Annotated in this window: 58 protein-coding genes and 2 riboswitches (1 of these 60 cut by a window edge); of the genes, 27 read left to right on the plus strand and 31 right to left on the minus strand. The window is 56.3% G+C overall.

Annotated features, from left to right (window positions below):
• From B5F17_RS09480 to B5F17_RS09545, 14 genes are all read right to left on the minus strand, one after another.
• On the minus strand, nt 1-1,438 hold a 1,438-nt coding region (locus tag B5F17_RS09480), incomplete at its 3' end, for a 2-oxoacid:acceptor oxidoreductase family protein (RefSeq protein WP_206396718.1).
• Between the two features lie 502 nt (nt 1,439-1,940).
• Nucleotides 1,941-2,774, minus strand: a complete 834-nt coding sequence (locus B5F17_RS09485; RefSeq protein ID WP_087373372.1) for a PhnE/PtxC family ABC transporter permease — start codon at nt 2,772-2,774, stop codon at nt 1,941-1,943.
• Nucleotides 2,771-3,571: a phosphonate ABC transporter, permease protein PhnE gene (gene phnE / locus B5F17_RS09490; RefSeq protein WP_087373374.1), complete on the minus strand. Its 801-nt coding sequence runs from the start codon at nt 3,569-3,571 to the stop codon at nt 2,771-2,773. The genes B5F17_RS09485 and phnE overlap by 4 nt, the downstream gene beginning before the upstream one ends.
• Nucleotides 3,540-4,346 (minus strand): phosphonate ABC transporter ATP-binding protein, encoded by an 807-nt coding sequence (phnC, locus tag B5F17_RS09495; RefSeq protein ID WP_087373376.1) that lies wholly within the window; start codon nt 4,344-4,346, stop codon nt 3,540-3,542. The genes phnE and phnC overlap by 32 nt, the downstream gene beginning before the upstream one ends.
• A gap of 29 nt (nt 4,347-4,375) precedes the next feature.
• Nucleotides 4,376-5,320, minus strand: coding sequence for a phosphate/phosphite/phosphonate ABC transporter substrate-binding protein (locus B5F17_RS09500; protein ID WP_016148484.1), 945 nt, complete (start codon nt 5,318-5,320; stop codon nt 4,376-4,378).
• A 2-nt stretch (nt 5,321-5,322) separates the two neighbouring features.
• The gene (locus B5F17_RS09505; protein ID WP_087373378.1) at nt 5,323-6,468 is read right to left on the minus strand and encodes a phosphonoacetaldehyde reductase; all 1,146 of its coding nucleotides are present in this window, start codon (nt 6,466-6,468) and stop codon (nt 5,323-5,325) included.
• Nucleotides 6,465-7,268 (minus strand): phosphonoacetaldehyde hydrolase, encoded by an 804-nt coding sequence (gene phnX, locus B5F17_RS09510; protein WP_242968732.1) that lies wholly within the window; start codon nt 7,266-7,268, stop codon nt 6,465-6,467. Before phnX ends, B5F17_RS09505 begins: the two co-directional genes overlap by 4 nt.
• A 429-nt stretch (nt 7,269-7,697) precedes the next feature.
• Entirely contained in the window at nt 7,698-8,456 is a 759-nt protein-coding gene (locus B5F17_RS09515; RefSeq protein WP_016148487.1) for a DeoR/GlpR family DNA-binding transcription regulator, read from the minus strand.
• 238 nt (nt 8,457-8,694) lie between these two features.
• Nucleotides 8,695-9,303 carry a hypothetical protein gene (locus B5F17_RS09520; RefSeq protein WP_087373383.1) on the minus strand — a complete coding sequence of 203 codons (609 nt, stop codon included), beginning with the start codon at nt 9,301-9,303 and terminating at the stop codon, nt 8,695-8,697.
• The gene (locus tag B5F17_RS09525; RefSeq protein ID WP_087373385.1) at nt 9,300-10,154 is read right to left on the minus strand and encodes a metal ABC transporter permease; all 855 of its coding nucleotides are present in this window, start codon (nt 10,152-10,154) and stop codon (nt 9,300-9,302) included. The genes B5F17_RS09520 and B5F17_RS09525 overlap by 4 nt, the downstream gene beginning before the upstream one ends.
• Nucleotides 10,147-10,848, minus strand: coding sequence for a metal ABC transporter ATP-binding protein (locus B5F17_RS09530; protein WP_087373387.1), 702 nt, complete (start codon nt 10,846-10,848; stop codon nt 10,147-10,149). Before B5F17_RS09530 ends, B5F17_RS09525 begins: the two co-directional genes overlap by 8 nt.
• A 12-nt stretch (nt 10,849-10,860) precedes the next feature.
• Nucleotides 10,861-11,922 (minus strand): metal ABC transporter substrate-binding protein, encoded by a 1,062-nt coding sequence (locus tag B5F17_RS09535; RefSeq protein ID WP_087373389.1) that lies wholly within the window; start codon nt 11,920-11,922, stop codon nt 10,861-10,863.
• 125 nt (nt 11,923-12,047) lie between these two features.
• Nucleotides 12,048-12,344 (minus strand): hypothetical protein, encoded by a 297-nt coding sequence (locus tag B5F17_RS09540; protein ID WP_087373391.1) that lies wholly within the window; start codon nt 12,342-12,344, stop codon nt 12,048-12,050.
• Nucleotides 12,345-12,364: 20 nt separating this feature from the next.
• The gene (locus B5F17_RS09545) at nt 12,365-12,760 is read right to left on the minus strand and encodes a Fur family transcriptional regulator (protein WP_040332877.1); all 396 of its coding nucleotides are present in this window, start codon (nt 12,758-12,760) and stop codon (nt 12,365-12,367) included.
• Between the two features lie 258 nt (nt 12,761-13,018).
• On the opposite strand from B5F17_RS09545, the gene B5F17_RS09550 reads away from it, so the two are divergent.
• The 8 genes from B5F17_RS09550 (at nt 13,019) to B5F17_RS09585 (ending at nt 19,835) form a co-directional block, all read left to right on the plus strand.
• Nucleotides 13,019-13,402 (plus strand): MarR family winged helix-turn-helix transcriptional regulator, encoded by a 384-nt coding sequence (locus tag B5F17_RS09550; protein WP_242968733.1) that lies wholly within the window; start codon nt 13,019-13,021, stop codon nt 13,400-13,402.
• Between the two features lie 135 nt (nt 13,403-13,537).
• On the plus strand, nt 13,538-14,914 hold the full coding sequence (locus tag B5F17_RS09555) for an MATE family efflux transporter (RefSeq protein WP_087373397.1): 1,377 nt from the start codon (nt 13,538-13,540) through the stop codon (nt 14,912-14,914).
• 35 nt (nt 14,915-14,949) lie between these two features.
• A complete protein-coding gene (locus tag B5F17_RS09560; protein WP_016148496.1) occupies nt 14,950-15,528 on the plus strand; it encodes a cytidylate kinase-like family protein in 579 nt (192 codons plus the stop codon).
• A gap of 138 nt (nt 15,529-15,666) precedes the next feature.
• Nucleotides 15,667-15,848, plus strand: a riboswitch (cobalamin riboswitch).
• Nucleotides 15,849-16,022: 174 nt separating this feature from the next.
• Nucleotides 16,023-16,784 carry an energy-coupling factor ABC transporter permease gene (locus tag B5F17_RS09565; protein WP_143287721.1) on the plus strand — a complete coding sequence of 254 codons (762 nt, stop codon included), beginning with the start codon at nt 16,023-16,025 and terminating at the stop codon, nt 16,782-16,784.
• Nucleotides 16,777-17,088: a cobalt ECF transporter S component CbiN gene (locus tag B5F17_RS09570; RefSeq protein ID WP_370814889.1), complete on the plus strand. Its 312-nt coding sequence runs from the start codon at nt 16,777-16,779 to the stop codon at nt 17,086-17,088. Before B5F17_RS09565 ends, B5F17_RS09570 begins: the two co-directional genes overlap by 8 nt.
• A gap of 23 nt (nt 17,089-17,111) precedes the next feature.
• Nucleotides 17,112-17,888, plus strand: coding sequence for a cobalt ECF transporter T component CbiQ (gene cbiQ / locus B5F17_RS09575; RefSeq protein ID WP_087373399.1), 777 nt, complete (start codon nt 17,112-17,114; stop codon nt 17,886-17,888).
• Complete coding sequence (locus tag B5F17_RS09580) at nt 17,885-18,736, plus strand: energy-coupling factor ABC transporter ATP-binding protein (protein ID WP_087373401.1); 852 nt, start codon at nt 17,885-17,887, stop codon at nt 18,734-18,736. The genes cbiQ and B5F17_RS09580 overlap by 4 nt, the downstream gene beginning before the upstream one ends.
• A gap of 112 nt (nt 18,737-18,848) precedes the next feature.
• On the plus strand, nt 18,849-19,835 hold the full coding sequence (locus B5F17_RS09585) for a Gfo/Idh/MocA family protein (RefSeq protein WP_087373403.1): 987 nt from the start codon (nt 18,849-18,851) through the stop codon (nt 19,833-19,835).
• Between the two features lie 134 nt (nt 19,836-19,969).
• On the opposite strand, the gene B5F17_RS09590 is transcribed toward B5F17_RS09585, so the two are convergent.
• From B5F17_RS09590 to eda, 6 genes are all read right to left on the minus strand, one after another.
• Entirely contained in the window at nt 19,970-22,060 is a 2,091-nt protein-coding gene (locus B5F17_RS09590) for a PTS sugar transporter subunit IIABC (protein WP_087373405.1), read from the minus strand.
• 4 nt (nt 22,061-22,064) lie between these two features.
• Entirely contained in the window at nt 22,065-22,952 is an 888-nt protein-coding gene (gene licT / locus B5F17_RS09595) for a BglG family transcription antiterminator LicT (RefSeq protein WP_016148503.1), read from the minus strand.
• The gene (locus B5F17_RS09600) at nt 22,949-23,206 is read right to left on the minus strand and encodes an HPr family phosphocarrier protein (RefSeq protein WP_162608144.1); all 258 of its coding nucleotides are present in this window, start codon (nt 23,204-23,206) and stop codon (nt 22,949-22,951) included. Before B5F17_RS09600 ends, licT begins: the two co-directional genes overlap by 4 nt.
• Before the next feature lie 424 nt (nt 23,207-23,630).
• A complete protein-coding gene (locus B5F17_RS09605) occupies nt 23,631-24,263 on the minus strand; it encodes an RpiB/LacA/LacB family sugar-phosphate isomerase (RefSeq protein WP_087373409.1) in 633 nt (210 codons plus the stop codon).
• 31 nt (nt 24,264-24,294) lie between these two features.
• Nucleotides 24,295-25,095, minus strand: coding sequence for a gluconate 5-dehydrogenase (locus tag B5F17_RS09610; RefSeq protein ID WP_016148506.1), 801 nt, complete (start codon nt 25,093-25,095; stop codon nt 24,295-24,297).
• 51 nt (nt 25,096-25,146) lie between these two features.
• Complete coding sequence (eda, locus tag B5F17_RS09615; protein ID WP_087373411.1) at nt 25,147-26,124, minus strand: bifunctional 4-hydroxy-2-oxoglutarate aldolase/2-dehydro-3-deoxy-phosphogluconate aldolase; 978 nt, start codon at nt 26,122-26,124, stop codon at nt 25,147-25,149.
• Between the two features lie 325 nt (nt 26,125-26,449).
• Here eda and B5F17_RS09620 point away from each other — a divergent pair, with 325 nt between their 5' ends.
• The 5 genes from B5F17_RS09620 (at nt 26,450) to B5F17_RS09640 (ending at nt 31,910) form a co-directional block, all read left to right on the plus strand.
• A complete protein-coding gene (locus B5F17_RS09620) occupies nt 26,450-27,640 on the plus strand; it encodes a glycoside hydrolase family 88 protein (protein ID WP_143287722.1) in 1,191 nt (396 codons plus the stop codon).
• Nucleotides 27,641-27,701: 61 nt separating this feature from the next.
• Nucleotides 27,702-28,193 (plus strand): PTS sugar transporter subunit IIB, encoded by a 492-nt coding sequence (locus B5F17_RS09625; RefSeq protein WP_016148509.1) that lies wholly within the window; start codon nt 27,702-27,704, stop codon nt 28,191-28,193.
• A gap of 77 nt (nt 28,194-28,270) precedes the next feature.
• Entirely contained in the window at nt 28,271-29,065 is a 795-nt protein-coding gene (locus tag B5F17_RS09630; RefSeq protein ID WP_087373413.1) for a PTS mannose/fructose/sorbose/N-acetylgalactosamine transporter subunit IIC, read from the plus strand.
• A complete protein-coding gene (locus tag B5F17_RS09635; protein WP_087373415.1) occupies nt 29,052-29,882 on the plus strand; it encodes a PTS system mannose/fructose/sorbose family transporter subunit IID in 831 nt (276 codons plus the stop codon). The genes B5F17_RS09630 and B5F17_RS09635 overlap by 14 nt, the downstream gene beginning before the upstream one ends.
• A gap of 69 nt (nt 29,883-29,951) precedes the next feature.
• A complete protein-coding gene (locus B5F17_RS09640) occupies nt 29,952-31,910 on the plus strand; it encodes an alginate lyase family protein (protein ID WP_087373417.1) in 1,959 nt (652 codons plus the stop codon).
• 69 nt (nt 31,911-31,979) lie between these two features.
• Here the strand turns inward: B5F17_RS09640 and B5F17_RS09645 are convergent, their stop codons facing one another.
• Entirely contained in the window at nt 31,980-32,864 is an 885-nt protein-coding gene (locus B5F17_RS09645) for a fumarylacetoacetate hydrolase family protein (RefSeq protein WP_087373419.1), read from the minus strand.
• A 171-nt stretch (nt 32,865-33,035) separates the two neighbouring features.
• On the opposite strand from B5F17_RS09645, the gene B5F17_RS09650 reads away from it, so the two are divergent.
• The 3 genes from B5F17_RS09650 to B5F17_RS09660 all read left to right on the plus strand — a co-directional run bounded on the left by B5F17_RS09650 (nt 33,036) and on the right by B5F17_RS09660 (nt 36,182).
• On the plus strand, nt 33,036-34,025 hold the full coding sequence (locus tag B5F17_RS09650) for a LacI family DNA-binding transcriptional regulator (protein ID WP_162608145.1): 990 nt from the start codon (nt 33,036-33,038) through the stop codon (nt 34,023-34,025).
• A 245-nt stretch (nt 34,026-34,270) separates the two neighbouring features.
• Nucleotides 34,271-35,422 (plus strand): double-cubane-cluster-containing anaerobic reductase, encoded by a 1,152-nt coding sequence (locus B5F17_RS09655; protein WP_087373423.1) that lies wholly within the window; start codon nt 34,271-34,273, stop codon nt 35,420-35,422.
• A 1-nt stretch (nt 35,423) separates the two neighbouring features.
• Complete coding sequence (locus tag B5F17_RS09660) at nt 35,424-36,182, plus strand: acyl-CoA dehydratase activase (protein WP_016148516.1); 759 nt, start codon at nt 35,424-35,426, stop codon at nt 36,180-36,182.
• 44 nt (nt 36,183-36,226) lie between these two features.
• Here the strand turns inward: B5F17_RS09660 and B5F17_RS09665 are convergent, their stop codons facing one another.
• The 3 genes from B5F17_RS09665 to B5F17_RS09675 all read right to left on the minus strand — a co-directional run bounded on the left by B5F17_RS09665 (nt 36,227) and on the right by B5F17_RS09675 (nt 38,878).
• Entirely contained in the window at nt 36,227-37,201 is a 975-nt protein-coding gene (locus tag B5F17_RS09665; RefSeq protein ID WP_087373425.1) for a LacI family DNA-binding transcriptional regulator, read from the minus strand.
• Between the two features lie 244 nt (nt 37,202-37,445).
• Complete coding sequence (locus B5F17_RS09670) at nt 37,446-38,162, minus strand: queuosine precursor transporter (RefSeq protein WP_087373427.1); 717 nt, start codon at nt 38,160-38,162, stop codon at nt 37,446-37,448.
• Nucleotides 38,159-38,878, minus strand: a complete 720-nt coding sequence (locus B5F17_RS09675; RefSeq protein ID WP_087373429.1) for a radical SAM protein — start codon at nt 38,876-38,878, stop codon at nt 38,159-38,161. Before B5F17_RS09675 ends, B5F17_RS09670 begins: the two co-directional genes overlap by 4 nt.
• 395 nt (nt 38,879-39,273) lie before the next feature.
• Between B5F17_RS09675 and B5F17_RS09680 the strand changes: the two genes are divergently transcribed.
• Complete coding sequence (locus tag B5F17_RS09680) at nt 39,274-40,650, plus strand: sodium-dependent transporter (protein ID WP_016148520.1); 1,377 nt, start codon at nt 39,274-39,276, stop codon at nt 40,648-40,650.
• Between the two features lie 46 nt (nt 40,651-40,696).
• Here the strand turns inward: B5F17_RS09680 and B5F17_RS09685 are convergent, their stop codons facing one another.
• A complete protein-coding gene (locus tag B5F17_RS09685; protein ID WP_040332880.1) occupies nt 40,697-41,161 on the minus strand; it encodes a hypothetical protein in 465 nt (154 codons plus the stop codon).
• A 116-nt stretch (nt 41,162-41,277) separates the two neighbouring features.
• Here B5F17_RS09685 and B5F17_RS09690 point away from each other — a divergent pair, with 116 nt between their 5' ends.
• Nucleotides 41,278-41,583, plus strand: a complete 306-nt coding sequence (locus tag B5F17_RS09690; protein ID WP_073993782.1) for a helix-turn-helix domain-containing protein — start codon at nt 41,278-41,280, stop codon at nt 41,581-41,583.
• Nucleotides 41,584-41,644: 61 nt separating this feature from the next.
• On the opposite strand, the gene B5F17_RS09695 is transcribed toward B5F17_RS09690, so the two are convergent.
• Entirely contained in the window at nt 41,645-42,319 is a 675-nt protein-coding gene (locus tag B5F17_RS09695) for a hypothetical protein (protein ID WP_016148534.1), read from the minus strand.
• Between the two features lie 328 nt (nt 42,320-42,647).
• Nucleotides 42,648-42,743, plus strand: a riboswitch (purine riboswitch).
• A gap of 78 nt (nt 42,744-42,821) precedes the next feature.
• Between B5F17_RS09695 and B5F17_RS09700 the strand changes: the two genes are divergently transcribed.
• From B5F17_RS09700 to xdhC, 5 genes are read left to right on the plus strand one after another with little or no spacing between them, the layout of a single operon-like run.
• The gene (locus B5F17_RS09700) at nt 42,822-44,096 is read left to right on the plus strand and encodes an amidohydrolase family protein (protein WP_087373431.1); all 1,275 of its coding nucleotides are present in this window, start codon (nt 42,822-42,824) and stop codon (nt 44,094-44,096) included.
• Between the two features lie 16 nt (nt 44,097-44,112).
• The gene (dcd, locus tag B5F17_RS09705; RefSeq protein ID WP_016148536.1) at nt 44,113-44,634 is read left to right on the plus strand and encodes a dCTP deaminase; all 522 of its coding nucleotides are present in this window, start codon (nt 44,113-44,115) and stop codon (nt 44,632-44,634) included.
• 46 nt (nt 44,635-44,680) lie between these two features.
• Nucleotides 44,681-46,984: a xanthine dehydrogenase subunit XdhA gene (gene xdhA / locus B5F17_RS09710; protein WP_087373433.1), complete on the plus strand. Its 2,304-nt coding sequence runs from the start codon at nt 44,681-44,683 to the stop codon at nt 46,982-46,984.
• Nucleotides 46,977-47,858: a xanthine dehydrogenase subunit XdhB gene (xdhB, locus tag B5F17_RS09715; protein ID WP_087373435.1), complete on the plus strand. Its 882-nt coding sequence runs from the start codon at nt 46,977-46,979 to the stop codon at nt 47,856-47,858. Before xdhA ends, xdhB begins: the two co-directional genes overlap by 8 nt.
• A 2-nt stretch (nt 47,859-47,860) precedes the next feature.
• Nucleotides 47,861-48,349 carry a xanthine dehydrogenase subunit XdhC gene (gene xdhC / locus B5F17_RS09720; protein ID WP_016148539.1) on the plus strand — a complete coding sequence of 163 codons (489 nt, stop codon included), beginning with the start codon at nt 47,861-47,863 and terminating at the stop codon, nt 48,347-48,349.
• Nucleotides 48,350-48,762: 413 nt separating this feature from the next.
• On the opposite strand, the gene proC is transcribed toward xdhC, so the two are convergent.
• A complete protein-coding gene (gene proC, locus B5F17_RS09725; RefSeq protein WP_087373437.1) occupies nt 48,763-49,542 on the minus strand; it encodes a pyrroline-5-carboxylate reductase in 780 nt (259 codons plus the stop codon).
• Nucleotides 49,539-50,303, minus strand: a complete 765-nt coding sequence (gene truA / locus B5F17_RS09730) for a tRNA pseudouridine(38-40) synthase TruA (RefSeq protein WP_087373439.1) — start codon at nt 50,301-50,303, stop codon at nt 49,539-49,541. Before truA ends, proC begins: the two co-directional genes overlap by 4 nt.
• A 247-nt stretch (nt 50,304-50,550) precedes the next feature.
• Between truA and B5F17_RS09735 the strand changes: the two genes are divergently transcribed.
• Genes B5F17_RS09735 through B5F17_RS09745 form a run of 3 tightly spaced genes read left to right on the plus strand, consistent with a single transcriptional unit; the run spans nt 50,551 to nt 52,232 of the window.
• The gene (locus B5F17_RS09735) at nt 50,551-51,225 is read left to right on the plus strand and encodes a TlpA family protein disulfide reductase (protein ID WP_087373442.1); all 675 of its coding nucleotides are present in this window, start codon (nt 50,551-50,553) and stop codon (nt 51,223-51,225) included.
• Nucleotides 51,212-51,355 carry a CD1871A family CXXC motif-containing protein gene (locus B5F17_RS14965; protein ID WP_016148543.1) on the plus strand — a complete coding sequence of 48 codons (144 nt, stop codon included), beginning with the start codon at nt 51,212-51,214 and terminating at the stop codon, nt 51,353-51,355. The genes B5F17_RS09735 and B5F17_RS14965 overlap by 14 nt, the downstream gene beginning before the upstream one ends.
• A 1-nt stretch (nt 51,356) precedes the next feature.
• Nucleotides 51,357-52,232 carry a 4Fe-4S binding protein gene (locus B5F17_RS09745; RefSeq protein ID WP_087373444.1) on the plus strand — a complete coding sequence of 292 codons (876 nt, stop codon included), beginning with the start codon at nt 51,357-51,359 and terminating at the stop codon, nt 52,230-52,232.
• A 41-nt stretch (nt 52,233-52,273) separates the two neighbouring features.
• Here B5F17_RS09745 and B5F17_RS09750 read toward each other — a convergent pair whose 3' ends face one another.
• The 3 genes from B5F17_RS09750 to B5F17_RS09760 all read right to left on the minus strand — a co-directional run bounded on the left by B5F17_RS09750 (nt 52,274) and on the right by B5F17_RS09760 (nt 55,344).
• Nucleotides 52,274-53,323: a DUF4179 domain-containing protein gene (locus B5F17_RS09750; protein WP_087373446.1), complete on the minus strand. Its 1,050-nt coding sequence runs from the start codon at nt 53,321-53,323 to the stop codon at nt 52,274-52,276.
• Nucleotides 53,301-53,801 carry an RNA polymerase sigma factor gene (locus B5F17_RS09755; protein WP_087373447.1) on the minus strand — a complete coding sequence of 167 codons (501 nt, stop codon included), beginning with the start codon at nt 53,799-53,801 and terminating at the stop codon, nt 53,301-53,303. The genes B5F17_RS09750 and B5F17_RS09755 overlap by 23 nt, the downstream gene beginning before the upstream one ends.
• A 103-nt stretch (nt 53,802-53,904) precedes the next feature.
• On the minus strand, nt 53,905-55,344 hold the full coding sequence (locus B5F17_RS09760) for a nicotinate phosphoribosyltransferase (RefSeq protein WP_087373513.1): 1,440 nt from the start codon (nt 55,342-55,344) through the stop codon (nt 53,905-53,907).
• 275 nt (nt 55,345-55,619) lie between these two features.
• On the opposite strand from B5F17_RS09760, the gene B5F17_RS09765 reads away from it, so the two are divergent.
• On the plus strand, nt 55,620-55,879 hold the 5' end (the start) of the coding sequence (locus B5F17_RS09765; protein WP_016148548.1) for an argininosuccinate synthase. 991 nt of this gene lie beyond the right edge of the window; 260 of the gene's 1,251 nt are visible here — the first part of the coding sequence; the start codon lies at nt 55,620-55,622; its stop codon lies beyond the right edge, outside the window.

Below are 55,879 nucleotides of genomic sequence, written 5' to 3' on the forward strand. Positions count from 1 at the left end.
CCAGATAGGTGGACTGGATGGGCTCGTCGCCAAAACGCAGGTGCGACTGGGTCAGACCGCCCGACTTCATGGAGTCGTAAGAGAAGTATGCCTGTGCGTACTTGTTTGCAGTCAGGCCGATGGTAGTAATGGCGTTCTTGTTTGCGCCAACCGTACCGTCGCCGCCCAGACCCCACAGCTTGCACGATACCTGGCCCGGATGAGCCATCTCAACCTCGGTGTAGTCGAGCGAGGTATGAGTTACGTCGTCGTTGATACCGATGGTGAAGTTGTTCTTGGGCTTATCCTGTGCGAGGTTGTCATAAACTGCAACCAGCTGGCCCGGGGTGGTGTCCTTGGAGGACAGGCCGTAACGGCCGCCGACGATCTGGATGTCGGTTCTGCCAGCCTGATTGAGTGCGGTGCATACGTCGAGGTATACCGGCTCACCAACCGAGCCAACTTCCTTGGAGCGGTCGAGAACAGCGATCTTCTTACAGGTTGCCGGGATGGCATCCGAGAAGTGCTTGACCGAGAACGGACGGTACAGGTGAATCTGCACCATACCAACCTTGCGGCCGTTCTGGTTGAGGTAGTTAACGGTTTCCTTGAGTGCCTCGGAAGCCGAGCACATGACAACGATGACTTCCTCTGCGTCCGATGCGCCGTAGTAGTTGAACAGCTTGTAATCACGGCCGGTCAGCTTGTTGATCTCGTCCATGTAGTGCTGAACGGTCTCCGGAACGGTTGCGCTCTTGACGTTTGCGCCTTCCTTACACTGGAAATAGATGTCCGGGTTTACGTTGTTGCCGCGGTTGGTCGGGTGCTCGGGGTTCAGTGCCTGTGCACGGAATGCCTTGAGGGCATCGTAATCGACCAGGCCGCGCAGATCCTCATAGTCGAGGGTCTCGATGCGCTGCATCTCGTGCGAGGTGCGGAAGCCGTCGAAGCAGTGCATGAATGCGTACTTTTCATGGATGGCCGACAGATGCGCAACTGCGCCGAGGTCCATTGCCTCTTGGGGCGAGGACGACATCAGCATTGCATAGCCGGTCATACGGCAGGTCATAAAGTCGGTATGATCGCCGAAGATGGAGTGATGGTTCGAGGTGACAACGCGCGATGCGATGTGCATGACGTTGGGCAGGAACTGGCCGCCCATTGCGTACATCGCCGGGATCATCAGCATCAGACCCTGAGACGAGGTAAAGGTCGTCGTCAGTGCGCCTGCCTGCAGAGAACCGTGGCAGGTACCTGCTGCGCCAGCCTCAGACTGCATCTGGATGACGTCTACGGTCGAACCAAACAGGTTCTTCTTGCCCTTCGCAGACCACTCATCCACCTTTTCTGCCATCGGCGAGGACGGCGTGATCGGGTAAATCGCCGCGACCTCAGTGAAGGCATAGGCCACATGGGCGGCAGCCGTGTTACCGTCCATTACGGCATACTTTTTCTTCATAGGATCTCTCATCTCCTGTATCAATTAAATAATTTCATCCTTATATAAAACATTTGCAATGTTACACACACGGGCATTTTCACGCGAAATCGCACACACGGGCAATCGTCAATTCCGCTCTCACGTCCGTCTCTTGTTTGTTCTGAATTTCGAACAACATTCTTAATTCAGAACCAGTATCTAGATTATAGCACTCTGTTCCCCATCTGTCAATTTTCATTTGCGACAATTTTCACAATTTTTTCTTGACCAAAACGACGGTAAAAGATACATTTTGCCAGACAGGCACGGCAAACGCCTGTGTTCGAAAAACTTTTGCGCTTATGCTGGAAATATGTTGGTTTCTTGCCGGTACTTCTTTGCAACCTGTTGTCAAAAAATCAGAATAAAAATTTTGAAGCACTCCCCTCCTATGATATGGACACAATAAAAAAGAGGCTGACCCGAAGGTCAGCCCCATGCAGAGAGAAGAGATCTATCGTAAAGATAGAACGGGGAACGCTTAGTAAAATTTCTTCTTGATTCGTACAAACACCCGCTCGATGCTGTACGCAACCAGGAATACCAGCAGAATTGCAATGCCTGCCGTGCCGTAGTCATACCCTTGCAGGCTGTTGGAAATGACATAGCCGATGCCGCCTGCGCCGACCATGCCCAAAATGGCACACTCGGAAAAGTTGGTCTCCAGACGCATGCCCGCCCAGGCTACAATCTGGGACAGCGATGCCGGAAGCACGGCATTGAAAAAGATGCTCAGGCGACCGGTTCCGGTGGCTTCCAGCGCTTCGATGGTCTCATCCGGGATGCTCTCAAAGCTCTGGGCAAAGGATTTGGTGAAAAATGCCGTGGTATGGACACACAGACCGGCAACGCCGGCTTCCGGGCCCATGCCCAGACATACCAGCATGAGCAGTACCCATACGGGTGTAGGAACGGCACGCAGGAAGGTGAAAAAGGACTGGGTCAGTGTGGACAGCATGGGAACATGGAAGACATTGCGCGCAGCCAACATGCCGAACCCAATACCGAGCAGCAGACTGTACAGCAGGGACAGCACGGCAATGGAAATGGTCTCCACCAGAGAGGACAGCACCAAATCCATACGGCTCACGTCCAGATGCGCCAGCTGCCAGAAGACCACACCGATATCGGGCACACGCGAGAACAGCTTGGGCCAATCGATACCCAGATAGATCAGGCTGAGCACCGAGAGCACCGCAACACCGATCAGGAATGCCGGAATAAAGCGGTTGCGCTGACGGCATTTGACCGGAATCTTGTGCCGTCCCTGTCTGGATGCCGGAAACGAAATGCACTCGTTATGGTTTTCACTCATTTCAAAATCTCCTTTCGGAGCTTACTGGTCACACGATCGACTGCAATGACCATCACGGCGATAAGCAGAATGATACTCAGCGCAATGTCATACTGAAAGCTCTTGATGTAGGAAAACAGGGTCAGGCCGACGCCACCGCCGCCAACCATGCCGACAATGGTGGATGCACGGATATTGACCTCCACGCAGTACAGGAACCAGGACAGAAATCCACTTAGGCAGGACGGCAGAATCGCCTGCGCGACGCGCTGCGGGAAGCTCGCGCCGACTGCCTGCAAGCTCTCGACGCAGTCCTGGGACACGTCCTCCATGGTCTCGACAAAGGCACGCACCATAAACGCAAAGCTTGTGATGCACAGGGCGACAAAGCCGACACCGGTGCCGATACCCAGCGAGGAAAACAGGATAAACGCCCAGACCAGTGCGGGAATGTTGCGCAGGAAGGTGGCAAATCCGCGGACGATCTTGGCAAAGCGCGGGAACGGCGAGACTTTTTCGCTGCCGAACAGCGAAACCACAAACGCCAGAATGGCTGCAACCGTGGTCGCCGACATGGCAAGCGCCAGCGTCACCAGCACACTCTCAAAGACACCCGGAATACGGCTGGCCTTAGGCAGCGCCGGAGGCAGAAAGTCCTCGGTGATGAACTCCCAGAACGCGTCGCTGTTGGCAAACAGCGTCATGGGGCTAAAGTCGGTCAGCACCGTGCAGACCGCAAACAGCACAACACACAGAATCAGGAAACCGGTGTACAGTTTTTTGAGATCACGCGCAATCAGCGGTATTTTTCGCGTCATCCAGCTTCCCTCCAATCATCAGGTTCTCGCGCGATGTGCCGTAAATCTTTTCAATCGTCGCCTCGTCCAGCGCTGCCGGAGAGCCGTCAAAGACAATCTCACCCTTGCACAGGCCGATGATGCGGGTCGAATACTTCATCGCCACGTCCAGCTGATGCAGGTTGACAATGCAGGCGATATTGCGCCGCTGCGACAGGTCGCGCAGCAAGTCCATGATGGTCTTTGCACTCGACGGGTCCAGCGATGCGATGGGCTCGTCGCACAGCAGCAGGCGCGGATTCTGCATGATGGCGCGGGCAATGCCGACGCGCTGCTTCTGACCGCCCGACAGGTCGGACGCGCGGTTATAACTGAACTGATCCATGTCCAGCTCGGTCAGCAGATCGAGCGCTTCGCGCTTATCCTGCTCGCTGTACATGCCGAAAATGCCCTTAAGTCCGCTCATATAGCCCAGTCGTCCGTGCAGTACATTTTGCAGTACCGACAGGCTGTATACCAGATTATAATTCTGGAAGATCATGCCTACCTTGCGGCGCAGTCTGCGCAGACCCCGACCGTGCTGACCGGAAACCGCCTCGCCCTCCAGGCTGACGGTTCCGGCGCTGATCGGAATCAGACGGTTGATGGCACGCAGGAGCGTGGATTTTCCCGAGCCGGACGGCCCGATGACCGAGATAAATTCTCCCTCGTGCACCTCGAACGATACATTTTTGAGGGCATGCACACCGTTGGGATAGTGCTTTGATACCTGTTCAAACTTCAAAATGGGTTCCATGTTCTGCCTCCTGCGCCCCATATCCTTAATTAAAATTCGTTGATGATCTTGTTGAGCTCAATGATGTCCTCGTAGTCGCTCATATCACACTCGACAAAGCGTGCGCCCGGCACCTTGATGACATCGGTGAAATACTGCTCGTTGTCGTAGCTGGTCAGGAAGTCGGTCAGCGTCTGGCGGGTCGCCTCGTCGACGTGCTCGGCTACAACTATAGCCTCGGCCGGAATCGCACCCGACTCGTAAATGATCTTGACATCGTCCTCGGCTGCATTACCGTTTGCAATCTCAGATGCCAGAATCTGATCGGAGATCGGGACAACATCTACGTCACCCTTGATGACTGCCTGCAAGCCAGCCTGATGCGAGCCCGAGAAGCTGACCGCCTCGAAGAAGTCACCGTTGGTGTGCAGCATGTCCGAATTGAGATTGTCGTCCGGGAATGCCTTGATGATCTCCGCGGTGGGTACCAGATTGCCCGAGGTGGAATCGGGATCGACAAAGGCCATGGTCTTGCCCTTGATGTCCTCAATGGAGTTGATTTCATCGTTCGAGCTGCTTGCAATCAGTACAGAGTGATAAATGGCCTTCTCCGGGTCACCGTCCTCGGCCTTCATGACGATCGGTTCCAGATCGGTGCGCTCGACGCCCAGTGCCAGCGCCTGCGAGCCCATATACGCCATGTCTGCACTGCCCGTGCGCAGCGCCTCAATGATGGCATTGTAGTCGCTCGCCTGAATCTCCTCGACTTCACAGCCCAGCACCGCGCTGAGGTCCTCTGCCAGACCGTTGCGTGCGTCCGCACTCTCAGCGGTGGACTCGTTGGGTGCGTAAGCGATCGTGAACACGCCGTCCTCGCCGCCAGCCGATGCCTGTGCGGTCTCGGAACTGTCTGCATTGGCTGCGCCGCAGCCGGTCAGGGCGGAAAGGGTCAGGGCGGAAGCTGCCAGCAGGCTCATCATCTTTCTGTAATTCATGGTTATGCTCCTTTGCTCATCTCGTAGGTCGGATATACCTTCTCCAAAATGGTTTCAATCATCTTCGGGTTGATGTCGACCGGGTTGTTATCTGCGCGGCCGGGTGTCAGGCCGAGTGCAGCCAGATGGTGCAGGTCTTCCCAGCGCACACCCCAGGCTTCCAGCGAAACCGGCAGACCGGCACGCGCCAGATAGCCGCGGATGCGGTTCTCGAGTTCGTCTGCGCTGCGCACCTGCAAGGCATCGAGCAGAGCGGACAGGTTAGTGATCTTTGCTGCATTGACCGCGAGCATGGGCGCCAGCAGCAGGCTGACTGCCGCACCGTGCGGAATGTGATAGTGCATGGTCAGCGGATAGGAAATCGAGTGGCAAGCAGTCGTCTTGGTGTTGCTGAATGCCAGACCGGCCAGCATGCTGCCCTGTGCCATCGCGTCATGTGCCTGTGGCTTACCGTCTAGCAGGTCATCCATCGCGCCCATGATGGTGCGCACGGCCTGCAATGCCAGCGCACGCGATACGCAGTTGGTCGCACGCGCCCAGTAGCTCTCGACGGCGTGTGCCATGGCATCGAGTGCGGACGAGACCGCAAGACCGATCGGCATGCCCGCTGCGAGGTCGGGATCGACCAGCGCGGCCCAGGCGTAATTGTCCCGGCTCTCAATCGAGCGCTTGCAATCCTTGGTCGGGTCCCAGATGGTCGCCCAGCAGGTCGTCTCGCTGCCCGTGCCCGCCGTAGTCGGTACGCCAATCCACCGCGCTGCCGGTTTGCCGTATTCCTTATTGGAAATGATGCGGCGCAGCGCGTCGGTGTCGGCAATCTCCTTGCCGTACAGGCAGCACAGTGCCTTGCCGACATCCATAATACTGCCGCCGCCGACCGCAATCACAAATGCGGGGATGCAGTCCCGGGTCTGGCAGAACAGGTCAAACAGCTGCTCGACCGTCGGGTTAGATTCATTGAAACATACCTTATGTACGCTGTATGTATCGTTCAGTGCGGCAAATGCCGGCAGCTCAAATATCGATTCATTCCAGGCCAGCAGCAGAATCTGCGCGCCCTCCGGTACCTGCGACCGCAGCAGCGCTCCGATCTCCTCGACACAGCCCACGCCCTGGATGGTGCGAACCGGATTATAGTACTGGTTCATGCCTGTGCCTCCTCCATACGGTGGTTGATCTCTGCAATCACCGCGGGAAGCTCACAGATGGAGTCGATGACAAAGTCTGCACCCGCTTCGCGGTAACGCTCGGCTGCCTGCTGCTTGCGGCGCTCCAGCTCGTCCGCTGCCATGTCCTCATACTCCTGCTGGGTCAGTCCGAGCAGATTGGAACCGGTCAGAATACCGACCGTCCAAGTGCCTGCGTTCTTGCCCTCCAGAATGTCAACCACGGTGTCGCCTACCTTAACTACAGCCTGCGGCGGGTACACGTTCAAGCGGCGCATGCACTCGAACAGCATAAACGGGGTCGGACGGCTTGCGCCGGTCACGTCGGGCGTGACCACACAGTCGGCCTGATAGCCAAGCTCTGCCGCACGCGGGATGACCTGTTCCATCATCTGCGAAGTGTAGCCGGTGGTCGAACCGATCTTGATGCCCTGCTCACGCAGCGTCATCACGGTCTCTACCACACCCGGAATGGGCGTGCTGTACGCGGTCACGACCTGGAACAGCTCCCCTTCAAAGGTCTGGTACAGATGCTCGACATCGGCATCCGTCCATGCACGGCCGTGAATCTTCTCCCACTGCTCGGTGCCGGTCTTGGAGGAAAGCATCTCGCGAATGTGCGCCTTCTTCTCCATGCCCATCGGGCGGTTGATCTCCTCCTTGCTAAAGCACATCCCGCCTGCGCGGAACACGCGATTGAAAACCTCTGCCGGTGCACTGGAACCGTAATCCACCGTCGTTCCTGCCCAGTCAAACACGACCATCTGAATCGTCTTACCCATATCCATGTAACACTCCTAATTTCTTGTTTTGCGTCATTTTGCTGTTTACTGCTTGTATTTGCTGTTTACAAGCTGATTATACCCATCGTACCGCCGCACAAACAAGCAGCCTCCAGCAAACAATATGTAAAACCTAAAAGAAGTGCTCACCCAGGCTCGCCGTCTTTTCCCCGTCAAATACCGGATTTTCCATCGCTTTCCGCCATTCTCCGCACCAGATCATCTATACATTTCTTCGCTTTATCTGACCAAACTGCTCATGCATGCCCCGTCCCACCGTTCGGTTTTTGGGAAATTCTCCAGTTGCCGCTCCAGTTTGCCGCAAAAAACGGCATTTTGCTGCTGCGAAAAGAGTTTGTAAAACGCATGAAAAAAAGCAGTGCAGACCGGGTAATTTCCGGTTTGCACTGCTCACTTCACATGACAATATTATTGAATGATGATGCCTTTCTGGGCATATTTTTCGCGTGTCTTCTGCGGAACCTGATCGTCCATGATTAAAATATCTACCTGATCGGGTTCGAGTGCCTTTCTTTTGGAACACTTTCCCAGTTTGCTCGAGTCCATGACCGCAATGGTCTGTTTTGCCACCCGGGCAAGCGTCTGGATGATGCCGATTTCATTGAGGCGGAAATCGGTATACCCATTCTTATAGTTGATTGCATTGATGGACAAAAAGGCGATATCCGGGTAATACTGCGCAAATTCCTGCTCGCAGACCGTTCCGTAGGTCGACTGTTCCTGCGCGTCGATCATTCCGCCCACCGCGATCAAGCGGATGTTTGGATTCTGCATCAAGATATTGACCGCTGCGTGATTGTTGGTCACAACCGTGAATTTTTCATTCATGGACGCCATTTCCTGCGCCAAAATGGTGTTGGTCGTACCCGAATTGAGCGCAACCACGCTCTCCGGCTCGATATACGCAAGGGCTTTGCGTGCCGCTTCGCGCTTGAGATCGCTATGGATGACCTCTCTGCCGGTAAAATTGGAGATCGAGGCCAGCGATTCGGGCAAACACGCTCCGCCTCGCACACATTTAATCAGTCCATTTTGCTCCATCAACTTCAAATCACGGCGCACCGTGTCCACTGATACCTGAAGCAGCTGGCTGAGCTCATTGACTTTTACGGTCGATTGCAGCTGAATCTGCTGTAAAATCAGCTCCGCACGTTCATTATAAAGCATTGCTGGTATGTCCTCCCATATCCGGTGCAAACAGCTTTCGAAATGCCATCCTTCCAGATTGAATGCATCTCGGTGCCGCAAACAAGCTATTCTTATCTTACATCATGCAGGCAAACTTTTCAATGCGGTATTTTGCGGCAAGTTGCGGCAAAATTGCGCAGGCTGCTCACAGCCGCATAAGGCCACCGACACAAAAGCCGAGTCCTGTGACGGGCTCGGCTTTTCGATTGCACTATTTTTATTCGGATACGATCTCGGCATCCGCGAGGTGATAATACACGCCGCCGCTCTCTTCGTACGACTGATACTGTCCGGTAACGGTGATCTCGTCGCCCTCCTTGGGGTAATCGTCCGGGTAGGTGTGTTCCCCGGCAAGGACAAACTCGATGCCCTGCGAGCAGCACGCCGTCGCGTCGGCAATGACGACCGCAAAATACGGCGTTCCGCTCTTGGTGTTGCCGTACACGGTGAACTGTCCGCGCATCGTGATGGTCTTGCCCAGATAGTCTTCGGGAAAACGTGTCATACTGAACACCTCGGCGTAGACCATGGTACTGCTCATGGTGGTCAGGTCGACGGTCTTGCCGATGTTTTCGGGCTTGGGCTGGGTCTGCGGCAGCACATCGCCCGTCGTATCCGTGTTAGACGACGGCGCAGGCGCGTCCGATGCCGGTGCGTCTGTCGTGGTCTCCGGTTTGCTCGCAGTGGCTGAAGTCGTGTCCTTCTCGGCTGCATCCAAAATCGCCTGCACCGACCCTGCGGTCTTGGGCGGCTGCTGTCCGCCCGCGCAGCCGCTCAGCCAAACGGTCATCAGGCACAGCGCAAGGACATAGATCACCTTTCTCATGCGCGTGCACCTCCCGAAACCTTGCCCAACACGGCAAAGACGATCAGCATGACGATATTGACCGCAACGATGGTCGAGCCGACCGGTGTACCTGCGAGGATGGACGTCAAAATCCCCAGCACCGCGCAGATGACCGAGATAACCGCCGCGCACAGCATGACCGCCTTGAAGCTGCGAAAAACACGCATTGCCGACACCGCCGGGAAGATGACCAGCGCGGAGATCAGCAGCGAGCCCACCAGATTCATGGCCAGCACGATGATGACCGCGGTCAGCACGGCGAGAAACAGGTTGTACGCTTCCACCTTCATACCGGTCGCCTTGGCGAAGGTCTCGTCGAAGGTCACGGCGAAGATCTTGTGGTACAGCACGATGAAAGCGACGACAACGACGATAGACAGGATGACACACGCCCAAACATCGTACGCCGACAGGGTCAAAATCGAGGTCGAGCCGAACAGCGTGCTGCATACATCACCCGAAATATTGGCCGAAGTAGAAAACAGGTTCATAATCAGGTAGCCGATGGCCAGCGAGCCGACCGAGATCATGGCCAGCGCTGCATCGCCCTTGATTTTGGCGTTCTGTCCGCCGCGCAGCAGCAACACCGCGCACAAAATGGTCACGAGCAGCACGAGCGGCATGTTATTGGTCAGGTTCATCACGGCCGCGACCGCCATCGCGCCAAACGCGATGTGTGACAGGCCATCTCCGATGTAGGAAAAGCGCTTGAGCACCAGAATCACACCGAGCAGCGAGGAACACAGCGCGATGAGTACACCGGCAATCAGGGCGTAACGGACAAAGGGATACTGCCAGTACTGGCCGAGTTTTTGCACGAGCTCATACATGGGTGTCCTCTCCTCCCTCCTGTGCGATGTGGTGCAGATACTGCGCCTTGGTACCGAAAAAGGTGGTCTCTCCGATGTGCAGGACGTGGCTTGCGGCCTTGACCGCCGCGCCGACATCGTGCGAGATCATTAAAATGGTGATGCCGTCCTCGCGGTTGAGCTGTTCGATCAGGCGGTACATCTCGGCGGTCGCTGCCGGGTCCAGACCGGATACCGGCTCGTCGAGCAGCAGCATTTTCTGCGTGGCGCACAGGGCGCGTGCCAACAGGACGCGCTGCTGCTGACCGCCGGACAGTTCACGGTAGCAGCGTCCGGCCAGGTCGTCAATGCGCATTTTGCACATTGCCTCCTGCGCCATCTGCTTTTCTGCTCGGGTGTAAAATGGCTGCAGGCCGCACCGGCTCTGGCAGCCCGAGCGCACGATCTCACGCACCGATGCCGGGAAATCCTTCTGCACCTCGGTCTGCTGAGGCAGATAACCGATCTCGGTCGGTTTGAGCCCCTCACCCATGAGAATCTTTCCGCTGATGGGAGACTGCAAGCCGAGAATCGTCTTCATAAGAGTTGTTTTGCCGGAGCCGTTTTCACCGACGATGCACAGATAGTCGCCGCGCTCGACCGCGAACGACACATCCTCCCGCACCTTTTTGCCGTCATACCCGACGGTCAGATTTTCACAAGTAAGCTGGGGCATTTGGTTCTCTCCTTACTGCAGTGCCTGCGTCAGCACTTCCAGATTGTGTTCCATGATGGACAGGTAGGTCGCGCCCTCGGCAACATCCTTGGACGTGACCGACTGCATGGAATTCATCGACAGTACCTGCTGGTTTTTGCCGGTCGTGTTGGCGACAACAGTCTCGGCGATCTTATGGTTGGGATTTTCAATGGTCAGCACGTGGCCAAGTCCCAGCGCATCGGTCTTTTCCGCCAGAAAACGGATGGTCTCAAAGCTGGCCTCGGTCTCTGCCGAACAGCCCACAAAGGCCGCATAATAGTTCAGTCCATAGTCCTCGGTCAGGTAGCGGAACGGAAAGCGGTCGCCAAAGACCAGCGTCTTCTTATTCGCCGCGTCCACGGCTGCCTGATACTTGGCATCCAGCGCAGCCAGCTTGTCGATATACGCCATCTCGTTGTCAAGATAGGTCTGCTCGTGTTCGGGGTCGATCTCTCCGAGCTTTTCGGCGATCGCCTGACATACAGCCTGCGCATTTCTCAGCGACAGCCAAACGTGTTCGTCGGTCTCGGCTTCATGGTCGTGATCATGGTCATCCGCGTCGCTGTGTTCCTCGTCCGCATCGTGCGCATGATCGTCGTCATGGTCATGCTCTTCGCCTTCCTCGTGGTCATGGTCATGTTCGGTCTCCTGCATGCCCTCGACCACTTCCTCAAGCTTTACTCTGTCGCCCAGCGTGTCAATGAGGTTGATGACCTTGCGCTCCGGGTTGGACGTGCTCGCCAGCGCACTCTCGACCCAGCCGTCCGACTCGCCGCCGACGTAGATAAACAGATCGCACTCGGCGATCTTGATCAGATCTTCCGCTGTGGGCTGGTAGCTGTGCAGATCGACACCGTTGTCGAGCAGCATGGTGACCTCCGCCCGCTCGCTCTGGTCGCCCAGGATCTCGCGTGTCCAGTCATACTCGGGGAAAATGGTCGTAACGATCTTGAGCTTGTTATCCTGGGCGGTCGGCTTGGCATTCGCGCCGCATCCAGTGAACATACCCGCCGCGACAAGCAGAGCCGTGGCGGCAGCAATGATTTTTTTCATACCAGTAAAACCTCCAAAATTATGGCAAAACGGGAAAAATGGGTATAAAAATACCAGGGTAACGGCAGCGCCGTAAAAGCCTACCCAAAATGAGCAGACTTTACCCCTAGACACATCCCCCGTATTTAATTGGATAGTTTTACCTTCAGTGAGACCAGTGTACACGAGGCAAACAGCCTCTCCGCGCATAGCAGTCCGCCGCACAGGACATAGGTCACGGCAGCGGCAGCCGCGGCTGCGCTTCCGGTCAATGCCACCTGCTTGAGCGTCTGCTGACAGCTTGCAATGTGATAACAGATCTGGCAATCCGTACCCGTACAGTCATGATCTGCCTGCACGGCAATGTAAACCGCCGAGGACAGCATGACAATGGCCACTGCCAAAACCAGCAGTGCCGCAAACAATCTCTTATACTTTTTCATGGCTGTCCCCTCCTGTTCGTTCAATCTTTCTTGCACCGGCTGCAAACACCGCGAATCACGGTGTCCGCCGGGATAATGGTAAAGCCGGCATACTCCTCAAAGTGGCGCATCATCTTTTGCGCCAGCTGGTCTTCCAGATGCACGGTCCGGCCGCACACAGTGCAGCACAGATGCAGCCGTCCCCGGCAGCAATCGGCGACGACATACTGGTACAGGGTCGTACGCGAGCCGTTCTGCGTGTGCTTGCGCACCTTGCCCTCGCGCTCGAGGTCGGCCAGATTGCGGTAGACCGCGCTGATGCTGACCTGCTGTGCGCGCAGGCCGTCAGCGATCTGGCTGGCTGACAGCAGCTCGTGGCCGTGTGCATTCAAAAAGGCGAGCAGCGCCTCGCGCTGCCTGGTACTGTATCGCGGCAAGATTTCACCCCATCTCGAATTTGCGACAGTTTCGCAAATTATTATACCCACAACCCACAAAGTTGTCAATGGCTAACTCAGATTTCCACAAAAACCCATGTGCTTTCCCTGTCCCTAAAACCGTCCCTCGCTTGACAAACCATATCAAAGCTCCTATACTAGGTAATAGGTTACCTATTTGTGAGAAATGGAGTGATGTCGGGCATGATGCCTTTCGGCCTGAAAATTGCAATCATCAATCGGGCATTCCGCAAAAAAATGGATGAAAAAGCCTCCTCGATGGGTTTGACATCGGTGCAGCTTCGCGTATTGGGCTCGATCAGCCGTCTGGAAGCCGCGGGACAAACCGAAATCCACCAGATCGATCTGGAACGCATTGAGCACGTGACCCACCCGGCCATGACCAAACTGCTGCAGCGATTGGAGAGCAAGGGATTTATCCGCTGTGTCCCCAGCAGCAAGGACCGCCGATACAAAAAAATCACCTGTACCGACCAATCGGCCGGTATCCACGAGGTCATTCTCGCGCACGATGCCGAGGTCCTGTCCGAGCTGTGTGCAAATTTCACCGAGGAGCAGAAAGAGATGCTGATGCAGACCATCGGCATGATTCTGAACAATATCGACCTGGAATCCTCGTAAAATTACCCGATTATCGATATTTTGACCCCAGACTGTGGGCCAAGCGCTTTCCATGGGCTCGCAGTCTGATTTTTTTGAACAAATACGTAACCAGTTACTTAATATGCAATCATACGAAAAGGAGAGTCTTTACAAATGGAACACGCTTCGCATCAGGACAAAAGTGCGTTTGCAACCGAACCGGTGGGTCGGCTGATCGTCAAATTCGCCATCCCCTGTGTCATTTCGCTGGTGGTAAACGCACTCTACAACATCGTCGACCAGATTTTTATTGGCTGGGGTGTCGGATATCTGGGCAACGGTGCGACAAACGTCGTCTTCCCCATCACCATCATTGCCCTCGCGCTTGCCGTGCTCATCGGTGACGGCGGTGCTGCTTATCTGAGCCTAAAACTAGGCGAAGGTGATCTGGACAGCGTCAAAAAGGGTGTGGGAAATGCAGCCGTCATGATTACCATTGCCGGTATCGCCATGCTGGTCATCACCATCGTCTTTATGAACCCCATCCTGACCCTGTTCGGTGCAACCGACGTCCTGCGCCCGGCCGCGCTGGAGTACGGCTATGTCATCGCCATCGGCCTGCCCTTCACCATGATCTCAACCGCGCTCAACGCCATGATTCGTGCGGACGGCAGTCCCAAATTCGCCATGGTCTCCATGCTGCTCGGTGCCATCATCAACACCGTCTTTGACCCCATCTTCATCTTTATCTTTGATATGGGTGTGCGCGGCGCGGCCATCGCGACCATTCTGGGCCAGATTATCTCCTTTCTCGTCTCTATCTTCTATCTCCCCCGCTTCAAGACCTTCCACTTCGACCGCTCGGCGCTGCGTCTGCACAAGCGCGTCTGTCTAAGTGTCCTTAGCTTAGGTGTCAGCAGCTTCATCACCCAGATTGCAATTACCATCGTGATGGCGCTCTTCAACAACCTGCTCGCCGTCTACGGTGCGGCTTCGGTTTACGGCTCCGAGATTCCGCTGACCGCCATGGGCATCGTCATGAAGGTCAACCAGATCATGCTGTCCATTCTGGTCGGCATCGCAATCGGTGCGCAGCCGGTCATCGGCTTCAACTACGGCTGCAAAAACTTCCACCGCGTCAAGCGTGCCTTTGAAGTCGCCATTGCTGCCGCCGAGATTATCGCCATCATCGCCTTCTTTATCTTCCAGTTCGCACCGATGAGCGTGGTCTCGATCTTCGGCTCTGAGGAAGGTCTGTACAACGAATTTGCGGTCAAGTGCTTCCGCATCTTCCTCATGCTCTGCCCGCTCAACGGCTTCCAGACCGTCGCCGCCATCTACTTGCAGGCAATCGGCAAGCCCATCAAGTCGGCCGTCGTCACGCTGTCCCGACAGATCGTGTTCCTCGTCCCGGTTGCCCTGCTGCTGCCCAAGGCGATGGGTGTTGTCGGTGTGCTCTGGGCCGGTCCGACTGCCGATGCTCTGGCCTTCATCCTCGCACTGGCTATGATCGTCTATGAAATGAAAAAACTCAAAAAAATGGCCGCTTGATTGCTGCAAGCAACCGGAAAAGGAGTGTGTTTGATATGAAAAACCGAGTCATCACCATCAGCCGTGAATTTGGCAGCGGTGGCCGAACAATCGGCAAAAAAACCGCGGAAAAACTGGGGATTCCCTGCTACGACAACGAGCTCATTGGACAGATTGCCGCCCAAAGCGGCTTCAACGAAAACTACATCAAGGATGCCGGTGAGTACGCGCCCGGCGGTCGTCTGTCCTCCGCGCTCTGGAATCGCGCTTTCGGCCCCACCAACGAGGATTATCTGTGGAAAATCCAGTACAAGATCATCACCGATCTTGCCGAGAAAGAACCCTGCGTCATCGTTGGCCGCTGTGCCGACTACATCCTGCGCGACACCGCCGACTGTCTCAAAGTCTTTATCCATGCCGACATGAAATTCCGCGCTGAACGCATCGTCAAGGTGTACGGCGAGCGCGAATCCTCACCCGAACAGCGTCTGCGCGACAAGGATAAGCGTCGTGCGGCCTACCATCGGTTCTATACCGATATGAAGTGGGGACACGCGCAAAACTACGACATTACGCTCAACAGCGGCACGCTCGGCATCGATCGCTGCGTAGACATCATCGCAAGTCTATATTGACTTTTTCCTCCTGCCCCGTCCGGGTCTTTTTCCGGACGGGGTTTGTCTATATAAACCCTTTTTTCTCCGCTCAACTTTATCTCTCCCAATCCCTTGCCAACTTATTGACAAGCCCTGACCGGCAGGATATACTTTGAAGTAGAATTGAATATACAATGGTGCCTGCATGTGCAGGAGAATAGGAAAGCTGAGTGAAAATCTCACACGGTCCCGCCGCTGTAAGGGAAGAGCTGCATTTTATCATGTCACTGGGAAACTGGGAAGGCGAAATGCATCTGTGACGCCCAAGTCAGAAGACCTGCCTTGTATATGCGATTTACACAGGTTACGAACGATGGCCATGTGTAAGAACAGGTTGGCTCACAAGCGCTCAATTCTACCACGCTTGCGCGAATGAAACCTCTTGTTCTCCTGATGGCCTGTCAGTGATCTGACAGGTTTTTTTGTACCGTACGCGGTACGTGTCCAAGCCAGAAAGGAGCGAACAGAAAAAAATGAGCAAATCCCACTTTACCCGCACAGAAAAACGCGCGATTGCGCTTTCCGCTGCGCTTGCCCTCGCGGTCGGCATCGCACCGATCGGCCAGGCCATGCACATCATGGAAGGCTATCTGCCCGCCGCTTACTGTATCGGCTGGGGCATCTTATGTGTCCCCTTCCTGATCGCCGGTTTGCTGTCCATTCAGAAAACCCTGCGCGAGCGCAGAAACCTCATCACGCTGCTGGCCATGTCCGGCGCATTCATCTTTGTCATTTCTTCGCTGAAGATTCCCTCGGTCTCGGGCAGCTGCTCGCACATGACCGGCACCGGTCTGGGCGCCATTCTCTTCGGCCCCACCGCGGTCTCCATCCTCGGTTTGATCGTCCTGCTCTTTCAGGCGCTGCTGCTCGCACACGGCGGTCTGACGACGCTGGGCGCGAACACCTTCTCGATGGCCATTGCAGGCCCGTTCGTATCGTTCGGCGTGTACACCCTGTGCAAAAAGTGCAACGTCAGCAAAAAGGTCAGCGTCTTTTTAGCCGCAGCCCTCGGTGATCTGTTCACCTACTGCATCACCGCCGGTCAGCTGGCGCTCGCGCACCACGCCGACACCACCATCCTCGGCGCATTCGGCAAGTTCCTGCTGGTCTTTGCACCGACCCAGCTTCCCCTCGCCATCATCGAAGGTCTGGTCACCGTGCTGATCGTCATGGGTCTGGAATCGTACGCCGCGCCCGAACTGCGCGCCATCGGATATTTACGGGAGGCTGAGTGATATGAAAAAGAGTGTCATCGCCATCATTCTGGCCATCTGTCTGATCGCACTGGTTCCACTCTTCGTTCTCAAGGACGCGGAGTTCGGCGGCTCGGACGACGCAGGCAGTCAGGTTGTCGAACAGGTCAACTCCTCCTACGAGCCCTGGGCAACCCCCATTCTGGAAGCTGCCATCGGCCGCGAGCTGCCCGGTGAGGTCGAAAGCCTGTTTTTCTGCATCCAGACCGGCATCGGCGTGGGCGTGATTGCCTTCGTGATGGGTCGTCTGGTCGAGCGCAAAAAATGGATGAAACAGCAAAAATAACCCTCCTATGAAAGGAAATTCGCATGATCGTCATAGATAAGCTTTGTTATCAATCGAAGCTTAGATATGAGAATGCCGGAGAAAAATTCGCCTTTGCAGTGCTCACCCTGCTGATCTGCGTGGTGAGTCGTTCCATTGCAGTGGCGGGAATCGTCTTAGCCGTTACAGGGACTCTGACCGTCGCAAAGGGAGGAGTCCCTGTTTTGCGTTACCTCAAATTTCTGACCATCCCGCTGGCATTTCTCTTTCTGAGCACCGCCGCCATCCTCTTTCATATCAGCCGCACGCCCATGGATCTCTTTGCCATCCCGCTCGGCGGGTGGTATCTGACCACCAGCATGTCCTCCCTGCTCTATGCCATGCAGCTGATTTTGACCGCGCTCTCCGCGGTGTCCTGTCTGTATTTCCTGTCCTTCACCACGCCCATCACCGACATTCTGGAAGTCCTGCGCCGTCTGCACTGTCCCAAGCTGCTCATCGAGCTCATGCTGCTCATCTACCGCTTCATCTTCGTGCTCTTGGACACGGCCTCGGCCATCACGACTTCTCAGCACTGCCGTCTGGGCAATCGGGACTACAAAACCGCTCTGAAGTCCTTCGGACTGCTCGGTTCGGCACTCATGCTGCGCGCGGTCACCCGCTCCAACCGGCTGTACACCGCCATGGAAGCCCGCTGTTATGACGACACCATCCGCGTGCTGTCCCAAACCCATCCGCCCAAAAAATCGGTCATTCTGGCCATCGTGCTGTTTGACAGCGCACTCATCGCACTGGCCATCTGGAGTAAATATTTGATATGAACACTGACGTCATCTTAAAAGCACAGGATCTCTTCTTTTCCTATGACGACGGCGCATCCTATGCGCTGTCCGGTCTGTCCGTCGACATCTGCCGTGGGCAGAAGATCGCCCTGATGGGCGCAAACGGCAGCGGAAAGTCTACTTTTTCCCTGTGCTGCACCGGCATCTGCAAACCCCAGCGCGGCACGCTGTACTTCCACGGCCAGCCGGTCGCCTACGATAAAAAAAGCCTGCTCGCGCTGCGCAGCAAGGTCGGCATCGTCTTTCAGGACCCCGACAACCAGCTCTTTTCGGCCAGCGTCTACCAAGAAATCTCGTTCGGCATCTTAAACCTCGGGGTATCCGAGCCGCAGGCCAGAGATGAGGTCGAGGCGGTCATCGGTGCGCTGGAAATCACGCCGTTCCGCGACAAACCTACCCACGCGCTGAGCGGCGGACAGAAAAAACTGGTCTCCATCGCGGACATTCTGGTCATGCATCCCGAGATCATCATTCTGGACGAACCCTCTGCCGCCCTCGATCCCAAGCACACCCAGATGGTGAACCGCATCGTCGCGCAGATGACCGAAGCCGGCATCACGGTCATCATGGCCACCCACGATGTCGATTACGCGTACGCTTGGGCGGACGAGGTCATCCTGTTCCACGAGGGCAAGGTACTGCTGCACGGTGTGCCCGACGTGGTATTCTCCGATCACGACGCGCTGCACAAGACCAATCTGCACCCGCCCACCGTGCTCTCCCTGTTCGAGCGTCTGTGCAAAAAGGGTGTGTTAGCCCCTGACCTGCCCTGTCCGCGCGATCTGGACACGCTGGAAAATTACTTAACAGACGCGATGCACAGATAACCGTGTTTCACAGCCGCATGGCATACCCGCCGTGCGGCTTTTTTTCGTCCTGACAAACGCCGGGCGATGTGCTATACTTTTGCTATACACCAAGAATTGGATGTGATGTATCATGTTACGCCTGGGTATTCTGGGAACCGGGAAAATTGTACAGGAATTTCTGCCCCATCTGGCCGAACTGGACTTTGAGGCCGTGTCCATTCTGAGCACACCGCGCAGCGTGGAACGCGCCGAGCGGCTGGCCGCGCAGTACCACATTGGCCGGTGTGTGACCGACTACGACGAGATGCTGCAAAGCGAGGTCGACGTGATCTATGTCGCCCTGCCCAATCATCTGCACTTCTCTTTTGCGGGGCGGGCACTCGAGCACGGCAAACACGTCATCTGTGAAAAGCCCATGACCTCCAACGTGGACGAGCTGCGCACGCTGATCGACGTGGCCAAACAGAACCGCGTCATGCTGCTCGAGGCCATGACCCTCTATCACCTGCCCGCCTATCAGGCCATGCGGCGCGACCTTGCCAAGCTCGGCCCCATCAAGATTGTCAGCCTCAATTACAGTCAATACTCTTCCCGCTATGATGCCTTCCTGCAAGGCATTGTCCAGCCTGCCTTCGACCCGGCACAGTCGGGCGGTGCGCTCATGGACATCAACGTCTACAACATTCACGCGCTGGTCGGTCTGTTCGGCAAGCCTGCCGCAGTACAGTACGCAGCCAACATCGCCCGCGGCATTGACACAAGCGGCATTGCGCTGTGTCGCTATCCGACCTTCCAGGCCGTGTGCGTCGGCGCCAAGGACTGTGCTTCCCGTCAAACCTCGGTCATCGAGGGTGAGCGCGGTGTGCTGTCCATCGAAGGGCCGGTCAGCTGCATGACCGGGTACACGATCGACTACCACGATGGACAGCGCGAGGTACACGTGGAGGACAACCCGCCCTACCGCATGGTACCCGAATTCCAGGCTTTCGCCCGCATCTTAAACGAACAGGACTGGGCATACCACGACACGCTCATGGAGTACAGTCTGGAAGCCGCACAGATTCTCGAGGATGCACGCCGGTGCGCCGGAGTCCGCTTCCCCTGTGACGCGTTTTAACCCAAAAACAGAGAGGACAGACCAAAAAGGCCTGTCCTCTTTTATTTTGCCCAACAATGACAAGGAGCCAGGGACACACAGCGTGCATCCCTGGCCCTAAAAATGAAGATTGGGGAAATCTTATGATTTGGGCGTTACTTGACTTCCAGAACTGCCTCACCAGCCTCAACCGCACCGGTCTTAAGAAGATCAAAGGACTGGTAAGAGTCGGAATTGGTGACGATGACCGGAGTGACCGTGCGGTAACCTGCATCGATGATCGCCTGTGCGTCAAACGAGCCGATCAGGTCGCCCTTCTTGAGCTTGTCGCCGTCCTTGATGGCGATTTCAAACGGTGCGCCGCCCAGCTGTACGGTGTCGATGCCCATGTGGATGAGCAGCTCAACACCGCCGTCCAGTACCAAACCGACCGCATGCTTGGTGCCGAATACCGTGCTGACCGTGCAGTCTGCCGGTGCGTAGACCTTATTGTCGGTCGGCTCCACTGCGAAGCCCTCGCCGACCATCTTCTCGGAGAATACGCCGTCTCCGATCTGCTCGAGCGGAATGACGTTGCCGGCCAGCGGGGATGCAACGATGGTTGCAGCGCCGGTCTGTGCGGTCTCTGCCGCCGGTGCTGCCGGAGCGGACTCTGCGAGGTTGCTTGCGGGCGATGCCAGATAAGCCTCGAGGTCGGACTTGATGACCGATACGCGCGGGCCGTAGACAACCTGCACGCCGGTGCCCTTGCAGATGACACCCGATGCGCCGGTATCCTTGAGCATCTGCTGATCGACCTTGGCTGCGTCGTGTACGGTGCAGCGCAGGCGGGTGATGCAGCAGTCAACGTCCGAGATGTTAGCCTTGCCGCCCAAACCCAGCATGATCTGACGGGACAGTTCATCGTCGCCGCCGTTCTGACCCTCGGCTTCCTTGCGTGCGTTGACATCCTTACGGGTGTACAGCTTGATCTCGCTGTCGTCGCGGCCCGGGGTCATATAATTGAACTTCTTAATCATGAACGAGAATACGAAGTAGTACAGGACGAAGTAGACAACACCGACAACCGGAATCCACAGCCAGCTGGTCTTCTCGTTGCCCTGCATGATACCGAACAGGGTCAGGTCGATCAGGCCGCCCGAGAAGGTCAGGCCAACGCCGACGTTCAGGATGTGCATGATCATATAGGATGCGCCTGCGAAGACACAGTGGACAACGTACATTGCGGGAGCGACGAACAGGAAGGTAAACTCCAGCGGCTCGGTAATACCGGTCAGCATGGAGGTCAGTGCAGCCGACAGCAGCAGGCCGCCGACAACCTTACGGTTTTCCGGCTTTGCGCAGCGGTAGAGCGCCAGCGCTGCACCGGGCAGGCCGAAGATCATGAGCGGGAACTTACCAGCCATGAAGCGGGTTGCCTCAACCGAGAAGTGCTGGATGCCCGGGGTTGCCAGCTCGGCAAAGAAGATGTTCTGTGCACCCTCGACCAGCTGACCGCCGACCATTGCCGTGCCGCCGAGCGCGGTCTGCCAGAACGGGATATAGAATACATGGTGCAGGCCGAACGGGATGAGCGCACGCTCGATGAAGCCGTACAGCCAGGTGCCTGCGTAGCCCGATGCCAGAACGAAGCCGCCCAGGGCGTTGATACCGGTCTGGATGACCGGCCAGATGTAGTACATCGCGATACCGACAACCAGGTAAACCGCAGCCGAGATAATCGGGACAAAGCGGGTGCCGCTGAAGAAGGACAGTACCTGCGGCAGCTGAATCTTATAATACTTATTGTGCAGGGCGGCAACGCCGAGGCCGACCAGAATACCGCCGAATACGCCCATCTGCAGCGAGTTGATGCCGACAACGCTTGCGGTTGCACCGGACAGGTCAGGTGCGCCGAAGTCGGTAATCATCGCGCCGATGGTCGCGTGCATGACGAAGAATGCAATCGCTGCCGACAGTGCTGCGACTTCCTTCTCCTGCTTGGCCATACCGATGGCCGCGCCCATGGCGAAGATAATGGGCAGGTTGCTGAATACGATCGAGCCTGCCGCATTGAGTACCTGCAAGATGGCATTGATGAAGGTACCCGGGCCCATAATGCCCATCAGCCCGTAGGCTTCGAGCATGGTCTCATTGGTGAACGATCCGCCGATACCTAAAAACAGGCCGGCAACCGGCAGAATGGCGATGGGCAGCATGAACGAGCGTCCGACACGCTGCAATACGCCAAAGATCTTGTCTTTCATTTGCTTACTCCTCCTTTTTTGTAAACCCCATGGATAAACCAAGGCGGTGCAGATGGACGGTCAGGAAGGTGATCTCCTCGGGCGGCAGGCAGATGTCGAAGCTCTCCTGAAGATGCTCCCGAATCTGCAACGCACACTCGTAATCACTCCGGTAGCGTCGTGCAACCATGGACTGGAACTCATTGTCATCCTCGGGTGTGTAGCGGTTTTGGGTCATGCGCTGACCGAGGAATTTCAGATGGGTGATAAACCGTCCATAATCGAGCGACTGCTCGTCCAGCTTGCAATCATAATAGGACTCGACGATCTCTATGATCGTGCGAATGAATTGGGTGATCCGAACCATATCGGACATCCTGCCGTCGATCTCGGCGTTGACCAGGTGCAGGGCGATAAATCCCGCCTCGTCCCGCGCCAGCCGGAAGCCCAGTCGACGCTCGATGATATCAAGCGCCTGCTCTCCCAAAGCGTACTCTGCGGGATAGAAATTGGTGATCTCCCACAAAAGCTGATTGGGATAGGTGATGCCGTTGCGCATGCGCTCGACGGCAAAACAGATATGATCGGTCAGGGTAATATAAACGTTTTCACTCAGGCGACGGCCCAGCTGCTTTTCCGCAGTCTCGATGATCTCGGTACTGACATCGAGAAACTCGGGCGGGACATCGGACAACAATTTGCTCAGACGGCTGGAATGTTCCGGGCTGCGCATGGCGTAAATACGCTCCACATTGCGCGCCGGAACCAGGTCGCCCGGGTGTTTTTTAAACCCGATGCCAAGTCCCCGCAGGATGATCTCCCGTCCCCCGTCGTCGTGCGCCAGCACGTAGTTATTGCCGATGACCCGACAGATGCGATAGGGCTGTCCGTCGGGACGACCAGGTATTGTCATAAGCACTCCTTCAGCACATCGGCGATGGCCTGTGCGGCCTGCACTTCATCCGACCCTTCAATCGTCACCGTGACCGTGTCCCCGTGCCGGATGTTCATGCCCAGCACACTCAGCGGGTAAATGGCTTCGGTCTCGTCCCCGTGGGCTGCAATCACGATTTTACTCTGAAAAGCACCTGCTGCCTGCGCCAAACGCTCGGCAGGTCGGGCATGAATGCCGATCGGATCGGCGATCTGGTGCTCCAACTTTTTCATGTGCATCTTCCTTTCTCACTGCATTTTGTGCAGAAAAAATAAAAAAAGACCAAACATCCGGATATAAAATTGCCACATATCCAGTCGTTTGGTCTTGCCTGCATCACCAGTCACAAGCCGATGTTTAATTTCTGTACTTAGCATACTTGACTCGTATGCCGTTGTCAATCGATTTTTTGTAATTTTGAATTTTTTGTGAACTTAACCAATCCAATTCGTTAAATTTTAGACAGTTTGTTGAGGAAACCTCGGACGTGTTTCGACATTTTTGCCGAAACAGGCAGACAAAAAGACACCCGGCAAAGGGGAAAGCCGGGTGCCTTTTGGTGTGAGAAGTGCTTCTCCGCACAGGTGATGATGTGCCGATAAAGCGGGTTTGGGTGGTTTTTATGATGGTTTTTTTGTTGATTGACGCAAAAATGACTTAGAGAGACTTGAGGTAAGATGCGATCTCCTCGTCCTTGCAGTTCGGGTAGAAGTACTCTGCGAAGTGTGCGCCGGAGATGATCTCCTTGAGGAACTGCTGGTCGATCTCCTTGAGGATGGTCATGATGGGCTTATGGGTAACCTTCTTGACCTCGTCGAGGATCTTCTTATTTCTCTGCTCGGGCTCGCGGCGCTCCTTGGGGTATCCGCCGCCGAACGGCTCGGAGAACAGCTTAGCGAAAGTATCACGCAGGTTGATCTCTGCGCCCCAGCCGAAGCCCTGTGCAAACGGCATTGCGATGCAGTTGCCGTCGTTTACCTGACCGAACAGGTATGCGTCCAGCGGACCCGTAACATGGCCGCACAGTACGTTCGGGAAGGAGTTGCAAGCCAGCATTGCGCCTTGGCCGGTGCCGCAGCCGGTGACAACAAAGTCAGCCGCGCCGCTCGACAGCAGGATGCTTGCCAGCAGGCCGTTCTTAACGTAGGTCAGCTGGGTCTCGTCGTCTGCTGCGTACATGCCGTAGTTGTCTACGGTGTGGCCAGCCTTCTCGGCCTCTTCCTTCAGGATCTCATAGATCTGCGCGTTCTTCGCAGCCTGCGAATTCTCGTTAATCAGTGCAATCTTCATGACTGTATTTCCCTTTCTGTTGTCGTTTTGCTTACGGCTGCTTGCCAATGTAAGCCAGGATACCGCCGTCAACGTACAGAACATGGCCGTTGACAAAGTCGCTCGCGTCGCTTGCGAGGAAGACAGCCGGGCCCATCAGGTCGTCCGGAGTGCCCCAGCGAGCAGCCGGAGTCTTAGCGATAATGAACTGGTCAAACGGATGGCGGGAACCGTCGGGCTGGATCTCACGCAGCGGAGCGGTCTGGGGAGTTGCGATGTAGCCGGGGCCAATGCCGTTGCACTGGATGTTATGCTCACCGAACTCGCTGCAGATGTTGCGGGTCAGCATCTTCAGGCCGCCCTTTGCTGCTGCGTATGCGCTGACGGTCTCACGGCCGAGCTCGGACATCATGGAGCAGATGTTGATGATCTTACCATGACCCTTCTTGATCATGCCCGGGATAACAGCCTTGGAGACGATGAAGGGACCGTTGAGGTCGATGTCGATGACCTGACGGAAGTCCTTCGCACTCATCTCGAGCATGGGGATACGCTTGATGATACCAGCGTTGTTGACCAGGATGTCGATGGTGCCGACTTCCTTCTCAACCTTTGCAACCAGCTCGTTTACTGCGTCCTCGTTGGTGACGTCGCATACGTAGCCGTGTGCCTCGATGCCCTCAGCCTTGTAAGCTTCCATGCCCTTCTCGACCAGAGCTTCGTTGATATCATTAAAGACAATCGTAGCGCCCGCCTTTGCGTATGCGGTTGCGATTGCAAAGCCGATGCCGTACGATGCGCCGGTGATCAGCGCGATCTTGCCTTCGAGCGAAAACTTAGACATTTCAAACATAATCGTTTTCTCCTTTTTTCCAAAATGATCGGGTGAACAGCCTTGTTAAAATCAGACCTTCATCTTGACATCCGGATTGATCAGGTGTACACCGAAACCGGCGATTTCCAAATCCAGATAGACGAAGTTGATGGCTTTTGTCTTTTTATTGCGCGTAATACTCTCCTCGACAAATCGCACGCCCTGCTTGCCCAGATAGCGCATAGCCTTTTCCGGGTACGGGGTGTAAATGCCGATGTGACCGTTTTTACCGCGGCCGTTCTGGTTGAGAATCTCAAATCCACGGCCGGCAAAATGAGACTTGGGCTTTTTGTAGTAGGTAAAATGGAACAGATTGCACAGGGTCTGCGCGGTCTGCACTGCTTCTTCGCAGGAATCCTGGTTGACACCCAAGTGAATCAGCTCAAAACCAAGCAGATGCTTGACCGCAGATGCAATCTCGGTCTCTGCCTGCTCCCAGTTTTTGTCGCTCAGGCTGCTCTCGGATACGATGAAGTCACCCACAGCGGCCAGCACGTTGGGCTCGCCGAGGAATTCATGCAGGTTATCGCGGTCAATTCCACCCGATACGAGAAAGCGCATCTGGGGATACGCCTGGGCAAAGGCGCGCAGCGCTGCAGTACCGCCCGATGCCTGTGCGGGGAAGAACTGCACGCAGGTCAGTCCGCACGCGATCGCGGTCTCGATCTCGCTGGCCGTGCTCACGCCCGGCACGATCTCGACCCCGTTGTCCCGGCACCAGCGCACCAAATTTTCCTGGATGCCCGCGCATGCAATCCATTTGGCGCCCGCTTGTACCACTTGTTTCACCTGTTCTTTTTCTGTAATATTTCCTGCACCGACCAGGAAATCGGGATATTCCTTATGGATTTCCCGGATGGCGTCGCACGCGGTTTCGCCAGTCAGGAGCATGGCGTCAACGCCGTGCTTCCTTAATACACACGCGAGGGAAACTGCGTCCGCCGGTTCGCCGGCCTTGAGGATCGGCACCATGCCGATGCCGGAAATTTCTGAGATGAACGTATTCATAGCGCTCGCTTCTTTCTTTGATATGCTTGCCTTTTGGTTTGGCTCTTTTGCTGCTAGTAAATCGGTTCACCATGAGTATAGTGTAGTAAACCGGTTTTGTCAATAAAAAACTTCTATCTTTTTAAAAATTTTTTTATTTTTCCGCTTTTAAACCCCGTTTTCAAACTAGTGCACAAAATTTCACCCTCGGTTTTTTGCAATAGTAACAATTGACTTTGCCCCCATCAGCCGCTATAATTATGTTCATCTAGTAAAGCGGTTTACTTCCTGAGCGGTTCCACCCGCCGCCATGAAGCCTATGATCTTTGGAGAAAGGTGTTATATTATGATTCGACAGGTGAATATTGAACCGATCGACCTGCGCCAGGACTTCCTTGAAACCCCTCCGATTACAAGAGACGAAGCCATCGCCGCGTTTGAAGCGTGTGTGAAACAGGTAGAAGCAAACATGGATTACTTTCAGGATAAGTTTCCGTGGTCGGCAACCAAGGAACTGAAGTATCCGATTATTGAAAACATCGAATGGACCGATGGTTTCTGGACCGGCATGCTGTGGCTGTGCTACGAGTACACCGGCGACGAAAAGTTCCGTGCGCTGGCTGAGCGCAATGTGGACAGCTTCCTGCACCGTGTCGAGAACAAGATCGAACTCGACCACCACGACCTCGGCTTCCTCTACTCGCTCTCCTGCGTCAGCGGCTACCAGCTGACCGGAAGCGAAAAGGCAAAGCGCGCTGCCATCCTGGCCGCCGACCAGCTGCTCACCCGCTGGCAGGAAAAGGGTCAGTTCCTTCAGGCATGGGGCCCGTTCAACAGTCCCGAGCATTACCGCTTTATCATCGACTGCATGCTGAACATCCCCCTGCTCTATCGCGTCAGCCAGATCACTGGCGACCCGCATTATGCTGAGATTGCGCAGAAGCACTTCGAGACCAGCTGCAAGTACGTCATCCGTGACGACGCAAGCGCATTCCATACCTTCTATATGAATCCCGAGACCGGCGGCCCCGATCACGGTGCAACCCGTCAGGGCTACAACGATGACAGCGCGTGGGCACGCGGTCAGGCGTGGGGCATCTACGGCATCCCGCTCAACGTGCGCTACACCCACCAGCTCGAGTACGCCGATCTGTACCGCGGCATGACCAACTACTTCCTCAACCGTCTGCCGGAAGACCACGTGTGCTACTGGGATCTCATCTTTACCGACGCGGACAAGCAGCCGCGCGATTCCAGTGCCGCAGCGATTGCAGTTTGTGGTATGATGGAGATGGATCGTCAGCTGCCCGAGGACGCTGCCGACAAGGCAGTCTACCGCGGCGCTGCTGCCAACATCCTGCGCGCACTCATCAAGGGCTACACTTCCGAGACCTGTGAGCCCGGTTCCCCCATCCTGTATCACGGCGTTTACAGCTGGCATTCGGGCAAGGGTGTTGACGAGGGCAACATCTGGGGCGACTACTTCTACATGGAAGCGCTGATGCGCTGCATTAAGGACTGGCATCCTTACTGGTAAATAAAGCTTGCTTTTCAAGCTGATATAGTGTGAAGGAAACATTAGAAAGAGAGGATTTACTATGAGCACTCCCAACATTGTTATGACGCGCATCGACGAGCGCCTGATTCACGGTCAGGGCCAGATGTGGATCAAGTCCCTTGGCATGAACACCGTCATCGTGGCAAACGATCAGGCGGCACAGGACCCGATGGCTCAGTCGCTGATGAAGGCTGTCCTGCCCAAGGATCTGGCCATCCGCTTCTATCCCGTCCAGAAGGTCATCGACATCATCTACAAGGCAAATCCCGCACAGACCATCTTCCTGATCGTCAAGGACTGCGCCGATGCACTGCGTCTGGTTCAGGGCAACGTGCCGATCAAGAAGATCAACATCGGCAACATCCACAATGCTGAGGGCAAGGAAAAGGTCACCCGCTCCATCTTCCTGGGCGCTGAGGACAAGGCTGCTCTGCGCGAGATGGTCGAGAAGTACGGCATCGAGTTTGACACCCAGACCACTCCGAGCGGCACCGATGGCGCGGTACAGGTCAACATCAAGGATTACCTCTAAGGATCAAAGAAGAAACAAAAAGTAGAAAGATGAAAGGATTTCTTTCGAAGTCCGATCGATAGAAAGGATTTACCACTATGGTTGAGATTTCCATCTTGCAGGCCGTGCTGATCGGTCTGTGGACTGCGTTCTGTTACATGGGTAACTTGTGGGGCATCTACACCAACAGATGTATCGTCCTGAGCTTTGGCGTCGGCGTCATCCTGGGCGACATCCCGACCGCGCTGCAGTGCGGTGCGATCGGTGAGCTGGCATTCATGGGCTTCGGCGTCGGCGCCGGCGGCACCGTGCCTCCGAACCCGATCGGCCCTGGCATCATCGGCACCCTGATGGCTATTACCATGTCCACCGTCACTCCCGAGAGTGCACTCCCCATTTCCATCCCCTTCGCGGTTGCGATCCAGTTCCTGCAGACCGCAATCTACACCGTTCGTGCCGGCGCTCCGGAAAGTGCCGCACATGCACTGGAAAAGCATGACTTCAACGGCTTCCGCCGCAGTGCCAACATGACCATCATCCTGTTCGGCGTTGCCGGCTTCGCACTCGGCTTCCTCGGCGCGTTCAGCATGGACACCCTGAGCAAGCTGGTCGAAATGATCCCGCAGTGGCTGCTCGACGGCCTGACCGTTGCCGGCGGTATGCTGCCCGCAATCGGCTTTGCCATGATCATGAGCGTTATGCTCAAGAAGGAATTCATTCCCTTCGCTCTGCTGGGATACATCTGCGCAGCTTATTTCTCCATGCCGATCATCGGTATCGCACTGGTTGGCGCAGTATTCGCAATCAAGCACTATAACGAAGCTAGCAAGCCCGCTGCTGTAGCCGCATCGGCTGGCGAGGCGCAGGAGGTAGAACACGATGACTGGATCTAACAATACCGAGAAGAAGCTGACAAACAAGGACTATACCAAAACCACTCTGCGTGCATATTTCCTGCAGAACGGTTTTAACTACAGTAACTATCAGGGTCTGGGCTACGCGCTGACCATGTTCCCGGCCTTCAAGAAGCTGTACGGCGACGACCCCGAGCGTCTGGCCGAGGAACTCAAGGACAACTCTGAGTTCTACAACACCAACCCCAACCTGCTGCCCTTCATCACCTCCATCCATCTGGCGATGGCTGAGAGCGGCATGAAGTACAGCGAGATCCGCGGCATCAAGATGGCGCTGATGGGCCCGCTCGCCGGTATCGGTGACTCGCTCTCCCAGTTCTGCCTGGCTCCGCTGTTCTCCACCATCTTCGCTTCCATGGCAATGGATGGCCTGGCTTTCGCTCCCCTCGGCTTCCTGTTCGCGATGAACTTCGTTCTCGTCGGCATCAAGCTCATCATGGGCAGCTACGGTAAGAAGCTCGGTACCAGCATGATCGATAAGCTCAGCGAAAAGATGGGCGCAATCTCCGACGCTGCCGGCATGATCGGTGTTACCGTTATCGCCGGTCTGGCCGCAACCTTCGTTAAGATCAAGGTTGGCCTGACCTTCGCCGCCGGTGAAGTGCAGGAAGGCGTCAAACAGTCGGTCATGGATATCCAGGGCATGCTGGACAAGATCGCTCCCGCTCTGCTCCCCATCCTGTACACCATGCTGATGTACTACTTAATTAAGAAAAAGCACATTACCACCTACTGGCTGGTTCTGATCACCGTCGTTCTCGGCGTTCTGCTGAGCGTACTGGGCATTCTGGCCTAAACAAAATCAAGGGAGTTGCCAAAGCGCAACTCCCTTTTGCTTACCCCCTATCAGAAGGAGCGATATTCCATGAATTTCGTACAACAGTCCCTGAACTTCCTCGCAGAGCACAAAAAGCTCGCACAGACCGCACGCTTCATCCGTCCGGACGCGGCAAAGGAAATCATCGCGCACGCCGATGAGCTCATGCACCAGACCTTCACCTTCAATAAGACCTGGGACATGGAGCGCTGCCTGACGCCCTACACCCTGCCGGTCATCGACTGGAACGACCATCAGAACGATGACCCCGAATGGTGCTTTATGCTCAACCGTATGGACTACCTCGACCATCTGCTGCTCGCCTCGCTGCTGACCGGCGACATCGCCTACGCAGACAAGGCCAAGGAATACATCTTAAACTGGATTGCAGCCCATCCGACCATCGTGTCCGAGCCGTCCACCCGCACGCTGGACACCGGCATTCGCGTGATGAACTGGATGGAGGCGCTGCCCTACCTGTCCATGCTGCACGTGCTGACCGAGGACGAGCTGACCTGCATCACGGACAGCATGCTTGCCCAAATGCAGTACCTCAAGGAAAACTACCTGCCCAAGTATAAGACCAGCAACTGGGGCAGCATCCAGACCTGTGCTATCGTTTCCGTTCTGCCCTTCCTGCGTGCGGACTTCCAGACCGACCCGCTCTATCAGTGGGCGCTCAATGAAATGACCCTGCAATTCTCCATTCAGGTCTATCCCGACGGCATGCACTGGGAGCAGTCCACCATGTACCATATCGAGGTACTCAACTACGGCATGAAGGCCGTGCACTACATGGGTCTGCACCTCCAGCCCTGCCCGTCTGCGGTCAAGGAGCAGGTGTACGCGCTGGCCAAGGCATTGGCCGGACAGCTCATGCCCTCGGGCGAGATCGAAACCTTTGGCGACAGCGACCGCGTGTGCGCACGCGATGTTCTCAGCCGTGCCGCCCTGCTGTTTGACGATCCGACCTTCCGCTTTGCCGGTCTGGACGAGCTCGACCCCGAGAGCCTGTATATCCTCGGCGTACCCGCCGCGCAGCGCTACGCTGCTATGACCGCCTCCGCACCGCAGTCCCTGCACTACGACGGCGAGGACAGCGGCATGTACACCCTGCGCAGCAGCTGGGACAAGGACGCAAGCTTCACCATGTTCACCAACGGTTCGCTGGGCAGCGGTCACGGTCACAGCGACAACCTGCACCTATCGGCCTGCTATCAGGGCGACCCGGTACTGATCGACAGCGGTCGTTTCACCTACCGCGAAGACCACCCGCTGCGCGTCCAGCTCAAGGGCATGGCCGCACACAACGGCGTAATGATCGACGACAAGGCATACTGTGTGCCGTCGGACAGCTGGGGCTATGCCGATTTCGGTCTGCCGCTCAAAAACTACGTCCGTCACGCGGGTAACCTGCACTATTTCGAGGGGGCTATGCTCGGACACGACCCCTTGCAGGTCTGGGTGCGCAAGGTTATCGTCATCGACCCGGCCATCTGGATGATCGTGGACGAGGTCAAGTGCGACGGTGCGCACGAGGCACACAGCCGCTTGCACTTTGACCCTGCCGTGACCGTATCCCCGGCAGGCGAGTGCCACCGGGTCACCACCCCGCACGCTGCACTCACCCTGACCTGTCCGGGTACGGTGTCGTACACGAGTGAGCCGTGCTCGCTGCGCTACAACGAGCAGCAGCCGCACACGGTCGTGCACAGCAAGACCGCATTCACCGACAGCGCGACCCTGATCTCCACGCTGTGCGGCGACGGCATCACGGTACAGGACGCGCCGGTCTTCCAGAACCTGACCGAGCCGACCGCGCCCGACTTTGCGCAGGCGCGTAAGTTCATCCTGTCCCCGACCGAGAGCTACACAGTCGCGGTGTACAGCAAGGAGATCTACCGCGGCAAAAAAGTGCTGTCCTGCGAGGGCATGCCCTACCACGCAAAGTGCGTGGTCATCCACGAAAAGGACGGTCACAAGCAGCTGACCATTCTCAAAGCATAATCCCCTGTCTGCGCGCAAAAAAATCCTGTGGGCGGCAATCCGCTCACAGGATTTTTTATCCCTATTGACTTAGTGATCGTCTACCACGTTGGTCAGCGTACCAATGCCGTCGATCTCGCAGGTCACAACATCGCCCGACTTTAAGAAGCAGGGCGGCTGCATGCCCATGCCGACGCCAGCCGGGGTACCGGTCGCAATGATCGTACCAGCCTTGAGCGTCATGCCGCGCGTCAGCTCGGCGAGCACCTGTGCAATCGTCGTGATGAAGTCACCGGTCGAACCGTTCTGGCGCATCTCTCCGTTGACCGAGCAGCGAATGCCCAGTACCGGCGGATATGCGATCTCGTCTGCGGTCACGATGCACGGGCCCATGGGCGTAAAGCCATCGAGCGACTTGCCGAAGTACCACTGCTTGTGACCGGTCTGCAGGTCACGCGCCGACACGTCATTGATGATGGTATAACCGAAAATGTAGTCCTGAGCATGCTCAGCCGGAACCTGAAAGGCATCCTTACCCAGAATCACACCCAGCTCGACCTCGTAGTCCAGGCTGTTCACCAGACCTTCGTAACGCGGAATCTTACCGCCGTCGCAGTTGGCCTCGCTGACGCGCTTGGAGAAGTAAATCGCCTTGGGACGGTCACCGAAAGCTTCCTGGTTGAAGCGTCCAGCTTCCTCGTGATGTGCGTCGTAGTTGATGCCCAGGCAGACAACGTCCTGCATAGGGTACGGAATGGGCGCACGGCGCACCAAGCTATCGAGCGCGATGGGCTTTGCACCCTCGGGTGCCTTGCGCAGCTTGTCCATCTGCTCGGGTGTAATGTTGCAGATCAGATCGTTCATATCGGCAAACGTCAGGCCAAAATCCTCGAGGGCATACAGGCTGTCCGAGCCAAAACCCACGCCGATGCGGTCATCTCCATCCGGGCGTTCCCGATAGGTATACAGTCTCATAATCGCAGACCTCCTTAACAGTGTTAGCAAAACGGTTTATATATTCATCATAACAACTTTTTTAAACTTGTCAACCGATTTTCTCTCTAAAATTTGTATTTCCGTCCGGAATATGTTATACTGAACTTAACCATGGGGAAGAGGAGCATTTCTATGTCATCTAAACATAAAATGACCATACAGGAAGTCGCGGACGAAGCGCAGGTCTCCAAGACCACCGTTTCGTTTTTTCTCAACGGAAAACGCGAAAAAATGTCCGCAAGCACTTGGAATCGCATCGCCGCGGTCGTTGAAAAATACGACTACCGTCCCAGTACCACCGCACGCCTGATGACCGCCAAGCATTCCTGTCTGCTCGGTGTGCTCATCGGCGATATCACCCACCATTTTTCCAATCGTCTGGTCAAGGGCATCGCCCAGGTCTGCCGCACCGGCGGCTACCAAATCCTCATTGGCACGAGCGACTACGACGAGGATGCCGAACGCCTGCACATCGACCGCATGATCGACATGCACGTCGACGGTCTGATCTTACAGCCCAACGGCAACCCGCAGGAATCCATCGAAAAACTCAAGCGCGCCGGTATCCCGGTCGTCTGCATCGACAGTAACCCCGAGGGTCTGCCCCTCTGGGTCGTCACCAACAACTATCAGGCCACCTTTGACGCAATCTCGTCCTGTGTCGATCAGGGTTACGAGCAGGTCATTATGTTCTCGGCTACGCCGCACGTGCTGACCTCCCGTCAGGAACGCTATCAGGGCTGTCTGGATGCACTGGCGCAAAAGAACATCCCCTGTCATGTGCACATCATCGACACCCAGACCCCAACCGAGGACATTCTCGCCGCGGTCAACGCCCACGATCTGACCCCGCGCACACTGATCTTCGTCCCCAACTGCTGGCTGCTGCCCAATGTGTTCACCGCGCTCAAGCCGCTGCACAGTCTTGTGCCGCACAAGCTGGGCATTCTGGGCTTTGACAACGACGATTGGGCCGACCTGACCGTCCCGACCGTGTCCACCATCGTCCAGCCCGCCTTCCAGGAAGGCGCAACCGCAGCCGCGCTGCTCATCGACCACATCCGCGGACGGTTTGACACCCCGCCCAAGACCACCCTGTCCTGTGAAGCCGTGTGGCGCGGCTCGACCGGACGGGTATAAACCCAAATTCTTTATAACCTGCAAAAACGCACCGACAAAGGCAATGTCGGTGCATTTTTTATGCAGTTTTCTCCATTCTCCCCGGTTTTTGTGGGACTGGTAAGAAATCGCACGGCTATTTTGTGAAAAAAGCCGGAATTTGGTCAAATGATAAAATCATATTTACAAGTCCTCATTTTATACGTTATACTGTTAAAAGAATAACGAGAAGGCTCACACCATCCGTGAGCGAGAGGGGTTTATCCATGATTGCTTTACCGAAAAATTTTGAAACCTATCCCGAAGCACGCAAGGCAGGCTTTCTGCGCATGAAGGCGCTCAAAGATCAGGGGCAGCGCGTCGTCGGCGTGTTCTGTTCGTTCGTCCCGACCGAGCTCATCTACGCGGCCGGCGCCATTCCGATCGGTCTGTGCGCGTTCACCGAGGAACCCATCCCGGCGGCAGAGGCACATCTGCCCCGCAATCTGTGTCCGCTCATCAAGGCGAGCTATGGTTTTGCGCTGACCGACACCTGTCCGTACTTCTATTTCTCCGACTTCATTATCGGTGAGACCACCTGCGACGGCAAGCGCAAGATGTTCGAGCTGCTCGACGAGATCAAGCCGACCTATGTCATGCAGCTGCCGCCGAGCAAGGTTGCGCCACACGCGCTTGAGAGCTGGAAAGCAGAAATGGTACGTCTGCGCCGTCAGCTCGAGGAATTTTACGACATCGAGATCACCGACGAAGCCATCCGTGAGGCCATCCGCCGCAAGAATCACGAGCGCGACGTGATGCTGCGCTTTATGGAGCTGGGCAAGCTCAACCCGGCTGCACTGTCGGGCTACGAGATTGGCACCCGTCTGGACGCTTCGGCCTTCTCCTTCGATCTGGAAGAGCGCTGCAATAAGATCGAAGCCCGCACCCGCGAGGTGCTGGAAAGCTGGGAAAAGAACGTCAAGGGCACCGAGAGCCGCCGTCCCCGTCTGCTGGTCACCGGCTGCCCCAACACCGGTGTACGCGACAAGATCATCAAGGCGGTCGAGGAGATGGGTGCAGACGTGGTCTGCTTCGACGCGTGCAACGGTCTGCGCGACAAGCTGCGCAAGGTCGACGAGACCAAGCCGGTCATGGACGCACTGGCCGAAAAGTATCTGGATATCACCTGCTCGGTCATGAGCCCCAACCCGCAGCGTCTGACCGACATCGGCGACATGATCGACCAGTATCAGGTCGACGGCGTCATCGAGATCATCCTGCAGGCCTGCCATACCTATAATATTGAGGCGTACGAGGTCAAGCGCTATGTGACCGAGCAGAAGGGCAAGGCATATCTGTGCCTGGAGACCGACTACTCGCAGGCAGACAAGGGACAGATCGCCACCCGTCTGGGCGCATTCCTGGAGATGCTGGGCTGATATGGACTACATTGGCATCGACATCGGCTCGACCGCGGCCAAGGTGGTCGTGCGCGGTGCGCATCCGCAGCAGTTCATCCTGCCGACCGGCTGGAGCAGCCGCGAGACTGCGGACAACATCCGTGAGCGGCTGACCGCAGGCGGGGTGTGTCTGTCTCCCGACCACAGCCGCACGGTCGCCACCGGCTACGGACGCGGCAACGTGCCCTTTGCCGACAAGATGGTCACCGAGATCACCTGCCACGCACGCGCCGGCGCGGCGCACGGCAGTCCGGACTGCACGATCATCGATGTGGGCGGTCAGGATACCAAGGTCATCCGCATCGAGGGCGGTATGGTCTCGGATTTCCTGATGAACGACAAGTGTGCAGCCGGTACGGGCAAATTTTTAGAGATCATGGCAAACCGTCTGTGCGTCGGCCTGGAAGAGCTGTTTGCGCTGGCCGCGCAGGGCACGCCGCTGGCTATCAGCGCACTGTGTACGGTGTTTGCCGAGTCCGAGGTCATCAGCTGCATCGGTGAGGGCAAGCCCCGCGCTGACATTGCAGCCGGTGTGGTCGATTCGGTCGCGTCCAAGGTCGCAACCCTGTGCTCCCGTCAGGCGCTCCTGCCCGACATCTATCTGACCGGCGGTCTGTGCCACAGTCCCTACTTTATCTCCCGTCTGTCAGACAAGTTAGGCCGCACCGTTCGGGCACTCCCCGACGGTCATTTCGCCGGTGCGCTGGGCGCTTCCCTGCTCGCCGAGCGCATGAAATAACGCAAAAAAGCCATCCGGGCATCTCACCTGGATGGCTTTTCTTTTTAGGTTGTCCCGCGCAAGGTCAGTTCGGGCTGCATGACCACGCGGCTTTCGGACAGCAGCCGACCCTCAATCAAATCGATCAGCATGTGCGCACCGCGCCGCCCCATGCCGCTGCCGTCCACCCGAACGCTGGACAGCTCGGGTTCGGTCGCACGGCACAGGCTGCTGCCGTCATAACCGATGATGGCCAGCTCATCGGGCACGCGCAGACCACGTCTTACCGCGGCTTTCATGGCACCCACTGCCAGACAGTCATTCATACAGAACAATGCGGTCGGCGCGTCGGACTGCGCCAGCATGCGGTCGATCGCCTGCCGTGCGGTCTCGATGTGCGGTTCGACCGGACAGATATACGCCGGATGAAACGGCAGGCCGTGACGGCGCAGTACGTCCTCGTATGCCCTGCGGCTGTCGGTCAGCCGCGCCAGACGGCAATCGGTCACCAAGCCCACCCGGGTATGCCCCTGTGCAATCAGGTGTTCCAGCGCCTGACACGCGCCCTGATAATGGTCTGTCGTGATCGACGGCACGTCATCACTGACCGGTCGGTCATTGATCTGCACGGCCGGGATGCCTTGTCCGCGCAAGTCGCACAGCAATCCTTCGTCCGCACGTCCAGCCAGAATGACCCCGTCCACCCGTTTTTTCATAAACAGTTCGCGGCGGTCGGACGCGGTCGTATAGACACAGTACCCCCGCTGCTCGGCCTCGAGCTGCACCGCTCCGGCAATCTCGGCGTAAAACGCATCCATAATCGGATACTGCCAAGGGTCTACCACAAAAGCAAGGTTATGATTGCGCTGATGCACCATCGCTCGGGCGATCGCATTGGGAGAATAGCGCAGCGCCTCAGCCGCCTGCAAAATCCGTTCCCGGGTCTGCGGACGCACTTTTTCGGGCACGCTGAACGCACGGGACACCGTCGTGATCGAACATCCCGCCAAATTCGCCACATCAGCAATCGTAGCCGCCATACTCTCTCCACCTTCCTTGAAATCTCTCTCTTTTCCCTCTGTTCCAACCGGAAAGTGCTCTTTTTTCCATTGTACTGTTTCAGCTTTTGGCTGTCAATGCCTTTTATACCATATTTTGCCATCCTCGATTACAAAAAATTTCATCCCCTGCCGGGCGATTCCAATGAAAAAGGCAGGGTTTGCACCCTGCCTTCGGCTTTTCTTGCTTTGTCTGTCCGATGCGGTTCGAGAAACAAAACCGCTCTCAAAGCACGGAAGATTCGGGAATCTGTCCCTGTTCCTTCATCCGTCTCGCAAGGTAGACGATTGGCGTGTCTGCCAGCGAGGTGACGATAAAGATGACATAGCTCGACAGCACGATGCTGATGAGCGTGGGCACGTCGTAGGTGCCCCAGAATGCCAATGCGGTGTACAGCACCGAGTTGAGCAGCTGGGAGACCAGCGTCGAGCCGTTGTTGCGCAGCCACAGGAAACGGTGGCTGTCGCCGCTCTTGCGCGTGCTGAGCTTCCACCATGCGTGGTACAGCCAGACGTCGAACACCTGCGCGATGGCGTAAACAACCAGAGACGCCAGCAGCATGCGCGGCGTGTTGGAGAAAATCTGCTCAAATGCCGGTCTTGCCCAGTCGCTCGTGCTCGGCACGTACAGCAGCCAGGACTGCGACACCAGCAAAAACAGCAGACTGGTCGCGACACCCACGGCAACCGCACGGTTGGCCGCCTTCTTGCCATCGTTCTCGGACAAAATATCGGTCACGAGGAAGGTCATGGCAAACAGGATGTTGCCCAGCGTCATTTCCATGCCGAACGCCTTGACCAGCAGCAAAACCTCGATGTTGGCCGCGATGGTGGCAAAGACGGTCACGCAGTACAGGCCGGTGCGGCCAAACAGGCGGTAAAACAGCAGCACGCTGCCGTACAGTACGATCAGCGATACGATCAGCAAAATTTCATTCGTCATTGTGCACTGCCTCCTACGCCAAAGTCGGTGTTTTCCATCAGGATATCTACACGCGGGTTGTCCTGATACAGCGGCGCGATCTCCTGACAGAATTCCGCGATGACCTGCGGGTCGGGATGAATGGGCGTGGTATTCTCTACCATAATATTGATGCACACGCGGTCAAAGTGCGCAAGACCGGTCTCGACGTCGTTGCGCATGGACGCTGCGGTCTGACCGTTCAGACCGAACAGCAGGCAGCACTCGTCGAACAGCTCGGAGATCACAGCCGGATCGCTCACGCCGATGCCCTTGTGCAGAATATCCTCGCGATAAGTACGGTCAAAAGTCTCGACACCGATCTTAATATGGGTCTGAATACCCAGTGCGGCAAAGCGCGCGCGCAGCGCCGGAATTTCCTTGCGGTGCATCCAGTGGCACTCAAAGTGCAGGTCGCGGATGCCCTTCTGTGCGCAGACTTGCTCGATTTCGCGCATGGTGTCCTGGTCGAGGTCGCAGAACGAGCCCGAATTGATGACCTCCAGACGCGCATACTGACCGGTGACCTCGGACAGCACCGAACGGTTGAGCGCAAAATTCTCGGCTGCATCGGGCGAGCAGTCCAGATGATAGTCGCAGAACGTGCACTTCTTCCACGCGCAGCCAAAGCCGCGCAGCAGCACGATCTCGCGCGGGTTTTTCTCGGTGATGACCGAGTAGCGAATCATGTCCTCCATGTTGACGCTTTCCTCCCTGAAATAAAAAAGTGCGTTCCCCAAAAGAGAGCGCACCATCCCCTTTTTGCTCCCGCTGCGCGACAGCAAAAAACCATGACCTCCGCAGGTTTTTGTACCCGCAGCGCATGGACGTCCTAGTTTTGTTTAGAGACAGGATGGTTACGAACTGTCTTATGTGGTTTTGAACTTTCACAGTATACCGTATGCACGCACCTCCTGTCAATGATGGAATTTTTGCGGTCTGAACGGCAGATTTGATAAATAAAAGTAATTTTTTCGGTAAAAACGCTAAAAAACCTAAAATTTTCGCGAAAAGCGATTGAAATTCTTCAGGTTTTATGGAATAATAGAGTACATTACCGATCTATGGAATTCTTTTGTATGGGGGTTTGTAAATGAAAAAAGAACGCAGCAGCTTTACCAGCCGCATCGGCTTTGTCCTTGCGGCGGCTGGCTCGGCCGTTGGTCTCGGAAACCTGTGGCGTTTCCCGTACCTCGCCGCAAAGTACGGCGGCGGTACCTTCCTTCTGGTCTATATCATTCTGGCCATCACCTTCGGCTTCACCCTGATGATCGCTGAGATCGCCATCGGACGCAAGACCCGTCTGTCCTGCATCGGCGCTTACCGCTCGCTCGACAAGCGCTTTGGCTTCCTCGGCTGGCTGGCTTCGCTCGTCCCGGTCATCATCACGCCGTACTACTGTGTCATCGGCGGCTGGGTTATGAAGTATCTGGCTGAGTTTTTGACCGGCAACGGTCTGGAAACCGCTTCCGACTCCTACTTCGGCAGCTTCACCGCGGTTTCTCTGCCCGGTATCCTGGGCACTCCGGTCACCTGGTTTGTCATCTACGTACTCATCAACGCAACCGTTGTTCTGTTCGGCGTTGAAAAGGGCATCGAGAAGGTCAGCCGTGTTATGATGCCCGTTCTGGTCATCCTGTCCATCATCATCGCAGGCTACTCGCTGACCATCCCGGGCGCAATCGACGGCCTCAAGTACTACCTGCTGCCCCGCATGGAGGACTTCTCCATCTACACCGTTCTGGCTGCAATGGGTCAGCTGTTCTACTCCATGTCTCTGGCAATGGGTATTATGATTACCTACGGCTCGTACATGCAGAAGGACAACATGCTTGAGCACTCGGTCACCCAGATCGAGGTCTTTGACACCGGCTTCGCAATTATCGCCGGCATGATGATTATTCCCGCAATGGTCGCATTCAGCGGCGGCGACACCTCGCTCGTCCGTGAGTCGGCTGGCGCAGGCCTGATGTTCGGTGTTCTGCCCAAGGTCTTCGAGTCCATGCTCTTCGGCAACGTCATCGGCACGGTCTTCTTCCTGCTCGTACTGCTTGCAGCGCTGACCTCGTCCATCTCCCTGATGGAGACCATCGTTTCCATCATCGTCGACAAGGCCAAGATCGGACGCAAGCCCGCAGCGATTCTGGTTACCATCGGCGTTCTGCTGCTCGGCATGCTGTCCTGCCTGGGTTACGGCCCGCTCGCAGCAATCGCTCCGCTCGGCATGGCGTTCCTCGACTTCTTCGACTTTATCTCCAACTCCATCATGATGCCGATCGTTGCATTCCTGACCTGTATTCTGGTCGGTCACATCGTTGGGCCGAAGATGGTCATTGACGAGGTTGAAACTTCGGGTACCTTCCGCCGCAAGAAGCTGTTCGTTGTCATGGTGCGCTGGATCGCTCCGGTCATGCTGCTCATGATTCTGGCAACCGAGATTCTGAAGTTCTTCGGCGTTATTACCGTATAATGCACAAAAGCTGTCAAGGGTTCATCCCCTGACAGCTTTTTTATATTCACAGAAGAAAATCAGTTAACGAAAAAACGATCATCTTGCCCTGTGTCTCTCTTCTCCTGGCGTAGGCCAGCAACGCTCCGGCTTGACTGGGCGTGCGATGTACATAGGCAATCAAATGGTCGGCGTGCTCAACTGCGCAGCGGTTCGCACGTACAATTGCAAAACGATATGGTACATGTTCCATTTGGGATGGATACCAGATATGGTCAAATAGGTCGGTCTGGATGGACGAAGGTTTTTCCGCGTAATATGGCTGTAAGAGCGTTAATATCACCTGTGGATATTCCTCTTTCACACATCGTACGGCATGTGCTGCCAAACGATCAAATTGCCCATATCTTCCTACTACAAATTCATTCACACCATATTCTGCAACATGCTGTCGAACAGCTCTTTGTAAAGCCGGATAAACTGTCTCTTCTGTATCTCGATGTCCGATCATAAAACAAATCTTTCGCTTCATACCATCACACCCTGTATAGTTCATTCTTTCGTAAAAATTATACGATTAAAATGATTAAATTGCAACGATATGTCGAAGTATAATTTACGAAGAACACAACGAAAGGGGTATGTGCGGTGAACGATATTCTTTCCACCATCACCAAGCACCGTCAGTCGCGCGGCTGGACAGAATATCAGCTTGCCGAGCGTTCTGGGCTTCCACAATCCACAATTTCTTCCTGGTATCGCAAAAATCTCATTCCCACCATCCCCTCATTAGAGAAAATCTGTCGTGCATTTGGCATTACACTCTCTCAGTTACTAGCAGATGATGCGTCAGCGGTTGTTTTAACCGATTGCCAAAAAGAATTACTGAGCCGTTGGGCACGATTGAACGAAAAACAGCAAAAGGTCATCTTTGATCTGATTGATTTAATGTAAAAAACACAAAGCCGCCGGTATCCCTCAGATACCAGCGGCTTTTCTGCTGTAAAAATCGATTTTAGATGACCGTTGCGTCGGTGATGCCCTCTTCCAGCGAACCAGCTGCGCAGGCGATGCCTGCCTTACCGGCAAACCAGAAGGTGAACGCGCCCTGATCGTCAACCGACAGCGTGCGCAGCGACATGCGCGATGCAGCGGGCTTTACAGTCTTGATCTGTGCACGGGCAGCAAGCTCCCACTTCTCGGCCTCCTGCTGAAGTGCGCGTGCAACCTCGCGGGGCTTGGTCTCTTCCATGTCCTCGACCTCGAGCGTGATCTTCTTCTCACGCCAGTCGATCTCGCACTGATAAACGCAGGTCTCACGGTCGAACGTGAACACGCCGAAGTGCTCGTCCTCGACGGTCTTCTCGGCAACCTGCTCGGCCAGCAGGGCTTCCATCTCCTCGTCCTTTGCCGGCGCGGGCAGCTCGGTCATCCACAGCTTGCCCTGCTCACCCTTGGCCACCTTGACGCGTACCAGAGTGTCGGACGGCAGAGAAATACGGAACAGCTGGGCACGTGCCGGTGCAGCCAGAGCTGCCAGTTCGAACAGGCCCTCCTGTACCTTGCCGTTGTCCAGACGCTTATAAGCGGTAATGCTCTTGCGGACGATCACTTCTCCCTCGTTGGGGGTGGGCTGTACGTAAGCCACGTCTACGTCCGTCAATGCAACAATTTCAAATTGCTCTGTCATTGGGGTTCTTCCTCCTTGTCTTATCCATTATACCACAGCGGCAGGCAAACATCCAATACCAAACACGAAACCACGTGCCGCTGATGGTATAATTATAAAATAAAAGTATAATAGCCGTTTTATGGCTATTATACCACAGCTTTCGGTCAATTTTAACCCTAAATCTCGCTTTTTCCATGACCCGTGGCAACTTTTTAAAATACATTCTATCGCAGCCGATAATCGGCCAAAAAGCTGAAAGATCGTCGCTCTGCGCCTATTATACCTGATTTTTCGCCGCTTGTCATCCTTCGTTCTTAGAATTGACAAGAGAAAGTCTGCCCGTTATAATGAAATCAGATTCATGACTTATATATGCTCATAATCGGTTGAGCGTTTCTACCAACTGCCGGAACAGTTGACTATAAGTCCTCCACCATGCGGGGACTCGTCCTGCTTCCCAGTTGTTTTTTTATTTTCAGGACGTTTTTCCGCGCATTTCCCTACGCTAGGAGGCATATATATGACGAATTCTTTTGTACTCAAGGGCGATATTCTCTGGAGCCGCACCCCGCAGGACATGACCATCTGTGAAAATCAGTATGTGGTCTGCGAAGATGGTGTATGCGCCGGTGTCTTCCCCACCCTGCCCGAACGCTTTGCATCGCTCCCGGTGCACGACTACACCGGAAAGCTCATCATCCCCGGTCTGGTCGACCTGCACGCGCACGCGCCGCAGTATGCGTTCCGCTCGCTCGGCATGGATCTCGAACTGCTGGACTGGCTGGACACCCAGACCTTCCCGCAGGAAGCGCGCTATGCCGACCCGGACTATGCACGCCGTGCGTACACGCTGTTTGTCGACGATCTGCGCCGCAGCTCGACCACCCGCGCCGTGCTGTTTGGCACGCTGCACGTCGATGCGACCCTGACCCTCATGGGTCTGCTCGAGGACAGCGGTCTGATCACCCGTGTGGGCAAGGTCAACATGGACCGCAACAGTCCGGATTGTCTGCGCGAGGAGAGTGCCGCGGCGTCACTCGCTGCGACCCGTCAATGGCTGGACGGCTGCCGGGACTTCACCCGCTCCCGTCCCATCCTGACCCCGCGCTTTATCCCGAGCTGCTCGGACGCGCTCATGGAAGGTCTGCGCGACCTTCAGCGCGAAACCGGCCTGCCCGTGCAGTCCCATCTGTCGGAAAACCAGGGCGAAATCGCCTGGGTATCCGAACTGTGCCCGGATTCGACCGGCTACGGCGATGCCTATGACCGCTTCGGTCTGTTCGGCGGCGACGGCTGCCCGGCCATCATGGCGCACTGCGTCTGGTCGGATGAAGCAGAGCGGGCACGGATGAAGCAAAACGGCGTGTTTGTCGCGCACTGTCCCCAGTCCAACGTCAACCTGTCCTCGGGCATCGCACCCGTACGCGCCTTCTTAAACGAAGGGCTGTCGGTTGGTCTGGGCTCGGACATCGCAGGCGGTGTCCACCTGTCCATGCTGCGCGCCATCGCAGACACCATCCAGGTATCCAAGCTGCGCTGGCGGCTCCAGGATGCTTCTCTCGCCCCCATCACCCTGCCCGAAGCCTTCTATCTGGCCACCCGCGGCGGCGGCGCATTCTTCGGCAAGGTCGGTGCATTCGAATCCGGTTTTGAATTCGACGCACTCGTTCTGGACGACGCAATGCTGCCCTGTCCGTTCGACCTGTCCCCGCTGGAGTGCCTGACCCGCGTGGTCTATCTCGCAGACGACCGCGCCGTCACGCACAAGTATGTTTCGGGCCGTAAACTTATGTGAAAGGAACCTTTTTCCCATGATTTTATCCGGCAAGGAAATCGAAAAGCATCTTGGCAAGGAGATCGTCATTGAACCCTACGATCCCAGCCGCTTAAACCCCAACAGCTACAATCTGTCGCTGGCAAACGAGCTTTTGGTCTACGAGCACGACGTTCTGGACATGAAGACCCCCAACCCGACCCGCCATCTGACCATTCCCGAAGAAGGTCTGGTGCTTGAACCCGGCCGTCTGTACCTCGGACGCACCAACGAGTTCACCCGCACCGACGGCTTTGTCCCCATGCTCGAGGGTCGTTCTTCGACCGGCCGTCTGGGTCTGTTCATCCATGTCACCGCCGGTTTCGGCGACGTCGGCTTTGCCGGTTACTGGACGCTGGAAATCTTCTGCGTTCAGCCCATCCGCATCTATCCCAATGTAGAAATCTGTCAGATTTATTATCACGACATTCATGGTGAGTACGAACCCTACAAGAGCGGCAAGTATCAGAACAATATGGGCATTCAGCCCAGCCTGCTCTACAAGGATTTCGAGAAATAACCGTCCGCCGCGCACAGCACGGCGGGTATAAAGGAGGGAATCTCTTATGGCAGTTGGTCAGAGTATCCCACGCGTAGATGCGTTCGCAAAGGTCACCGGAGAGGCAAAGTACACCGCCGATCTGGTCCCCGCGAACCCCTACGTCGCGAAGATCGTGCGTGCACCGGTCGCAAGCGGCTGGGTGCGCGGCTTTGATCTCACCAAGGCGCAGGCCGTCCCCGGCGTTGTGCGTATTTTCACCTGTTTCGACGTGCCCGACATTCAGTTCCCGACCGCCGGACACCCCTGGTCGACCGTTCCGTCCCATCAGGACATCTGCGACCGCAAGCTGCTCAACGCGCATATCCGCGTGTGGGGTGATGAGATTGCGGTTGTGGTTGCCCGTGACCGTGTAAGCGCCGAGCGCGCCGCGCGGCTGGTCAAGGCAGATATTGAAGCCTTGCCCGCACTGTCCACGCCCGATGAGGCGATGGCACCCGGTGCGCCCTGTCTGCACGAGGAAAAGCCCGGCAATGTGGTGGTGCACTCCCAGTTTCATCTGGGAGACGGCACCTTTGATGAGGCTGCCGCGACACCCGGCGCGGTCGTCGTGTCCGGGCATTACAGCGTGCCCGCTGTGCAGCACTGTCACATGGAGCCCGTGCACTCGTTCGCGTACATGGAAGGACAGAAAATCACGGTGGTCAGCTCCACCCAGATTCCCCACATTGTGCGCCGCGTGTGCGGTCAGGCGCTGGGCATTCCCTGGTCGCGTGTGCGCGTCATCAAGCCCTACATGGGCGGCGGCTTCGGCAACAAGCAGGACGTTCTGGTCGAACCCCTGGCCGCATGGCTGACCACCCAGCTCGGCGGCCACGCGGTCAATATCGAGCTCAGCCGCGAGGAAGTGCTGGGCTGCACCCGCACCCGCCACGCCTTTGACTGGGACGTGCAGGCGGTCGCAAGCCCGGACGGCACGCTGCTCGCGCGTACCTACTGCGCCAAGTCCAATCAGGGCGGCTACGCTTCGCACGGTCATGCGATTGCTGCCAATGCGGCGAATGTTTTCAAGCAGTGCTACCGCGACCGCATGTCGCTCGACTCCGAGAGCTACACGGTCTATACCAACCGTCCAACTGCCGGTGCCATGCGCGGCTACGGCATTCCGCAGGGCTGCTTCATCACCGAGGCGCTGACCGATGACCTGGCTTACGCGCTCGGTATGGACCCGCTGGAATTCCGCCTCAAAAACTGCGTGCAGGCCGGATACGTAGACCCGCACAACGGCATCACCATGCACGCTTACGGTCTGGATCAGGTGCTGGAAAAAGGCCGTGCGGCGATTGATTGGGACGCAAAGCGCCGTCTGTACCAGAACCAGACCGGCGACCGCCGCCGCGGCGTGGGCATGGCGCTCTTCACCTACAAATCCAACGTCTATCCCATCTCGCTCGAGACCGCTTCCTGCCGCATGATGCTGCACGAAGATGGCCGCGTGACCGTGCAGATGGGTGCGACCGAGATCGGACAGGGTGCGGACACCGTGTTCACCCAGATGGCAGCCGAGTCCATCGGGCTGCCGGTCGATGCCATCGACATCCAGACCGTGCAGGACACTGACGTTTCCCCCTTTGACACCGGCGCTTACGCCTCCCGTCAGACTTACGTCAGCGGTATGGCGTGCAAGATGACTGGCGAGAGTCTGCGCAGTAAAATTTTGGACTATGCCGCAGGTATGCTGGAGCGTTCGGCTGAGGGTCTGACCATCACAGACGGTCAGATTGTGGACGAAACCGGTCAAACCGTGCTGACCGTTGCCGATGTGGGCATGGAAAGCTGTTACAGCCTGACAAACAGCCGCCACCTGACGGCGGAAGAGACCTATCACTGCGAGCAGAACACCTTCGCCACCGGCGCATGCTTCGCCGAAATCGAGGTCGACCTTGCACTCGGTCAGATTCACGTCCTGCGCCTTGTCAATGTGCATGACAGCGGACGGCTCATCAATCCCAAGCTCGCCGAGGCACAGGTGCACGGCGGTATGAGCATGGGTCTGGGCTACGCACTGAGCGAAGAGATGCTCTTTGACGATGCCTGCAAACCGCTCAACGCAAACTTGCTCGACTACAAGATCCCGACCGCGATGGATACCCCCAAACTAGAGGCACTCTTTGTCGAGGTGGACGACCCGACCGGCCCGTATGGCAACAAGGCGCTCGGCGAGCCGCCTGCCATCCCGGTCGCACCGGCCATCCGCAATGCGCTGCTTCACGCGACCGGTGTGTCGGTGCATTCGCTGCCGCTCACCCCGCAAAAACTCATCGAGCACTTCCGTGCCGCCGGACTGTTAGGAGGCGAAGACCATGTTTGACATCAAACGGCTGTACCCTGCCAAAGATTTGAACGATGCGCTGCGCGCACTGGCAGACGACCCGGAAAGTATGGTCATCGCGGGCGGCACCGACGTCCTTATCCGTGTGCGTGAGGGCAAGGCCGCCGGGGCTTCGCTCGTGTCCATCCACGAACTGCCCGAGCTGACCGGCGTGCGCATGGAAGCAGACGGGTCGATCGTTATCGGCGCGTGCACGAGCTTTGCCCGCATCACGGCTGACCCCATCATTGAGGAGTTTGTGCCGTATCTGGGTGAGGCGGTCGATCAGGTCGGCGGTCCGCAGACCCGCGAGGCGGGTACCATTGGCGGCAACCTGTGCAACGGCGCGACGAGTGCCGACTCTGCCCCCATGCTGCTCGCACTGAACGCAGAATTGACCCTGCAAAGTGCTGCCGGCAAGCGTGTGGTACCGGTGACCAACTTCCACACCGGTCCGGGACGCACCGTGCGCAATCGGGATGAAATTTTGACCGAAATCCGCATTTTCCCGGCTGATTTTCAGGGATTCGGCGGTCAGTACATCAAATACGGCAAGCGTGCCGCGATGGAGATTGCAACGCTCGGCTGTGCAGCACTCGTAAAGCCTGCCACCGACCAGCGCACGGTCGCCGATCTTCGACTGGCCTACGGCGTGGCAGCTCCCACGCCCATCCGCTGTACCGAAGCAGAGACACTCGCACACGGCGAAGTGCTCACCGACGCGCTGCTCGATGAGATCGCTCGCACCGCTGCCGCACACGCTTCGCCGCGCTCGAGCTGGCGCGCCAGCCGCGAATTCCGTTTGCAGCTCATCACCGAACTTGCCAGACGTGCCATCCGCAGCGCCTGGACCCGTGCAGGAGGTGTGTTCTAATCATGCGCAATCTCATTTCTTTGACCGTCAACGGCGTGCCGACCACGGTTGCCGTAGAAGACGGTGAAGCCCTGCTCGATACCCTGCGCGACCGTCTGGGTCTGACCAGTGTCAAGCGCGGGTGCGAAGTCGGCGAGTGCGGCGCGTGCACTGTGCTCATCGACGGAAAAGCTGTCGATTCCTGCCTGTATCTCACGGTTTGGGCTGAGGGTAAGTCGATCTTGACTGTGGAGGGTCTGCGCAAGGCCGACGGTACACTGTCCCCGATTCAACAGGCATTCATCGACGAATGCGCCGTGCAATGTGGATTTTGTACCCCAGGTCTGATTCTGTCTGCACTTGAAATTGTGATGAGTGGGAAGGAATATACCCGAGAGGAATTGCGCAAACGCATTTCCGGGCATTTGTGTCGGTGTACAGGATATGAAAATATTCTGAATGCGGTGGAAAAAGCGATTCAAATGAGCCGCTCTGCACCGCAGCCCAAATAAAGCTTTCGCTCAAGCCTTTCTCGAAAGGCTTGCGGGTTCTCAGGGCAGCGCCCTGAGTCGGACTCCGCAGAGTCCGAAACTCCCCTTTTGATTCCGGTCAAAAGACCGGAATCAACCAAAACCAAAAATAAAAGCGCGACCCGCAGGTCGCGCAATCTCTTGGAAAGGCCGTCCAAAAGGGACGGTCTTTCCTTTTTGTTTGCTTTGATTGAAACCCGGGTCGGACACCGGGTTTCAAGAGAGATTTCGCCATCTGCGGATGGCGACCAGGTTCCACCTGGACGGGCCAGCCTACGCGGCTGGATCGCGCCGGGCCTCAGGCCCGGACCCGTTTATCGCCCACTCGTTTTATTCGCGCTCGGCGCGAGAACAAGGATAGTGACCTACGGGCTTTGGGCGGGATTCCGTTTCCTTTACTTGCCCTCAATCGCGTCGATTGCGTCGATGACCGCTGAGCGGAAGCCATGGTGCTCGAGTGCGCTCACGCCCTTAATCGTCGTACCACCCGGCGAGCAGACTGCGTCCTTCATCGCGCCCGGATGGGTACCGGTCTCGACGTGCATCTTACCCGTTCCGCACAATGCCTGACCTGCCAGACGATACGCGAGCGCACGCGGCAAGCCGTGCTTAACGCCTGCATCACCCAGCGCTTCCAAGAACATACTGATGAACGCAGGCGAGCAGCCAGCAACCGTACCTGCAACGCTCAAAAGATGGCTCTCGACCGGCTGAATGAGTGCCGACTTCGAGAAGAGCTGCTCAAAGGCGGCAAACTCGTCCGCAGTCAGGCTATGAGTCTGCTCACAAACAATGATACCCTCGCCGACCGAGATCGGGGTATTCGGGATGGTGCACAGCACGTGCAGGTCGTCGCCCATGAGCTCGTTGAACTTATCATACGTATAGCCTGCTGCAACCGAAATAATGATCTTATCGGTCAGCAGATCGTGCAGCGCGGGTACGACCTTGGGAATCATATAGGGCTTGATAGCGATAACCACCAGATCGACCTGCTCAATCATTTCCTCTGCCGAATGGCAGGGCACCATGCCGCTCGGCTGGGTGTTGCGGCACAGCTTTTCCCAATCCTTCGCACAGGCGTAAATATTCTGCGGTGCGATAGACTCGGTCAGCAGCAATCCCTTTGCCATCGCCTGTGCCATATTGCCAAAGCCTAAAAATCCGATCTTCATACGGTTTTACCTTCCTTTCCGGTTGCATCATAGTATACTTCGTCTAAAATCAGGCCGTGCGGCGGCATGGTAATACCGGCGTTTGCGCGGTCTAAACTGTCCAGAATCGCGGTCATTTCCTGTGCGTTTCGCTTACCCTGTCCGACCTCGACCAGCGTACCTGCCAAAATACGCACCATATTCTGTAAAAATCCGGTGCCCTCAAAGGTCAGGCGCACCTCGTCGCCCAGTCGTTCCACCCGTGCCGTGTGCAGTGTGCGCACGGTGGACTTCTTCATCTTTTTATTGCCGCAGAACGCCTTAAAATCATGCGTTCCGATGAGCAGATCGGCGGCGTGCTGCATCTCTACGGTGTCCAGCTTCTGTTCCATCCGGCACAGGTATTTGCGCTCGAACACGTTGGGCGTGTCGCTGTTCCAGATGCGGTATACATACCGCTTGCCGGTCGCGTTTAGTCGAGCGTGGAATCGGTCGTCTGCCTCTTCGCATGCCGTGACCGCAATGTCCTCGGGCAGATAGCGGTTCAAATATGCACGGATGTCATCCGGGGTGCGGTCGGTGTTAATTTTGAAGTGCGCGACCTGCGCCCGGGCATGTACACCCGCGTCGGTGCGTCCCGCGCCGTGAATCTCAACCTTATGTCCGGTCATCTCACTCAGCACGGCCTCGATCTTGCCTTGGATGCTCTGTCCGTTGCCGATGCGCTGCCAGCCCTGATACCGACTGCCGTCATAGCTGACGGTAATGCGGAAATTTCGCATATTGGGGGTTTCTCTCCTTTCCCCTCGTTTGGTCTATTGTCTTATTATAGCACATGGGCTGCCAAAAGCGCAGTCCCTGCTCGGATATTTCCCGTTTTCTCATTTTACATAACTTTTTAGTCTCCATTTCTTCACTTTCTTTGCATTCTTACAAATTTTCTGTCGTTATGTGACTTAGTCTCTTCCCTTTGCAGGTCAGATATGATATAGTCGAAGTAATACTTTCCACGCAAAAGGAGGACTTTTCATGAAGAAATCCCTCATCCTGCTGCTGGCGCTGCTGATGCTTTCGGGCTGCGGCAACTCGGCAGGCACAACACCGAACACAGACTCGTCTGCACCGAGTTCCAGTCAGACCGATGACGCCCAATCGAACGACAGCGCAGCGTCGGAATCCTCAGACGACAGCACGGCATCGGAATCCTCGGACGACAGCGCCGAGACCTTCCAGCTGACCTTTACCGCAAAGGATCTGGACGGCAACGAGGTCGATCAATCGGTATTTGCAAATGCGAAGCTGACCATGATGAATATTTGGGCAACCTTCTGCGGCCCGTGCATCAACGAGATGCCCGAACTGGGTGAACTGGCTGCCGAAGGCGGCACAGACTACCAGATTATCGGCGTGTGCGCCGACCTCAACGGCACCGAAGACATGCTGGAAGATGCCAAGGAGATCGTCTCCCAGACCAAGGCAAACTATCTGCACCTCCAGCCCGCGGAAGATCTGTACCCGGTTCTGACCGCTTCGTCCTCGGTTCCCGTGACCTTCTTCTTTGACAGCGAGGGCAAGCTGGTCGGCAAGGGCATTCTCGGTGCACAGGACAAGGATACTTGGTCGCAGGTCATCTCCGAGCGTCTGGAAATGGTCAAGGCCGACGAAACGACTTCTGCGGAGGACAGCACCAATGACGCGGCGTAAGGCATGGATTGCACCCGCGCTGCTGCTCGTGGGCATCGGCATGATGATTTACGGCGCAATGGACGGCGAGGCGGAAATCGTGCTGCGCAAGGCGGCGACCATCTGTCTGGAATGTATCGGGGTGGGCTGACATGAAACATCTTCGTTTGATCGTTCAGGCCTGCTTTGCCGCACTGACCAACGGCTATGTGCGCGGTTTTGTAGAGCGCAAGATTTACTCAGGACCGCTCAAGCAGCTGTGCGTTCCCGGACTCAACTGCTATTCCTGTCCGGGTGCGCTCGGTGCCTGTCCCATCGGGGCCTTACAGGCCGTTTTAGGCAGCCGCGGACGACAGTTTTCCTTCTACGCAATCGGTTTTCTAGTTGCAGTCGGTGCGCTGTGCGGCCGCTTTGTGTGCGGCTGGCTGTGTCCGTTCGGCTTATTTCAGGAGCTTGTGCACAAAATTCCCTTCCCGAAAAAGCTCAAAAAACTGCCCGGCGACAAGTTTCTGCGCACGCTCAAGTATATCGTGCTGGTCCTGTTCGTCGTGATTCTGCCGCTGACCGTGGTGAATATCGTGGGCATTGGCGACCCGTGGTTCTGCAAGTATATCTGTCCGTCCGGTATGCTGCTCGGCGGCATCCCGCTGACCATTCTGGACGAGGGCATCCGCTCGGCAGCCGGCATGCTGTTTGCATGGAAATTCTTCATTCTGGCCGTCGTGATTCTTTTGAGCATTGTGGTCTACCGGCCGTTCTGCCGCTATCTGTGCCCGCTCGGTGCGATTTACGGTCTGTTTAACCCGGTCGCGCTTTTGCGGTACGAGGTCGATTCGGACAAGTGTATCGACTGCGGCAAGTGCAAACAAAGCTGTCCGATGGACATTGACCTGCACAAAGAACCCGGCAGCAAGCTGTGTGTGCGCTGCGGCAAGTGCAAGAAGAACTGTCCGACCGGGGCAATCTATAATCCGGTGCTGACGGCGATGCACAAGCACGCGGGACATAGCAAAAATCCGTCTGTTTAATTGCAAAACAAGACCGCTCCAAGTTAGGAGTGGTCTTTTTGTCATTTCAGCGGAATTTCCACGTTATTTACTTTCACCTTGGCGACCTTCGCCGGGTCGATCAGGATTTTATCCCAATCTGCGGTCTGATAATCGTGGTAGATCACCGTCGTGCCCGCGTCCTCGTCGCACTGGCTTCCAGCTCCGCCCCATTGCGGGTTTTCATAGAGCACATTGCCGTCTGCGTCATATACCGTCAGTGCGCACATGAGGCAGTTTCCATCCTTTGCACGGTTTTCCGCGTGGTGATGCAGCACACTGCCGCCCGAAATGCTCACTTTCACACCGAACGGCGAGACCGTGATCTCGTCCAGCGTCGCCGTACCGCCCAGATATTCGACCGGTTTGTTCACCGCATATGTGGTGTCCGCGGTCGGATAGTCCAGCTTGACGTCCTCAAACTTCCAGACGTGATCGGTCATCAGGATTTCGTCATAGCGGTCGGTTTCCGCATTCCAGTCCAGACGATAGACCGAATCGATGGTCAGATCGACCGTCTTGCCCTGCAAGCTCTGCGGCTCTGCCCGGCTGTCGGGCGCGACATTCATGTGCCAGACAAAGTGCAGCGTATCGCCGTCCGGCCCGTCATAGGGCGGCGCGTCATTGATGCCGCCGCCAATGGTCGCCCGGCTGCCGTCCGGGAAGGTCATATCATAATCTCCGAACCGATAGGGTTGGTTGGGGTCTGCGCCCTCGGGTACGGTCAGTTCCACGCCGATATACAGCATGTTCTCGCTTCCCACGCAGTCGGTCAGCGTGACCGTCCAGCCGTCCGCCGTCTGTGTGCGTCCGAGATCGGTCTTGTATGCCTCGTAGACCGGCTGGGATTCATTGGTCCATAAATGCTGCAAGGTATCGTGCAGGACGGCTGCGCCCGCTGTCGCAGCCAGCACGACACAGGCTGCCACGGCAAGCACGACGGCACGACGCTTTCTGCCGTATTTTTTCACGGTTTGCGGTCCGCTCTGCGCGTGCAGGCGGTCGATCAGCTGCTGCTTGCTCTGCGCACTCAGCCGTACCTTGTCCAGTTCATCCCGATATTGTCTGTTCATTCGGCTCACCTCCTAATTGTTTGCGCAGCTTCTGTTTGGCACGGGTCAGATGGGTGGAGACCAGATTGGGCGGCAATCCCAACAGTTTCGCGATCTCCCCGACCGCATAGCCCTCATAATAGTGCAGATAAATCACCTTTCGATATTTGAGCGGCAGACTCTGCACGGCGCGCAGCACGGTATCGTCTCCTGGTTCGGGCAGCTCGACCGTGAGCGCTGCGCCCTCGTCCAATCCGACCGTGCGGCGAAACCACGCGCTGCGCTTGATGTCCTTGCACACATTGATGGTCACGCGCAGCACCCAAGCACGCTCGGCTTCCGGGCTGTCGTCCGGACAGTCATGCGTCATCAGCCGCAGCAGCACGGTCTGGCATACGTCCTGCGCATCGTGCACGTTGCCAAACCAGGTATAGCCGATGCGCGTAATCCGGTCGGCATAGGTATGCACCAGAAATTCGATCCTGTCAACAGACTGCATCTGCTCACCCCCTTTCACCTATCAAACGAAATCGCCCTGCGCATTCCGTCAAGTGCGCACAAAAAAAGGACGCAGCCTTTTGCGCTGCGTCCCAATCTTATATTTACTGTACGGCTTCGAGCAGAGCGTTCTTGACGCGCCAGAGCTTGGTCGAGTAATCGACGTAATAGGTCTGGGGATTCTCGAAGCGGCGAATCTGCTCCCAGAGCGTCTCGATCTGGTCGTGGCAATACTGGCGAACCTCTTCGACCGGCGGGCATTCATAAACGCACTCGCCCTTGTCAAAGAGCTGCACCTGCAAGGGCTTGACCACGTAATCGGTGACGATCTTCTTCTTCCAGGTGTGGATGGGATGGAACAGCATGTAGGGCTGCTCCTCGTTGATGACCTCATCGCGCAGCGTGAGCACATCGCCCAGCGCCTTGCCGGTCAGCTTATCAAAGAATCGGTAAGCCTGCTTAAAGTGCGGGGTGGTGATCTTCTCGACGTTCTCGGACACCTTGATCTTGGGAATGATCTCGCCCTTTTCGTCCTCAACGGCAACCAGCTTATAGACACCGCCGAAGACCGGCTCGGACTTGGAGGTGATCAGGCGCTCACCGATGCCGAAGGAGTCGATCTGTGCGCCCTGACTGAGCAGGTCGCGTACCAGATACTCGTCGAGCGAGTTGGATGCCATGATCTGCATATCCGAGTATCCCGCCTCGTCCAGCATCTCACGTGCCTTGATGGACAGGTAAGCGATATCGCCCGAGTCCAGACGGATGCCCTTGGGACGGATGCCCATCGGTGCCAGCACCTCGTTTGCCACGCGGATGGCGTTGGGCACGCCCGACTTGAGTACATTATAGGTATCAACCAAAAAGACGCAGTTGTCCGGGTAGATCTCGGCGTAAGCCTTGAACGCCTCATACTCGGAATCAAACATCTGTACCCACGAGTGTGCCATGGTGCCGCCTGCCGGGATGCGGAAGTCACGGTCAGCGATGACGCAGGCCGTGCCCTGACAGCCGCCGATGTAGGCTGCGCGTGCGCCGTAGACCGCGCCGTCGTAGCCCTGTGCACGGCGCGAACCGAACTCGAGCACGGTACGGCCCTGCGCTGCACGGGTGATGCGGCTGGCCTTGGTGGCGATGAGCGTCTGGTGGTTGATGGTCAGCAGAATCATGGTTTCGACAAACTGTGCCTGTACCATGGGGCCTGCAACGGTTACAATGGGCTCACCCGGGAAGATCGGGGTGCCTTCGGGAATGGCCCATACGTCGCACTCGAACTTGAAGTCCTTGAGATAGTCGAGGAACGCCTCAGAGAAGCATCCGCGGCCGCGGAGGTACTCAATATCCTCCTCGGTAAAGTGCAGATTCTTGAAATAATCTACCAGCTGCTCGACACCGGCCATGACGGCATAGCCGCCGCCGTCCGGTACCCGGCGGAAAAACATATCAAAGTATGCGCGCCGGTTTCCCATGCCCTTTTCGAAGTATCCGTTGGCCATGGTGAACTCATAAAAATCGGTCAGCATGGTCAGGTTCTTATTACTCATCATAGCGTTTTACCTCTTGTTTATAAAGAGGCGTCCTCACCCGGGACGCCTGACAGAATCGAATATACTGCTATTTTAGCCCTATCCGGTCAAAATAGCAAGAGATTTGTTGTCTTTTCAGCGGAATTTCGTGCCTCATTTTTTCTGCCATTCATGCACAGTTTGTATATTTATACGCTATCTAAAATATTTATAAAATTTTTCTTGCATTCTCAAAGTTACAGGTGTATAATAAGCCCATCGAAAAAAACACGTGATTCCGGAGGGGATTTCAAATGGAAAAGAAATATAACAAAGTTGTTTTAGCATATTCGGGCGGCCTTGACACCTCGGTTCTGATTCCGTGGCTCAAGGAGCACTACGGCTGTGAGGTTATCGCAGTTTCCGGCAACGTCGGTCAGGGCACCGAGCTGGACGGTCTTGAGGAAAAGGCACTCAAGACCGGCGCTTCCAAGCTGTACATCGAAGACCTGAACAAGGAATTTGTGGACGACTTCATCATCCCGACCATGCAGGCTGGCGCAACCTACGAGCA

Origin of the sequence: Butyricicoccus pullicaecorum (assembly GCF_002160355.1) — a bacterium.
Classification (GTDB): Bacteria; Bacillota; Clostridia; order Oscillospirales; family Butyricicoccaceae; genus Butyricicoccus; species Butyricicoccus pullicaecorum.

What these genes read in the sequence shown, in the direction of transcription:
- B5F17_RS09485 (WP_087373372.1), bottom strand. Translation starts at nt 2,774, where the DNA reads ATGAGTGAAAACCATAACGAGTGCATTTCGTTTCCGGCATCCAGACAG.
- phnE (WP_087373374.1), bottom strand. Translation starts at nt 3,571, where the DNA reads ATGACGCGAAAAATACCGCTGATTGCGCGTGATCTCAAAAAACTGTAC.
- phnC (WP_087373376.1), bottom strand. Translation starts at nt 4,346, where the DNA reads ATGGAACCCATTTTGAAGTTTGAACAGGTATCAAAGCACTATCCCAAC.
- B5F17_RS09500 (WP_016148484.1), bottom strand. Translation starts at nt 5,320, where the DNA reads ATGAATTACAGAAAGATGATGAGCCTGCTGGCAGCTTCCGCCCTGACC.
- B5F17_RS09505 (WP_087373378.1), bottom strand. Translation starts at nt 6,468, where the DNA reads ATGAACCAGTACTATAATCCGGTTCGCACCATCCAGGGCGTGGGCTGT.
- phnX (WP_242968732.1), bottom strand. Translation starts at nt 7,268, where the DNA reads ATGGGTAAGACGATTCAGATGGTCGTGTTTGACTGGGCAGGAACGACG.
- B5F17_RS09515 (WP_016148487.1), bottom strand. Translation starts at nt 8,456, where the DNA reads ATGCTTTATAATGAACGTGCGGAGCTGATTTTACAGCAGATTCAGCTG.
- B5F17_RS09520 (WP_087373383.1), bottom strand. Translation starts at nt 9,303, where the DNA reads ATGAGAAAGGTGATCTATGTCCTTGCGCTGTGCCTGATGACCGTTTGG.
- B5F17_RS09525 (WP_087373385.1), bottom strand. Translation starts at nt 10,154, where the DNA reads ATGTATGAGCTCGTGCAAAAACTCGGCCAGTACTGGCAGTATCCCTTT.
- B5F17_RS09530 (WP_087373387.1), bottom strand. Translation starts at nt 10,848, where the DNA reads ATGCCCCAGCTTACTTGTGAAAATCTGACCGTCGGGTATGACGGCAAA.
- B5F17_RS09535 (WP_087373389.1), bottom strand. Translation starts at nt 11,922, where the DNA reads ATGAAAAAAATCATTGCTGCCGCCACGGCTCTGCTTGTCGCGGCGGGT.
- B5F17_RS09540 (WP_087373391.1), bottom strand. Translation starts at nt 12,344, where the DNA reads ATGAAAAAGTATAAGAGATTGTTTGCGGCACTGCTGGTTTTGGCAGTG.
- B5F17_RS09550 (WP_242968733.1), top strand. Translation starts at nt 13,019, where the DNA reads ATGGATGAAAAAGCCTCCTCGATGGGTTTGACATCGGTGCAGCTTCGC.
- B5F17_RS09555 (WP_087373397.1), top strand. Translation starts at nt 13,538, where the DNA reads ATGGAACACGCTTCGCATCAGGACAAAAGTGCGTTTGCAACCGAACCG.
- B5F17_RS09560 (WP_016148496.1), top strand. Translation starts at nt 14,950, where the DNA reads ATGAAAAACCGAGTCATCACCATCAGCCGTGAATTTGGCAGCGGTGGC.
- B5F17_RS09565 (WP_143287721.1), top strand. Translation starts at nt 16,023, where the DNA reads ATGAGCAAATCCCACTTTACCCGCACAGAAAAACGCGCGATTGCGCTT.
- cbiQ (WP_087373399.1), top strand. Translation starts at nt 17,112, where the DNA reads ATGATCGTCATAGATAAGCTTTGTTATCAATCGAAGCTTAGATATGAG.
- B5F17_RS09580 (WP_087373401.1), top strand. Translation starts at nt 17,885, where the DNA reads ATGAACACTGACGTCATCTTAAAAGCACAGGATCTCTTCTTTTCCTAT.
- B5F17_RS09585 (WP_087373403.1), top strand. Translation starts at nt 18,849, where the DNA reads ATGTTACGCCTGGGTATTCTGGGAACCGGGAAAATTGTACAGGAATTT.
- B5F17_RS09590 (WP_087373405.1), bottom strand. Translation starts at nt 22,060, where the DNA reads ATGAAAGACAAGATCTTTGGCGTATTGCAGCGTGTCGGACGCTCGTTC.
- licT (WP_016148503.1), bottom strand. Translation starts at nt 22,952, where the DNA reads ATGACAATACCTGGTCGTCCCGACGGACAGCCCTATCGCATCTGTCGG.
- B5F17_RS09600 (WP_162608144.1), bottom strand. Translation starts at nt 23,206, where the DNA reads ATGAAAAAGTTGGAGCACCAGATCGCCGATCCGATCGGCATTCATGCC.
- B5F17_RS09605 (WP_087373409.1), bottom strand. Translation starts at nt 24,263, where the DNA reads ATGAAGATTGCACTGATTAACGAGAATTCGCAGGCTGCGAAGAACGCG.
- B5F17_RS09610 (WP_016148506.1), bottom strand. Translation starts at nt 25,095, where the DNA reads ATGTTTGAAATGTCTAAGTTTTCGCTCGAAGGCAAGATCGCGCTGATC.
- eda (WP_087373411.1), bottom strand. Translation starts at nt 26,124, where the DNA reads ATGAATACGTTCATCTCAGAAATTTCCGGCATCGGCATGGTGCCGATC.
- B5F17_RS09620 (WP_143287722.1), top strand. Translation starts at nt 26,450, where the DNA reads ATGATTCGACAGGTGAATATTGAACCGATCGACCTGCGCCAGGACTTC.
- B5F17_RS09625 (WP_016148509.1), top strand. Translation starts at nt 27,702, where the DNA reads ATGAGCACTCCCAACATTGTTATGACGCGCATCGACGAGCGCCTGATT.
- B5F17_RS09630 (WP_087373413.1), top strand. Translation starts at nt 28,271, where the DNA reads ATGGTTGAGATTTCCATCTTGCAGGCCGTGCTGATCGGTCTGTGGACT.
- B5F17_RS09635 (WP_087373415.1), top strand. Translation starts at nt 29,052, where the DNA reads ATGACTGGATCTAACAATACCGAGAAGAAGCTGACAAACAAGGACTAT.
- B5F17_RS09640 (WP_087373417.1), top strand. Translation starts at nt 29,952, where the DNA reads ATGAATTTCGTACAACAGTCCCTGAACTTCCTCGCAGAGCACAAAAAG.
- B5F17_RS09645 (WP_087373419.1), bottom strand. Translation starts at nt 32,864, where the DNA reads ATGAGACTGTATACCTATCGGGAACGCCCGGATGGAGATGACCGCATC.
- B5F17_RS09650 (WP_162608145.1), top strand. Translation starts at nt 33,036, where the DNA reads ATGACCATACAGGAAGTCGCGGACGAAGCGCAGGTCTCCAAGACCACC.
- B5F17_RS09655 (WP_087373423.1), top strand. Translation starts at nt 34,271, where the DNA reads ATGATTGCTTTACCGAAAAATTTTGAAACCTATCCCGAAGCACGCAAG.
- B5F17_RS09660 (WP_016148516.1), top strand. Translation starts at nt 35,424, where the DNA reads ATGGACTACATTGGCATCGACATCGGCTCGACCGCGGCCAAGGTGGTC.
- B5F17_RS09665 (WP_087373425.1), bottom strand. Translation starts at nt 37,201, where the DNA reads ATGGCGGCTACGATTGCTGATGTGGCGAATTTGGCGGGATGTTCGATC.
- B5F17_RS09670 (WP_087373427.1), bottom strand. Translation starts at nt 38,162, where the DNA reads ATGACGAATGAAATTTTGCTGATCGTATCGCTGATCGTACTGTACGGC.
- B5F17_RS09675 (WP_087373429.1), bottom strand. Translation starts at nt 38,878, where the DNA reads ATGGAGGACATGATTCGCTACTCGGTCATCACCGAGAAAAACCCGCGC.
- B5F17_RS09680 (WP_016148520.1), top strand. Translation starts at nt 39,274, where the DNA reads ATGAAAAAAGAACGCAGCAGCTTTACCAGCCGCATCGGCTTTGTCCTT.
- B5F17_RS09685 (WP_040332880.1), bottom strand. Translation starts at nt 41,161, where the DNA reads ATGAAGCGAAAGATTTGTTTTATGATCGGACATCGAGATACAGAAGAG.
- B5F17_RS09695 (WP_016148534.1), bottom strand. Translation starts at nt 42,319, where the DNA reads ATGACAGAGCAATTTGAAATTGTTGCATTGACGGACGTAGACGTGGCT.
- B5F17_RS09700 (WP_087373431.1), top strand. Translation starts at nt 42,822, where the DNA reads ATGACGAATTCTTTTGTACTCAAGGGCGATATTCTCTGGAGCCGCACC.
- dcd (WP_016148536.1), top strand. Translation starts at nt 44,113, where the DNA reads ATGATTTTATCCGGCAAGGAAATCGAAAAGCATCTTGGCAAGGAGATC.
- xdhA (WP_087373433.1), top strand. Translation starts at nt 44,681, where the DNA reads ATGGCAGTTGGTCAGAGTATCCCACGCGTAGATGCGTTCGCAAAGGTC.
- xdhB (WP_087373435.1), top strand. Translation starts at nt 46,977, where the DNA reads ATGTTTGACATCAAACGGCTGTACCCTGCCAAAGATTTGAACGATGCG.
- xdhC (WP_016148539.1), top strand. Translation starts at nt 47,861, where the DNA reads ATGCGCAATCTCATTTCTTTGACCGTCAACGGCGTGCCGACCACGGTT.
- proC (WP_087373437.1), bottom strand. Translation starts at nt 49,542, where the DNA reads ATGAAGATCGGATTTTTAGGCTTTGGCAATATGGCACAGGCGATGGCA.
- truA (WP_087373439.1), bottom strand. Translation starts at nt 50,303, where the DNA reads ATGCGAAATTTCCGCATTACCGTCAGCTATGACGGCAGTCGGTATCAG.
- B5F17_RS09735 (WP_087373442.1), top strand. Translation starts at nt 50,551, where the DNA reads ATGAAGAAATCCCTCATCCTGCTGCTGGCGCTGCTGATGCTTTCGGGC.
- B5F17_RS14965 (WP_016148543.1), top strand. Translation starts at nt 51,212, where the DNA reads ATGACGCGGCGTAAGGCATGGATTGCACCCGCGCTGCTGCTCGTGGGC.
- B5F17_RS09745 (WP_087373444.1), top strand. Translation starts at nt 51,357, where the DNA reads ATGAAACATCTTCGTTTGATCGTTCAGGCCTGCTTTGCCGCACTGACC.
- B5F17_RS09750 (WP_087373446.1), bottom strand. Translation starts at nt 53,323, where the DNA reads ATGAACAGACAATATCGGGATGAACTGGACAAGGTACGGCTGAGTGCG.
- B5F17_RS09755 (WP_087373447.1), bottom strand. Translation starts at nt 53,801, where the DNA reads ATGCAGTCTGTTGACAGGATCGAATTTCTGGTGCATACCTATGCCGAC.
- B5F17_RS09760 (WP_087373513.1), bottom strand. Translation starts at nt 55,344, where the DNA reads ATGAGTAATAAGAACCTGACCATGCTGACCGATTTTTATGAGTTCACC.